Origin of the sequence: Enterobacter chuandaensis (assembly GCF_039718975.1) — a bacterium.
Lineage (GTDB): Bacteria > Pseudomonadota > Gammaproteobacteria > Enterobacterales > Enterobacteriaceae > Enterobacter > Enterobacter chuandaensis.
Window position 1 is genome coordinate 3,652,608 of sequence record NZ_CP097173.1, and the last position, 56,584, is coordinate 3,709,191.

The 56,584-nt window shown below is 59.0% G+C and carries 55 protein-coding genes and 5 tRNA genes (2 of these 60 only partly in view); 26 read left to right on the forward strand and 34 right to left on the reverse strand.

The genetic code is table 11. The features are described from left to right. The 18 genes from luxS to mltB all read right to left on the reverse strand — a co-directional run. On the reverse strand, positions 1 to 29 hold the start of the coding sequence (gene luxS / locus MX657_RS17555; RefSeq protein ID WP_008499539.1) for an S-ribosylhomocysteine lyase. It extends 487 nt beyond the left edge of the window; only the first 29 of its 516 coding nucleotides appear in the window; it begins with the start codon at positions 27 to 29; the stop codon falls past the left edge of the window. A 153-nt stretch (positions 30 to 182) separates the two neighbouring features. Continuing rightward, positions 183 to 1,727: a glutamate--cysteine ligase gene (gene gshA / locus MX657_RS17560; RefSeq protein WP_333017063.1), complete on the reverse strand. Its 1,545-nt coding sequence runs from the start codon at positions 1,725 to 1,727 to the stop codon at positions 183 to 185. 83 nt (positions 1,728 to 1,810) lie between these two features. Continuing rightward, entirely contained in the window at positions 1,811 to 2,239 is a 429-nt protein-coding gene (locus MX657_RS17565; RefSeq protein ID WP_008499541.1) for a YqaA family protein, read from the reverse strand. Beyond that, positions 2,236 to 2,802, reverse strand: coding sequence for a fructose-1-phosphate/6-phosphogluconate phosphatase (yqaB, locus tag MX657_RS17570; protein WP_080330187.1), 567 nt, complete (start codon positions 2,800 to 2,802; stop codon positions 2,236 to 2,238). Before yqaB ends, MX657_RS17565 begins: the two co-directional genes overlap by 4 nt. A 250-nt stretch (positions 2,803 to 3,052) precedes the next feature. Then, positions 3,053 to 3,129, reverse strand: a tRNA-Arg gene (locus MX657_RS17575). Between the two features lie 161 nt (positions 3,130 to 3,290). After that, positions 3,291 to 3,367 (reverse strand) — tRNA-Arg (locus MX657_RS17580). 29 nt (positions 3,368 to 3,396) lie between these two features. Continuing rightward, positions 3,397 to 3,473 (reverse strand) — tRNA-Arg (locus MX657_RS17585). 64 nt (positions 3,474 to 3,537) lie between these two features. Then, positions 3,538 to 3,614, reverse strand: a tRNA-Arg gene (locus MX657_RS17590). 4 nt (positions 3,615 to 3,618) lie between these two features. Further along, positions 3,619 to 3,711 (reverse strand) — tRNA-Ser (locus tag MX657_RS17595). Positions 3,712 to 4,053: 342 nt separating this feature from the next. Continuing rightward, positions 4,054 to 4,239 carry a carbon storage regulator CsrA gene (csrA, locus tag MX657_RS17600; RefSeq protein ID WP_000906486.1) on the reverse strand — a complete coding sequence of 62 codons (186 nt, stop codon included), beginning with the start codon at positions 4,237 to 4,239 and terminating at the stop codon, positions 4,054 to 4,056. 241 nt (positions 4,240 to 4,480) lie between these two features. Further along, positions 4,481 to 7,108, reverse strand: a complete 2,628-nt coding sequence (gene alaS, locus MX657_RS17605; RefSeq protein ID WP_080330186.1) for an alanine--tRNA ligase — start codon at positions 7,106 to 7,108, stop codon at positions 4,481 to 4,483. 131 nt (positions 7,109 to 7,239) lie between these two features. Then, on the reverse strand, positions 7,240 to 7,740 hold the full coding sequence (gene recX / locus MX657_RS17610) for a recombination regulator RecX (RefSeq protein ID WP_346806255.1): 501 nt from the start codon (positions 7,738 to 7,740) through the stop codon (positions 7,240 to 7,242). 68 nt (positions 7,741 to 7,808) lie between these two features. After that, positions 7,809 to 8,867: a recombinase RecA gene (recA, locus tag MX657_RS17615; protein ID WP_028014189.1), complete on the reverse strand. Its 1,059-nt coding sequence runs from the start codon at positions 8,865 to 8,867 to the stop codon at positions 7,809 to 7,811. A gap of 89 nt (positions 8,868 to 8,956) precedes the next feature. Then, positions 8,957 to 9,454, reverse strand: coding sequence for a nicotinamide-nucleotide amidase (pncC, locus tag MX657_RS17620; protein WP_346806256.1), 498 nt, complete (start codon positions 9,452 to 9,454; stop codon positions 8,957 to 8,959). A gap of 129 nt (positions 9,455 to 9,583) precedes the next feature. Beyond that, positions 9,584 to 10,462: a metal ABC transporter substrate-binding protein gene (locus tag MX657_RS17625; RefSeq protein ID WP_346806257.1), complete on the reverse strand. Its 879-nt coding sequence runs from the start codon at positions 10,460 to 10,462 to the stop codon at positions 9,584 to 9,586. Between the two features lie 14 nt (positions 10,463 to 10,476). Next, positions 10,477 to 11,337 carry a metal ABC transporter permease gene (locus tag MX657_RS17630; RefSeq protein WP_217480502.1) on the reverse strand — a complete coding sequence of 287 codons (861 nt, stop codon included), beginning with the start codon at positions 11,335 to 11,337 and terminating at the stop codon, positions 10,477 to 10,479. Then, positions 11,334 to 11,987, reverse strand: coding sequence for a metal ABC transporter ATP-binding protein (locus MX657_RS17635; protein ID WP_119916189.1), 654 nt, complete (start codon positions 11,985 to 11,987; stop codon positions 11,334 to 11,336). The genes MX657_RS17630 and MX657_RS17635 overlap by 4 nt, the downstream gene beginning before the upstream one ends. 257 nt (positions 11,988 to 12,244) lie before the next feature. Next, positions 12,245 to 13,345, reverse strand: coding sequence for a lytic murein transglycosylase B (gene mltB / locus MX657_RS17640; protein WP_176212974.1), 1,101 nt, complete (start codon positions 13,343 to 13,345; stop codon positions 12,245 to 12,247). Between the two features lie 252 nt (positions 13,346 to 13,597). Here mltB and srlA point away from each other — a divergent pair, with 252 nt between their 5' ends. The 7 genes from srlA to gutQ all read left to right on the forward strand — a co-directional run bounded on the left by srlA (position 13,598) and on the right by gutQ (position 18,532). Continuing rightward, the gene (srlA, locus tag MX657_RS17645) at positions 13,598 to 14,161 is read left to right on the forward strand and encodes a PTS glucitol/sorbitol transporter subunit IIC (protein ID WP_023333189.1); all 564 of its coding nucleotides are present in this window, start codon (positions 13,598 to 13,600) and stop codon (positions 14,159 to 14,161) included. Further along, on the forward strand, positions 14,158 to 15,117 hold the full coding sequence (gene srlE / locus MX657_RS17650) for a PTS glucitol/sorbitol transporter subunit IIB (RefSeq protein ID WP_080330179.1): 960 nt from the start codon (positions 14,158 to 14,160) through the stop codon (positions 15,115 to 15,117). The genes srlA and srlE overlap by 4 nt, the downstream gene beginning before the upstream one ends. Before the next feature lie 12 nt (positions 15,118 to 15,129). Beyond that, positions 15,130 to 15,492 carry a PTS glucitol/sorbitol transporter subunit IIA gene (srlB, locus tag MX657_RS17655; protein ID WP_008499554.1) on the forward strand — a complete coding sequence of 121 codons (363 nt, stop codon included), beginning with the start codon at positions 15,130 to 15,132 and terminating at the stop codon, positions 15,490 to 15,492. A 14-nt stretch (positions 15,493 to 15,506) separates the two neighbouring features. Then, positions 15,507 to 16,286 carry a sorbitol-6-phosphate dehydrogenase gene (gene srlD / locus MX657_RS17660; RefSeq protein WP_023294411.1) on the forward strand — a complete coding sequence of 260 codons (780 nt, stop codon included), beginning with the start codon at positions 15,507 to 15,509 and terminating at the stop codon, positions 16,284 to 16,286. A gap of 91 nt (positions 16,287 to 16,377) precedes the next feature. Next, positions 16,378 to 16,737 (forward strand): transcriptional regulator GutM, encoded by a 360-nt coding sequence (gene gutM / locus MX657_RS17665; RefSeq protein ID WP_252002373.1) that lies wholly within the window; start codon positions 16,378 to 16,380, stop codon positions 16,735 to 16,737. 63 nt (positions 16,738 to 16,800) lie between these two features. Continuing rightward, positions 16,801 to 17,574 (forward strand): glucitol operon DNA-binding transcriptional repressor SrlR, encoded by a 774-nt coding sequence (srlR, locus tag MX657_RS17670; RefSeq protein WP_080330177.1) that lies wholly within the window; start codon positions 16,801 to 16,803, stop codon positions 17,572 to 17,574. Then, positions 17,567 to 18,532: an arabinose-5-phosphate isomerase GutQ gene (gutQ, locus tag MX657_RS17675; protein WP_080330176.1), complete on the forward strand. Its 966-nt coding sequence runs from the start codon at positions 17,567 to 17,569 to the stop codon at positions 18,530 to 18,532. The genes srlR and gutQ overlap by 8 nt, the downstream gene beginning before the upstream one ends. Here gutQ and norR read toward each other — a convergent pair. Then, on the reverse strand, positions 18,529 to 20,043 hold the full coding sequence (gene norR / locus MX657_RS17680) for a nitric oxide reductase transcriptional regulator NorR (RefSeq protein ID WP_346806258.1): 1,515 nt from the start codon (positions 20,041 to 20,043) through the stop codon (positions 18,529 to 18,531). The genes gutQ and norR overlap by 4 nt on opposite strands. Before the next feature lie 188 nt (positions 20,044 to 20,231). Between norR and norV the strand changes: the two genes are divergently transcribed. The 4 genes from norV to MX657_RS17700 all read left to right on the forward strand — a co-directional run bounded on the left by norV (position 20,232) and on the right by MX657_RS17700 (position 25,004). Further along, positions 20,232 to 21,674, forward strand: coding sequence for an anaerobic nitric oxide reductase flavorubredoxin (gene norV / locus MX657_RS17685; RefSeq protein WP_080330266.1), 1,443 nt, complete (start codon positions 20,232 to 20,234; stop codon positions 21,672 to 21,674). Then, positions 21,671 to 22,804: an NADH:flavorubredoxin reductase NorW gene (gene norW / locus MX657_RS17690; protein WP_346806259.1), complete on the forward strand. Its 1,134-nt coding sequence runs from the start codon at positions 21,671 to 21,673 to the stop codon at positions 22,802 to 22,804. Before norV ends, norW begins: the two co-directional genes overlap by 4 nt. 277 nt (positions 22,805 to 23,081) lie before the next feature. Then, positions 23,082 to 23,240, forward strand: coding sequence for a hypothetical protein (locus tag MX657_RS17695; protein WP_165853346.1), 159 nt, complete (start codon positions 23,082 to 23,084; stop codon positions 23,238 to 23,240). Positions 23,241 to 23,339: 99 nt separating this feature from the next. Further along, a complete protein-coding gene (locus MX657_RS17700; protein WP_346806260.1) occupies positions 23,340 to 25,004 on the forward strand; it encodes an SgrR family transcriptional regulator in 1,665 nt (554 codons plus the stop codon). Here the strand turns inward: MX657_RS17700 and MX657_RS17705 are convergent. The 4 genes from MX657_RS17705 to MX657_RS17720 all read right to left on the reverse strand — a co-directional run bounded on the left by MX657_RS17705 (position 24,977) and on the right by MX657_RS17720 (position 29,915). Further along, complete coding sequence (locus tag MX657_RS17705; RefSeq protein WP_080330172.1) at positions 24,977 to 25,999, reverse strand: HoxN/HupN/NixA family nickel/cobalt transporter; 1,023 nt, start codon at positions 25,997 to 25,999, stop codon at positions 24,977 to 24,979. The genes MX657_RS17700 and MX657_RS17705 overlap by 28 nt on opposite strands. 1 nt (position 26,000) lies before the next feature. After that, positions 26,001 to 28,217, reverse strand: a complete 2,217-nt coding sequence (gene hypF, locus MX657_RS17710; protein WP_346806261.1) for a carbamoyltransferase HypF — start codon at positions 28,215 to 28,217, stop codon at positions 26,001 to 26,003. A 6-nt stretch (positions 28,218 to 28,223) separates the two neighbouring features. After that, positions 28,224 to 28,769, reverse strand: coding sequence for an electron transport protein HydN (gene hydN / locus MX657_RS17715; RefSeq protein WP_218727259.1), 546 nt, complete (start codon positions 28,767 to 28,769; stop codon positions 28,224 to 28,226). Positions 28,770 to 28,901: 132 nt separating this feature from the next. Further along, the gene (locus tag MX657_RS17720) at positions 28,902 to 29,915 is read right to left on the reverse strand and encodes a LacI family DNA-binding transcriptional regulator (RefSeq protein WP_346806262.1); all 1,014 of its coding nucleotides are present in this window, start codon (positions 29,913 to 29,915) and stop codon (positions 28,902 to 28,904) included. Between the two features lie 213 nt (positions 29,916 to 30,128). Here MX657_RS17720 and ascF point away from each other — a divergent pair, with 213 nt between their 5' ends. Both ascF and MX657_RS17730 read left to right on the forward strand, forming a co-directional pair. Then, positions 30,129 to 31,580 carry a PTS cellobiose/arbutin/salicin transporter subunit IIBC gene (gene ascF, locus MX657_RS17725; RefSeq protein WP_252002364.1) on the forward strand — a complete coding sequence of 484 codons (1,452 nt, stop codon included), beginning with the start codon at positions 30,129 to 30,131 and terminating at the stop codon, positions 31,578 to 31,580. Positions 31,581 to 31,598: 18 nt separating this feature from the next. Beyond that, positions 31,599 to 33,023 carry a 6-phospho-beta-glucosidase gene (locus MX657_RS17730; protein ID WP_346806263.1) on the forward strand — a complete coding sequence of 475 codons (1,425 nt, stop codon included), beginning with the start codon at positions 31,599 to 31,601 and terminating at the stop codon, positions 33,021 to 33,023. Between the two features lie 81 nt (positions 33,024 to 33,104). On the opposite strand, the gene hycI is transcribed toward MX657_RS17730, so the two are convergent. The 9 genes from hycI to hycA form a co-directional block, all read right to left on the reverse strand. Continuing rightward, a complete protein-coding gene (gene hycI / locus MX657_RS17735; protein ID WP_346806264.1) occupies positions 33,105 to 33,560 on the reverse strand; it encodes a hydrogenase maturation peptidase HycI in 456 nt (151 codons plus the stop codon). After that, complete coding sequence (locus tag MX657_RS17740) at positions 33,553 to 33,963, reverse strand: formate hydrogenlyase maturation HycH family protein (protein WP_346806265.1); 411 nt, start codon at positions 33,961 to 33,963, stop codon at positions 33,553 to 33,555. Before MX657_RS17740 ends, hycI begins: the two co-directional genes overlap by 8 nt. Continuing rightward, positions 33,960 to 34,727 carry an NADH-quinone oxidoreductase subunit B family protein gene (locus tag MX657_RS17745; RefSeq protein WP_346806266.1) on the reverse strand — a complete coding sequence of 256 codons (768 nt, stop codon included), beginning with the start codon at positions 34,725 to 34,727 and terminating at the stop codon, positions 33,960 to 33,962. Before MX657_RS17745 ends, MX657_RS17740 begins: the two co-directional genes overlap by 4 nt. Then, positions 34,727 to 35,269, reverse strand: a complete 543-nt coding sequence (locus MX657_RS17750) for a formate hydrogenlyase complex iron-sulfur subunit (protein WP_080330165.1) — start codon at positions 35,267 to 35,269, stop codon at positions 34,727 to 34,729. The genes MX657_RS17745 and MX657_RS17750 overlap by 1 nt, the downstream gene beginning before the upstream one ends. Before the next feature lie 9 nt (positions 35,270 to 35,278). Further along, positions 35,279 to 36,988: a formate hydrogenlyase subunit HycE gene (hycE, locus tag MX657_RS17755; protein ID WP_119916205.1), complete on the reverse strand. Its 1,710-nt coding sequence runs from the start codon at positions 36,986 to 36,988 to the stop codon at positions 35,279 to 35,281. 15 nt (positions 36,989 to 37,003) lie between these two features. Further along, entirely contained in the window at positions 37,004 to 37,927 is a 924-nt protein-coding gene (locus tag MX657_RS17760) for a respiratory chain complex I subunit 1 family protein (RefSeq protein ID WP_346806267.1), read from the reverse strand. Between the two features lies 1 nt (position 37,928). After that, complete coding sequence (gene hycC, locus MX657_RS17765; protein ID WP_346806268.1) at positions 37,929 to 39,743, reverse strand: formate hydrogenlyase subunit 3; 1,815 nt, start codon at positions 39,741 to 39,743, stop codon at positions 37,929 to 37,931. Next, positions 39,740 to 40,348: a 4Fe-4S dicluster domain-containing protein gene (locus MX657_RS17770; protein ID WP_346806269.1), complete on the reverse strand. Its 609-nt coding sequence runs from the start codon at positions 40,346 to 40,348 to the stop codon at positions 39,740 to 39,742. Before MX657_RS17770 ends, hycC begins: the two co-directional genes overlap by 4 nt. 73 nt (positions 40,349 to 40,421) lie before the next feature. Continuing rightward, entirely contained in the window at positions 40,422 to 40,886 is a 465-nt protein-coding gene (gene hycA, locus MX657_RS17775; protein ID WP_346806270.1) for a formate hydrogenlyase regulator HycA, read from the reverse strand. A 211-nt stretch (positions 40,887 to 41,097) separates the two neighbouring features. Here hycA and hypA point away from each other — a divergent pair, with 211 nt between their 5' ends. The 10 genes from hypA to MX657_RS17825 all read left to right on the forward strand — a co-directional run bounded on the left by hypA (position 41,098) and on the right by MX657_RS17825 (position 51,031). Beyond that, a complete protein-coding gene (gene hypA / locus MX657_RS17780) occupies positions 41,098 to 41,448 on the forward strand; it encodes a hydrogenase maturation nickel metallochaperone HypA (protein ID WP_080330160.1) in 351 nt (116 codons plus the stop codon). A 3-nt stretch (positions 41,449 to 41,451) separates the two neighbouring features. Continuing rightward, positions 41,452 to 42,315 carry a hydrogenase nickel incorporation protein HypB gene (gene hypB / locus MX657_RS17785; RefSeq protein WP_119916209.1) on the forward strand — a complete coding sequence of 288 codons (864 nt, stop codon included), beginning with the start codon at positions 41,452 to 41,454 and terminating at the stop codon, positions 42,313 to 42,315. Continuing rightward, on the forward strand, positions 42,306 to 42,578 hold the full coding sequence (locus MX657_RS17790) for a HypC/HybG/HupF family hydrogenase formation chaperone (RefSeq protein ID WP_346806271.1): 273 nt from the start codon (positions 42,306 to 42,308) through the stop codon (positions 42,576 to 42,578). Before hypB ends, MX657_RS17790 begins: the two co-directional genes overlap by 10 nt. 3 nt (positions 42,579 to 42,581) lie before the next feature. Beyond that, the gene (gene hypD, locus MX657_RS17795; RefSeq protein WP_346806272.1) at positions 42,582 to 43,703 is read left to right on the forward strand and encodes a hydrogenase formation protein HypD; all 1,122 of its coding nucleotides are present in this window, start codon (positions 42,582 to 42,584) and stop codon (positions 43,701 to 43,703) included. Further along, complete coding sequence (gene hypE, locus MX657_RS17800) at positions 43,700 to 44,710, forward strand: hydrogenase expression/formation protein HypE (RefSeq protein WP_346806273.1); 1,011 nt, start codon at positions 43,700 to 43,702, stop codon at positions 44,708 to 44,710. The genes hypD and hypE overlap by 4 nt, the downstream gene beginning before the upstream one ends. A 64-nt stretch (positions 44,711 to 44,774) precedes the next feature. Continuing rightward, on the forward strand, positions 44,775 to 46,847 hold the full coding sequence (flhA, locus tag MX657_RS17805; RefSeq protein WP_119916213.1) for a formate hydrogenlyase transcriptional activator FlhA: 2,073 nt from the start codon (positions 44,775 to 44,777) through the stop codon (positions 46,845 to 46,847). 151 nt (positions 46,848 to 46,998) lie between these two features. After that, entirely contained in the window at positions 46,999 to 47,997 is a 999-nt protein-coding gene (locus tag MX657_RS17810) for an ABC transporter substrate-binding protein (protein WP_080330155.1), read from the forward strand. Further along, a complete protein-coding gene (locus MX657_RS17815) occupies positions 47,997 to 49,034 on the forward strand; it encodes a FecCD family ABC transporter permease (RefSeq protein ID WP_346806274.1) in 1,038 nt (345 codons plus the stop codon). The genes MX657_RS17810 and MX657_RS17815 overlap by 1 nt, the downstream gene beginning before the upstream one ends. Next, entirely contained in the window at positions 49,034 to 49,795 is a 762-nt protein-coding gene (locus MX657_RS17820; protein ID WP_218727293.1) for an ABC transporter ATP-binding protein, read from the forward strand. Before MX657_RS17815 ends, MX657_RS17820 begins: the two co-directional genes overlap by 1 nt. Before the next feature lie 15 nt (positions 49,796 to 49,810). Further along, positions 49,811 to 51,031 carry an MDR family MFS transporter gene (locus MX657_RS17825; RefSeq protein WP_217480527.1) on the forward strand — a complete coding sequence of 407 codons (1,221 nt, stop codon included), beginning with the start codon at positions 49,811 to 49,813 and terminating at the stop codon, positions 51,029 to 51,031. Between the two features lie 5 nt (positions 51,032 to 51,036). Here MX657_RS17825 and MX657_RS17830 read toward each other — a convergent pair whose 3' ends face one another. Continuing rightward, on the reverse strand, positions 51,037 to 51,381 hold the full coding sequence (locus MX657_RS17830) for a nitrous oxide-stimulated promoter family protein (RefSeq protein ID WP_119916216.1): 345 nt from the start codon (positions 51,379 to 51,381) through the stop codon (positions 51,037 to 51,039). Between the two features lie 175 nt (positions 51,382 to 51,556). Between MX657_RS17830 and MX657_RS17835 the strand changes: the two genes are divergently transcribed. Further along, entirely contained in the window at positions 51,557 to 51,787 is a 231-nt protein-coding gene (locus MX657_RS17835; RefSeq protein ID WP_080330150.1) for a SymE family type I addiction module toxin, read from the forward strand. A gap of 113 nt (positions 51,788 to 51,900) precedes the next feature. Beyond that, positions 51,901 to 54,462: a DNA mismatch repair protein MutS gene (mutS, locus tag MX657_RS17840; protein WP_080330149.1), complete on the forward strand. Its 2,562-nt coding sequence runs from the start codon at positions 51,901 to 51,903 to the stop codon at positions 54,460 to 54,462. 91 nt (positions 54,463 to 54,553) lie between these two features. Here the strand turns inward: mutS and MX657_RS17845 are convergent, their stop codons facing one another. Beyond that, positions 54,554 to 55,441, reverse strand: a complete 888-nt coding sequence (locus MX657_RS17845) for a LysR family transcriptional regulator (RefSeq protein ID WP_346808571.1) — start codon at positions 55,439 to 55,441, stop codon at positions 54,554 to 54,556. Positions 55,442 to 55,549: 108 nt separating this feature from the next. On the opposite strand from MX657_RS17845, the gene MX657_RS17850 reads away from it, so the two are divergent. Continuing rightward, positions 55,550 to 56,584 carry the 5' portion of an MFS transporter gene (locus tag MX657_RS17850; RefSeq protein WP_346806275.1) on the forward strand. 168 nt of this gene lie beyond the right edge of the window, so 1,035 of the gene's 1,203 nt are visible here — the first part of the coding sequence; it begins with the start codon at positions 55,550 to 55,552; its stop codon lies beyond the right edge, outside the window.

The window sequence follows — 56,584 nt, forward strand, 5'->3', positions numbered from 1 at the left end:
TCGACAGTAAAGCTATCTAATAACGGCATACGTCACCTCCGATAGTGATTTTTTTTAAAATAAACTGAACTCTTCTACAGAATGCACGTCTGAGTATATGAAAGACGCGCATTTGTTATCATCATCCCTGAATTCAGAGATGTATATTTTGGCCACAGCGATGTGGCCTTTTTCTTTTCTGCTTAAGACTGCTTCGCCAGAAACGCCTCAAACGACTCTGTATCCGCCGCTTCAACCTCTTTCTGACGCACCACGGACGCCTCGCGTTCCGCGATAAAATCCGCCTCGCTCAGGATCGCTAACGGCTCATGCATCAGCATCTCACGGTACTCCGCTGAGAGTGAACGCCCCGTACCGCCAATCCCCTGCTCGATCATGGAACGCAGAATACGCGCTGAGAACGTCAGTTCCGGGTTATCGAAGCATTCCACCAGCTGGTCGCAAATCTGTTGGTATGCGTCACCGCCGTCGATGCTGTCCATTGTCCGGGCAACACGCTTCAGGTCGTGGAACAGATCTTTACCCACCTTGGCCAGCGGGAACTGCGCCGTTTCACAACCAATACCTAACGTCAGGCCAGGCTTGCGCCCTTCCAGGATCACGCGGTTCCAGTTGGTGCGCGTACAGAGCAGTTCGTCTGAGCTCATTTCCGGCGCATCCGCCAGCGCGCACCAGACCATAAACAGATCCAGGAAGCGCACCTGCTGCTCGTCAACGCCAATCGGCGAGAACGGGTTGATATCCAGCGAGCGTACTTCAATATATTCAATGCCGCCGCGCTGCAGCGCATCCGACGGCGTTTCACCGCTGCGCGTCACGCGCTTCGGACGAATTGGCGCATACAGCTCATTTTCAATCTGCAGCACATTGCTGTTGATTTGCAGGCGCTTGCCGTCTTTTTCGAGGCCGATTTTCTCGTACTCTTCCGACGGGGTTTTGATCGCCCGCTTCAATCCTGCCACATATTCGTGCAATTCGTTAAACGTAATACCGAGATTGCTTTGCGATTTATTGGTATAGCCCAGATCGCTCATGCGCAGAGAGGTCGCATACGGGAGATAGTACATTCCGCACTCGGTTTTTTCGAACGGCAGCGTGGTCGGTTTCCCCTGCAGGAACGATGAGCAGATTGCCGGAGACGCGCCAAACAGGTACGGAATCACCCAGCCGAAACGGTAATAGTTGCGGATCAAACGGAAGTATCCCGCGGAGATCGCTTCTTTATCCGTATCTCCCCCTTTCGCCTGCCAGAACGCCATCGGCAAAGAGAAATTGTAGTGCACGCCAGAGATCGTCTGCATCAGTGCGCCGTAGCGATTTTTCAGACCTTCGCGATAGAGCGTTTTCAGCCGGCCAATGTTTGACGTGCCGTACTGCGCCAGCTCAATCTCCTGGCCCTGCTCGATATAACACGGCATGCTGAGCGGCCACATACGCTCATCGCCGAGATTGCGCGCGGTGTAGCGATGGATGTCGCGCATAATCGTCAGCATATGATCAATATCGCCGTCCACCGGCGTGATGAACTCCAGCAGCGCTTCAGCGAAATCGGTTGTGATCCATTTATGTGTCAGCGCCGAGCCTAACGCCTTCGGGTGACCCGTCGTCGCTAAGCTACCGTCCGCGTTAACGCGCAGCGTTTCACGCTCGAGACCACGCTGAATACCCTTCAGAGCCTGAGGGTGGTTTTCCAGCCAGGCCAGCGCCTGAGATACGTCCGGGATCAAATTGACCTCCCGCCTGTCAAAGTAATGTTACTCAGCATAATTGTAATGGTTGACGATTGAAGGTCGCGTATTCATTCCACCAATTAGTGCCACCACGTCATACCCTGTAGTGTTGCCCACGCCACGAGAACATAGCGCAACGCCTTGCCAAGGCACAAAAAAAAGAGCACCGGTCCCCAGGAGATGCGCATCCATCCCGCCAGCAGACACAGTAAATCGCCTATTACAGGCATCCAGCTTAATAACAGCGTGGCAGCGCCATAGCGTTTTAGCCAGCCGACTGCCTTTTCCTGCCAGCGCGATTTTTCACGCAGCGGAAAGAAACGCCCAAGAATAACGTTAGTCAGCCCTCCAAGGCTATTACCCATTGTTGCTATTAATACCAGTAGCCAGGGCTGACTCACGCCGGACAACAGCATCGCCACCAGCACCACTTCCGAATTTCCCGGTAACAGCGTGGCGCTTAAAAAACTGCTGGCGAATAATGAGGCAAGTGACAGTGCGTCACTCACAGTAAGCGCACATCCACCGCCGCCATTCCGGCATCACGTGCGGCCTGAATGCCGAAGTCGGCGTCTTCAAACACGACGCATTTTGCTGCCGGGACGCCCATTAATTCTGCGCAGAGCAGGAAGGTGTCCGGTGCGGGCTTGTGATTTTTAACATGATCGGCGGCCACCACGGCAGAAAAATAGTGGCGCAGGCCAAGATGGTTGAGCAACGCTTCCGCTATCGCGCTCTCGCTGCCCGTCCCGACAGACATAGGACGACGCCCGTGCCACTCTTTGACGACGTCAATGAGCGGTAAAGGCTGCACGGTGTCTAACAGTATGGCTTTCACCGCGTCGGTTTTTTCACGCGCGAGCTGGTGCGGGTCGAGATCGGCCTGATTCAGTTCAATTACGGCCTGCGCAATACGCCAGGTAGGGGATCCGTTGAGGGCAATCATCGCCTGAAGGTCGAAACGCATGCCGTAGCGACCCAGGACCTCGGTCCAGGCTTGACGATGCGTGGGTTCAGTATCCAGGATGGTGCCATCCATGTCGAAGATCAAACCGTCATACTGTGCGTACATCGTGCTCTCGCTAAACGATTAACAAAGCATTACTTTATCGTAAAAGGTGGTTTTTGTCGCTGACTGAGAGTGTGATTGCTGACGGAACGTCGAAGGAATAAACAAAGAAGGAGAATATGGTGCATCCGGGAGGATTACTCGGCTTACGCCTCGCCCTGCGGGCCGTTGCTAAAGCAACGTTATCCTCCCTGGTGCTTGCGATTAACTCGCAGACCTTAAAACAACAGCATCGCTGTTATCCAGGAGAATATGGTGCATCCGGGAGGATTCGAACCTCCGACCGCTCGGTTCGTAGCCGAGTACTCTATCCAGCTGAGCTACGGATGCATCGGGGAAATGCTTTTAGAAACAGTAAATGGTGCATCCGGGAGGATTACTCGGCTGCGCCTCGCCCTTCGGGCCGTTGCTAAAGCAACGTTATCCTCCCTGGTGCTTGCGATTAACTCGCAGACCTTAAAACAACGACATCGCTGTTATCTCGGAGAATATGGTGCATCCGGGAGGATTCGAACCTCCGACCGCTCGGTTCGTAGCCGAGTACTCTATCCAGCTGAGCTACGGATGCATCAGGGAACTGCTTTCAGAAATAGTAAATGGTGCATCCGGGAGGATTCGAACCTCCGACCGCTCGGTTCGTAGCCGAGTACTCTATCCAGCTGAGCTACGGATGCATCGGGATTTACTACTGTACTGCTCGATATTCATATCACTTCGAAAGCAATATGAAGTAATAGATGGTGCATCCGGGAGGATTCGAACCTCCGACCGCTCGGTTCGTAGCCGAGTACTCTATCCAGCTGAGCTACGGATGCAAAATGGCGGTGAGGCGGGGATTCGAACCCCGGATGCAGCTTTTGACCGCATACTCCCTTAGCAGGGGAGCGCCTTCAGCCTCTCGGCCACCTCACCACACAACGCCTCTTTCGAGTGCTTCGAGTCACTCGTTAAGAGCTTCTCGTCGCTGCGTGGCGCATATATTACTTTCTGGGACTTATAAGTCAAACAATTTTCCAAAAGCTTTTATCGTTTGCACAAATCGCACGCAATTCGCATGTAAAAGCCGCAAAGAGGGTGTTTTATAAGCGGATTTTGCAGGCATCTTCACAGAAAACATCTGCCGAAATGGCGGCGTAAGGGCGAGTTTAGGGTAACAGAGTGGTTAAAAAGAGAGCGTTTGAAATTAAACGGTAACGTTGAGCAGGAAAAATAGCGGGAGGGTTGCGTCTCGCCCGACAGCGAGACGCGACAATATCAGTAACTGGACTGCTGGGATTTTTCAGCCTGGATACGCTGGTAGATCTCTTCACGGTGGACAGATACTTCTTTAGGAGCGTTAACACCAATACGTACCTGGTTACCCTTTACCCCTAAAACTGTCACGGTGACCTCATCCCCAATCATGAGGGTCTCACCAACTCGACGAGTCAGAATCAGCATTCTTTGCTCCTTGAAAGATTAAAAGAGTCGGGTCTCTTGTATCCCGGCATTATCCATCATATAACGCCAAAAAGTAAGCGATGACAAACACGTAATGTGTAAGCAGTCACGGCATCACATTCTGTTAAACGTAAGTTTAGCCGATATACACAAACTCAACCTGACTTTATCGTTATCGATAGCGCAGTGAGCAAGACGCCATAACGTTACCGTTATGGCGTCTGCTTGTGCTTTGTAGTTATTACAGTTTCGCGCTCACCCAGCTTTCAACGCTGGCCAAAGCTTGCGGAAGTGCCGCCGCATCCGTACCACCGGCTTGCGCCATGTCCGGACGACCGCCCCCCTTGCCGCCCACCTGCTGGGCGACCATACCAATCAGTTCCCCTGCTTTTACGCGGTCGGTCACATCCTTAGAGACGCCCGCAATCAGAGAAACCTTACCTTCTGCCACCGTCGCCAGCACGATAACCGTAGAACCAAGCTGGTTCTTGAGATCGTCGACCATAGTACGCAGCATCTTAGGCTCCACGCCCGCCAGATCGCTGACCAGCAGTTTGACGCCCTTAATGTCTACCGCTTTGCTGGAGAGGTTCGCACTCTCCTGCGCTGCAGCCTGTTCTTTCATCTGCTGGAGTTCTTTTTCCAGCTGACGGGTGCGATCCAGCGCAACACGCACTTTCTCGCCCAGGTTCTGGCTATCGCCTTTCAGCAACTGCGCGATGTCGTGCAATTGGTCGCTCTGCGCATGCAGGCTGGCGATTGCGCCTTCACCGGTCACCGCTTCGATACGACGCACGCCTGCAGCCGTACCGGATTCAGAAACGATGCGGAACAGGCCAATGTCACCGGTGCGCGAGGCGTGAGTACCACCGCACAGCTCGGTAGAGAAGTCGCCCATGCTCAGCACGCGTACGCGCTCGTCATATTTCTCGCCAAACAGCGCCATCGCACCTTTTTTCTTCGCGTCCTCGAGATCCATGATATGGGTCTCAATTGGCAGGTTACGACGGATCTGCGCGTTCACCAGATCTTCCACCGCGCGGATTTCAGACGGCTTCATCGCTTCAAAATGCGAGAAGTCGAAGCGCAGCACTTTATCGTTTACCAGAGAACCTTTCTGTGCAACGTGGGTGCCCAGCACGTCGCGCAGGGCTGCGTGCATCAGGTGGGTTGCAGAGTGGTTCAGACGAATGCGCGCGCGGCGGGCTTCATCAACGTTAGCCTGTACGCCTTCGCCCACTTTCAGAGAACCGGAAACCAGTTTGCCCTGGTGACCGATCGCCTGACCGTATTTCTGGGTATCGCTTACGCTGAAGCTAAAGCCGTTGCCTTTCAGTTCGCCTTTATCGCCAACCTGACCGCCGGATTCCGCATAGAATGGCGTTTTGTCCAGAATGACGACGGCTTCCTGACCCGCGCTGATGCTGTCTACGGCTTTACCGTCAACAAACAGGGCGGTGACTTTGCCGGTCAGTTCCAGCGCTTCATAACCTTTGAATTCAGACGCGCTATCAACGCGGATCATCGCATTGTAGTCTGCACCGAAGCCGCTGGATTCACGCGCACGACGACGCTGCTCTTCCATCGCGGCTTCAAAGCCTGCTTCGTCAACTTTGATGTTGCGCTCGCGGCAGACGTCCGCCGTCAGGTCAACCGGGAAGCCGTAGGTGTCGTACAGGCGGAAAGCGGTTTCGCCATCCAGCGTGTCGCCCTTAAGCTTCGCCAGCTCTTCGTCCAGCAGCGCCAGACCGCGCTCCAGCGTACGCGCAAACTGCTCTTCTTCGGTTTTCAGAACCTGTTCAACCTGCGCCTGCTGGCGTTTCAGTTCGTCGCCGGCTGAACCCATCACGCCAATCAGTGGCCCAACAAGTTTATAGAAGAAGGTATCCTTCGCGCCCAGCATGTTGCCATGACGGATAGCACGACGAATGATACGGCGCAGCACGTAGCCACGGTTTTCATTCGACGGGATAACGCCGTCGGCAATCAGGAATGCACAGGAACGAATATGGTCTGCGATAACGCGCAGCGATTTGTTGTTCAGATCGGTCGCGCCGGTCACTTCTGCAACGGCTTTGATCAGGGTGCTGAACAGGTCAATTTCGTAGTTGGAGTTAACGTGCTGCAGTACTGCGGCGATACGCTCCAGACCCATACCGGTATCAACGGACGGTTTCGGCAGTGGCTCCATGGTGCCATCAGCCTGACGGTTGAACTGCATGAAGACGATGTTCCAGATCTCAATATAGCGATCGCCGTCTTCTTCAGGGCTACCTGGAGGGCCGCCCCAGATATGGTCGCCGTGATCGTAGAAGATCTCGGTGCACGGACCGCAAGGACCGGTGTCACCCATCTGCCAGAAGTTGTCAGACGCGTATGGCGCGCCTTTGTTATCACCGATGCGAATAATACGCTCGCGCGGGATACCCACTTCTTTTTCCCAGATTTCAAACGCTTCATCATCGGTTTCGTAGACGGTCACCCACAGACGCTCTTTCGGCAGGTTGAACCAGTTTTCACCGGTCAGCAGTTCCCACGCGTATTGAATGGCATCGTGTTTGAAATAGTCGCCGAAGCTGAAGTTACCCAGCATTTCGAAGAAGGTGTGGTGGCGCGCGGTGTAACCGACGTTTTCCAGGTCGTTGTGTTTACCGCCCGCACGCACGCAACGCTGTGAGGTTGTAGCGCGGGAATAATTACGCTTGTCGAGACCAAGGAACACATCCTTGAACTGGTTCATCCCGGCGTTGGTAAACAGTAAAGTCGGGTCGTTGTTCGGTACCAGGGAGCTGCTGGCAACAACCTGGTGTCCCTTACTATGGAAAAAGTCGAGAAACGCCTGACGGATCTCAGCGGTGCTCTTGCTCATAATTATCCTGAAATCAAGCTAACGAAATGTCGTAGCCAGCCTGTACCGCTAAACCGTTGGACAGACCAGCTACTGGAAAAAGTGGGAATAAGATAAGTTTTCTTGGGTGGGAAGTAAAATCCCGCATGCGTTCAATCGGCAAAATTACGCCAGATATCCTGAATATCTTCCATCAGAAAGCCGCGGTAGAGCAAAAAGCGCTGGATTTTAACTTTTTCTGAAAATTCACGCGGCAGCGGTTCGCCGTATTTACGGATAGCCTGCTCTTTTGCCCGCTCGCACCAGTCAGTGTCGCTTTCGCGCATCGCTTTTTCGATGGATTCCCTGGCTACCCCTTTCTGGTTCAGCTCCTGGCGGATGCGCGCAGGGCCGTAGCCTTTGCGGCCGCGGCTGGCGAGAAAACGCAAGGCGAAGCGGTCATCGTCCAGGTAATGATGCTCATAGCACCAGGCCACCACACGGTCGTAGTCTTCCGCAGTGGCATCAATCTCTTCTGGTCCGTTTTTGCCCATGACGGGCGCTGACAGCTTCCGCCGCAGCTCCTGTTCGCTATGGTCGCGCACGGCGAGAATGCGTACCGCACGGTCCAGCAAGCGCGCGTAGGCGGGTCGGCGTGATGTCGGTTCACTCATAAAAAACCTGCAGAATCAGAAATGCAAAAAGGGCCGCGTCAGCAGCCCTTCATTTTTATACGAGAGACTTAAAAGTCTTCGTTGGTTTCTTCAGCATCCGCGGCATCCACCACGAAATCAGGTTTGGAGTCCTGGTTGTTCAGCAGAAGCTCACGCACCTTCTTCTCAATCTCTTTCGCCGCAGCCGGGTTCTCTTTCAGCCAGGAGATAGCATTCGCTTTACCCTGACCAATCTTGTCACCGTTGTAGCTGTACCAGGCGCCCGCTTTTTCAATCAGCTTCTCTTTCACGCCCAGGTCAACCAGCTCGCCGAGGAAGTTGATACCTTCACCGTAGAGGATCTGGAATTCAGCCTGTTTGAACGGTGCTGCGATTTTGTTCTTCACAACCTTCACGCGGGTTTCGCTACCGACCACGTTCTCGCCCTCTTTTACCGCGCCGATACGGCGGATATCCAGACGGACAGAGGCGTAGAATTTCAGCGCGTTACCACCGGTAGTGGTTTCCGGGTTACCGAACATCACACCAATTTTCATACGGATCTGGTTGATGAAGATCAGCAGCGTGTTGGACTGCTTCAGGTTACCGGCCAGCTTACGCATCGCCTGGCTCATCATACGTGCCGCGAGGCCCATGTGAGAGTCACCGATTTCACCTTCGATTTCCGCTTTTGGCGTCAGCGCCGCAACGGAGTCGACGATGATCACGTCAACCGCACCGGAGCGTGCCAGCGCGTCACAAATTTCCAGCGCCTGCTCGCCGGTGTCCGGCTGGGAACACAGCAGGTTGTCGATATCAACACCCAGCTTACGGGCATACACCGGATCCAGCGCGTGCTCGGCATCGATAAACGCACAGGTTTTACCTTCGCGCTGCGCCGCTGCAACAACCTGCAGGGTCAGGGTGGTTTTACCTGAGGATTCCGGCCCGTAGATTTCTACGATACGGCCCATTGGCAAACCGCCAGCGCCCAGTGCGATATCCAGAGAAAGCGAACCGGTGGAGATAGTTTCCACATCCATGGAACGGTCTTCACCCAGGCGCATGATGGAGCCTTTACCGAATTGCTTTTCGATCTGGCCCAGTGCTGCCGCCAACGCTTTCTGTTTGTTTTCGTCGATAGCCATTATTACTCCTGTCATGCCGGGAGAAGCAACTGCGCTTCACCATGGACTTCTGTTCTGTTGAGGCAATTATACTGTATAGTCATACAGTATCAAGTATTTTGTAGAAATTGTTGCCAGAGCGTTTTTAACGCATAAACGGTAGCCTGACGGCGCACGCTTTCGCGGTCGCCGCTGAAGCACTCCCGGCGGGTGACCCCCTCACCATTAGAGGTGGCAAAACCAAACCAGACGGTGCCGACAGGCTTCACGTCGCTGCCGCCGTCCGGCCCCGCGATGCCGCTGATGGAAATAGCGTAATCTGCCCGCGCCGCTTTCAGCGCGCCAATCGCCATTTCGATCACCACCGGTTCGCTGACCGCGCCATGCTGCTCAAGCGTGGATTCACGCACGCCGATCATCTGTGCTTTAGCTTCGTTACTGTAGGTCACAAAACCGCGTTCAAACCAGGCGGAACTGCCGGCAATATCGGTAATGACTTTCGCCACCCAGCCGCCGGTGCAGGATTCCGCGGTGGTGATTGTCGCGCCACGCTGCTTCAGTGCAAGACCAACGATCTCGCTAAGCTGCATCATTTCATGGTCAGTCATTCTCGCTCCAGGCTTCATAAAAACGTGCAGCACAAGATAGCACTTTCTCGTCAAATATGGGGATGCGCTTCAGGTTTTACGAGGGGGCTTCAGAAAAAAGCCGATGCGGGCGCACCGGCTGTGGACAGGTTATTTCATGCTGTTCGCAAGCGTATCGACATTATGACGAAACGCCTTAACATAGGTGTCTGCGACCCCACCTTTTGCCGACAGGGCTTCCGGGTAAAGTTCGCCCCCAGGCTGTGCGCCCGTCGCTGACGCAATCTGCTTCACCAGGCGCGGGTCGAGCTGGTTTTCCATAAACCACGTTTTCACGCCGTCGGCTTTGATCTGATTGATAATCTCCGCCACCTGCGCCGCGCTGGCCTCGCTCTCTGACGACAGCCCCTGCGGGGCCATAAACGTTACCCCGTAGGCGCGGCTGAAATAGCCGAAGGCGTCATGGCTGGTCAGCACCTTGCGCTTTTCCTGCGGGATCGCGCTAAAGCGCGTTTTGGCCCAGCTATCCAGTTGAGTCAGTTGCGTAATGTACGGTTTTCCTGAAGCCTCCAGCGCCGCTTTGTCTTCCGGATCGGCTTTCACCAGACCGTCCAGAATATTTTGCGCATACAGCGCGCCGTTCGCCGCGCTGTTCCACGCGTGCGGATCGGTCACGGTTTTACCGTCCTCTTCCAGCGTGTGGGTTTTCACCCCGGTCGAAGCCACCACCAGTTGACCTTTAAATCCGGAGGCCTTCACCAGCCGGTCAAGCCAGCCCTCCAGCCCCAGACCGTTTACCACCACCACATCAGCCTTATTCAGCGCCGCGCTGTCCTTCGGTGACGGTTCGAAGGTATGCGGATCGCCGTCCGGCCCCACCAGCGTCGTCACCTTCACGCGGTCACCGCCAACCTGCTGCGTAATATCTCCCAGTATGGAAAAGCTGGTGACCACATTCAGCGTTTTCGCCATCACGCCGTGTGACATCATCCCCAGCGCGAGCGCCATGACTAATCCTGTACGTTTCATCGTTTCCCCTTGCGTTAAAAAAGCGCCCGCAGGCTGCCTGCCAGCCTGCTGCGCGTACCGAATAAAATGGAAATAAAGAACAGCGCGCTGGCGGTCAGCACGATGGACGGCCCCGCCGGTAAACTCGCCGCCCAGGAGAGGCTTAGCCCGAGCCACGCGCAGATAACACCGCTGATACCTGCCATCAACAGCAGGCCGGGCAAGGTGCGCGCCCAGCAGCGCGCCGCCACCGCCGGGAGCATCATCAGCCCGACGGCCATCAGCGTGCCGAGCACCTGAAACCCGGCCACCAGGTTAAGCACCAGCAGCGCCAGAAACAGGCCGTGCAATACGCCGGGTAGCCAGCGGGCATTCACCTGCAGCCAGGCGGTATCAAACGCCTCCGTTACCAGCCCGCGATAGAAGAGCGCCAGAGTCGCCAGCGTGAAGATACACACGCCCGTGACGAACAGCGCGGCGTCGTTATCCACCGCAAGGATGGAGCCAAACAGCAGGTGCAGCAGATCGACATTCGAGCCGCGCAGCGATACCAGCGTGACGCCCAGCGCCAGCGAGCCAAGATAGAACCCGGCAAAGCTGGCATCTTCTTTGAGCGGCGTGCGGCGGCTGACCAGCCCAGCCACCAGCGCCACGGCGATACCGGCAATAAAGCCGCCGAGGCTCATCGCCAGTAGCGACATCCCGCTGAGCAAATACCCCACGGCGACGCCCGGCAGGATGGCATGTGAGAGCGCGTCCCCCATCAGGCTCATCCGGCGCAGCTGAAGGAATACGCCCAGCGCGGTGGTGCTAACGGAGAGCGCCAGGCAAACCACCAGCGCGCGGCGCATAAAACCGAATTCGATAAACGGCTGGAAGAATGTGTGCCAGATCATGCCACCCTCACCCGCTCGGTTTTCCACTGGGGAACGTCAGCATCCAGCCGCAGCGTCTGCGGGAAATGGCGCGCCACGCGCTCGCTGTCGTGCAGTACCGCGAGCAGGGTTTGCCCCTGCATATACATCTCCAGCATCAAATCCATCAGCACGTTGCAGGTGGCCTCATCAACGCCGGTAAAGGGTTCATCCAGCATCACCAGCGGGGCCTGCTGCACTAACACGCGGGCAAACAGCATGCGCTGAAACTGGCCGCCGGAAAGTTCATCGATGGTGGAGAGCGCCATCGACTCCAGCCCCACGCGCTCAAGTGCGCCACTTATGCGCAGACGCGCTTCGCGGCGGAAACCGGCGAAAAGCGAAATTCCGGGCCAGCAGCCCATGCTCACCACGTCCTGCACGGTCAGCGGAAATTGCGCTTCCAGCGCGTGACGCTGTGCCAGCCAGCCGATTACCGGGCGCTTTCCCTGCCAGCGGAAGCTGCCGCTCACGGGCGGGATAAACCCGGCGAGGGTTTTCAGCAACGTAGATTTACCGCAGCCGTTAGCGCCCACAATGGCGGTCATGCTGCCGCGTTCAATGACGCCAGAAAGCGGGCGCGTAACGGGCTGGCGGTCATAGCCCGCAACCAGTGCGTTCATAACGATCATGGCAACGCCACCGCCCAGCGCACGGCCAGCCCGAGAAACAGAATGAGTACCATCGCCAGCAGCAGCCGAACCGGGGATGAGAGAGAAAACAGGGACATGGACATCTCAACTCGAAATTAATGTTATAACATAACAATAATGAAAGACGATGAAGATGTAAACGGCGGGAATGAAATGGGTGTGTGGCGAAATGTTTCTGCGGGAAACAGGTGCGGGTGGGTGCCCTCTCCCACGGGGAGAGGGGGGAATAAGGCGACTTACTGACTAAACGGTGACGCCGCAGGAACGCGCGCCTGAGACACCGCCAGCCCCAGCTGCCACACCGCCATCGCGTAGTGCGTACTGTGGTTATAGCGGGTAATCGCATAGAAGTTCGGCATGCCGTACCAGTACTGGTAGCCGGTTCCCACGTCCAGGCGCAGCAGGCTCACCTGGTCAACATTGCCCAGCGGCTGGGTTGGCGTTAAGCCCGCCGCCGTCAGCTGTGCGACGCTGTATTTGGTTTTGAAGCCGTTTTCCAGACCAAACGCCTCGCCGTTCGCCTGAACGGCAACCTGACCACCCGGTGTCCAGCCGTGCGCTTTGAAGTAGTTCGCCACGCTGCCGATGGCATCCACCGGATCCCACAGGTTAATGTGGCCGTCCCCGTTAAAGTCGACGGCATACTGCTTATAGGAGGACGGCATAAACTGGCCGTAGCCCATCGCGCCGGCAAATGACCCTTTCAGATCGAGCGGATCGTCCTGCTCGTTGCGCGCCATCAGCAGGAAAGTTTCCAGCTCGGAAGAGAAATACTCCGCGCGGCGCGGATAGTTAAAGGAGAGCGTCGCCAGCGCGTCGAGGATGCGGGTTTTGCCCATCACGCGGCCCCAGCGGGTTTCCACGCCAATAATCCCGACGATGATTTCCGGCGGTACGCCGTAGACCTGCCACGCGCGGTTGAGCGCATCTTCATACTGATTCCAGAACACCACGCCGTTTTGCACGTTGTCCGGGGTAATAAACTGTTTGCGGTAGCGCAGCCACGCGCCGTTCGGCCCGCTCGGCACCTGGGCGGACGGCGCCTGCCTGTCCATCAGGCGCAGCACGTAGTCCAGACGCTTAGCCTGAGACAGAATTTCGTGCAGCTGCTGGCGGTCAAAACCGTGTTTACTCACCATTTTATCGATGAACTGCTCGGCCGCCGGGTTATTCGCGAAGTCGCCTCCCATCTGCATCATATTGTGCTGCGGCTCCAGCAGGAATCCTCCGGAAGGCGCGCCCGCCGTTTGCTGAACGGCTTCGGTCTTAGGTTTGCTGCTACAGGCAGACAGCAGAATAAGCGCAGGCAACAGCGCTGCATAACGACGCTTGAACATGAGACATCCATTTAACGGGTTCGATAAGAACCCAGTATGGTAAAGCATCCGCAACACCTCAAGGAAGCGGTACGCACCTCCCCCACGCAAATCCGCGCTTTTTTCCCCCGAAAACCATTCACGCCGTCAATTAACTTTCAAAATAATCCATTTTTCTTTCATTGTGAGATCTAACTAACACTTTAAAAGCTTTCAAAATGATTATTATTAGCCCAGTCAGACAAAAACAAAAAAGCCCCACAGGAGAGAAGAATGATAGAAACCATCACCCACGGCGCCGAGTGGTTCATCGGGCTGTTTCAGAAAGGCGGAGAAGTGTTCACCGGTATGGTGACCGGGATCCTGCCCCTGCTGATCAGCCTGCTGGTTATCATGAACGCGCTGATCAACTTTATCGGCCAGCAGCGCATTGAACGCTTCGCCCAGCGCTGCGCCGGTAACCCGCTGTCCCGCTACCTGGTACTGCCGTTCATCGGCACCTTCGTGTTCTGTAACCCGATGACCTTAAGCCTCGGTCGCTTCATGCCGGAAAAGTACAAGCCGAGCTACTACGCCGCCGCCTCCTACAGCTGCCATTCGATGAACGGCCTGTTCCCGCACATCAACCCCGGCGAGCTGTTTGTCTATCTCGGGATCGCCAGCGGCCTTACCACGCTTGGCCTGCCGCTCGGCCCGCTGGCGGTGAGCTACCTGCTGGTTGGTCTGGTGACCAACTTCTTCCGCGGCTGGGTGACGGACCTCACCACCGCCATTTTTGAGAAAAAAATGGGCATCCAGCTTGAACAGAAAGTCCATCTTTCAGGAGCGACAGCATGAACCGGATCCGCATTGAGAAAGGCACGGGCGGCTGGGGCGGCCCGCTGGAGTTTGACGCCACCGAAGGCAAAAAGATCGTCTACATCACCGCGGGCACGCGCCCGGCGATTGTCGACAAGCTGCGCGAGCTGACCGGCTGGGACGCGGTCGACGGCTTTAAAGAAGGTGAGCCGCCGGAAACGGACATCGGCGTGGCGGTGATCGACTGCGGCGGCACGCTGCGCTGCGGCATCTATCCGAAGCGCCGCATTCCGACGGTGAATATTCACTCCACCGGAAAATCCGGCCCGCTGGCGCAGTACATCCTTGAGGATATTTATGTCTCGGGCGTGAAGGAGGACAACATCACGCTGGTGAATGGCACACCCGCGCCGCAAAAAGCCCCACCGCGCGAGTACGACACCAGCAAGAAAATCACCGAGCAGAGCGACGGCCTGCTGGCGAAGGTCGGGATGGGGATGGGATCCGCCGTGGCGGTGCTGTTCCAGTCCGGGCGCGACACCATCGACACGGTGCTGAAAACCATTCTGCCGTTTATGGCATTCGTCTCGGCGCTGATCGGCATCATCATGGCGTCCGGCCTGGGCGACTGGATTGCCCACGGCCTCGCCCCGCTCGCCAGCCACCCGCTCGGGCTGGTGACGCTGGCGCTGATCTGCTCCTTCCCGCTGCTGTCGCCGTTCCTCGGCCCGGGCGCGGTGATTGCCCAGGTCATCGGCGTGCTGATAGGCGTGCAGATTGGTCTGGGGAATATTCCTCCGCACCTCGCCCTGCCTGCCCTGTTTGCCATTAACGCCCAGGCGGCGTGCGATTTCATCCCCGTGGGGCTGTCGCTGGCCGAAGCGCGCCAGGACACCGTGCGCGTGGGCGTACCGTCCGTGCTGGTGAGCCGCTTCCTGACGGGCGCGCCGACGGTGCTGATTGCCTGGTTTGTCTCCGGCTTTATTTATCAATAAGAGGTTCCTGTGATGACCGTTATTTACCAGACCACCATTACCCGCATCGGCCAAAGCGCGGCGGATGCGCTGAGTGACCAGATGCTGATCACCTTTCGGGAAGGCGCTCCGGCGGATATCGAAGAGTTTTGTTTTATCCACTGCCACGGCGAGCTGAACGGCGAGCTGAAGGCCGGAAGCCAGCTGGAGCTGGGCGAGGCGCGCTATGCCGTGACCGCCGTCGGCGACGTGGCCGAGCAAAACCTGCGCGAGCTGGGGCACATCACCCTGCGCTTCGACGGCCAGCCGCAGGCCGAGTATCCCGGCACGGTGCACGTGGCGGGCCCGGTTCCGCAGGCTGTCACCCCAGGCTGCACGTTAAAATTTGTTGCGTAATTAAGGAGAAACACATGAGTCAGGTTGCCGTTGTCATTGGTGGGGGACAAACCTTAGGCGAGTTCCTCTGCCGTGGGCTTGCCGCAGAGGGTTACCGCGTGGCGGTAGTAGACATTCAGAGTGAGAAAGCCGCCCGCGTGGCGGACACCATTAACACCGAGTTTGGTGAAGGGATGGCGTACGGGTTTGGTGCCGACGCCACCAGCGAGCAGAGCGTGATGGCGCTGGCCCGCGGCGTGGACGAGATTTTTGGGCGTACCGACCTGCTGGTCTACAGCGCGGGGATTGCGAAAGCGGCCTTTATCAGCGATTTCGAGCTGGGGGATTTTGACCGTTCGCTGCAGGTGAATCTGGTGGGCTATTTCCTCTGCGCCCGCGAGTTTTCCCGCCTGATGATCCGCGACGGCATTCAGGGGCGCATCATTCAGATCAATTCGAAATCCGGGAAAGTGGGCAGTAAACATAACTCCGGCTATAGCGCGGCGAAGTTTGGCGGCGTGGGCCTGACGCAGTCCCTGGCGCTGGATCTGGCCGAGTACGGGATTACCGTGCATTCGCTGATGCTGGGGAACCTGCTGAAGTCGCCGATGTTCCAGTCCCTGCTGCCGCAGTACGCCACCAAGCTCGGCATCAAGGCTGAAGAAGTGGAGCAGTACTACATCGATAAAGTGCCGCTCAAGCGCGGATGTGATTATCAGGACGTGCTGAACATGCTGCTGTTTTACGCCAGTCCGAAAGCGTCTTACTGCACCGGGCAGTCGATTAACGTCACCGGTGGGCAGGTGATGTTCTGAGTTCATTCCCCGGTGGCGCTGCGCTTACCGGGGCTACAATCCCCGTAGGCCGGGTAAGGCGCAGCCGCCACCCGGCAGTTAAGGAGCCGATATGGTCACCGTACTCATCACCGTCGCCGCCCTCGCCTGGCTGTGCCAGATGGCGTTTGGCGGCTGGCAGATCCACCAGTTTAACCGCGCGTTTGACGCCCTGTGCCAGAAAGGCCGCGTGGGCGTCGGGCGTTCCGGCGGACGCTTTAAACCGCGGGTTGTCGTCGCTGTTGCGCTGGATGAAAACAATATGGTTTGCGATTCCCTCATCATGCGCGGCGTAACGGTATTTGCCCGACCGGCCAAAATCCAGGCGATCAACGGCATCCCGCTGCAGGAATTGCAGCCCGATGTGATCTTTCCCCATGATTCACTCTGTCAGAATGCACTATCATTAGCGCTTAATCTGAAACATGGATAATTTCGTTGTGAAAGTTATAGACTTGCGAAATTATCATTTCGCAACCTAAGGAACGAAGCGCCTATGAAACCACGTCAGCGGCAGGCGGCTATTCTCGAGCATCTGCAAAAACAGGGAAAATGCTCGGTAGAGGATCTGGCCCACTACTTTGACACCACCGGCACGACAATACGCAAGGATCTGGTATTGCTCGAAAACTCTGGCGCCGTCATTCGTACCTACGGCGGCGTGGTGCTCAACAAAGACGAAGCGGACCCGCCTATCGATCACAAAACGCTGATTAATACGCACCAGAAAGCGCTGATTGCCGAAGCCGCCGTCAAATTTATCCAGGACGGCGATTCCATCATCCTCGACGCAGGCAGCACCGTGCTGCAGATGATCCCGCTGCTCAGCCGCTTTAATAACATCACGGTGATGACCAACAGCCTGCACATTGTCAACGCCCTGTCGGAGTTCGACAGCGAGCAGACCATCCTGATGCCCGGCGGCACCTTCCGCAAAAAATCGGCGTCGTTTCACGGCCAGCTGGCGGAGAACGCCTTCGACCACTTCAGCTTCGATAAACTGTTTATGGGCACCGACGGCATCGACCTGAATGCAGGCGTCACGACGTTTAACGAGGTATTCAGCGTCAGTAAAGCAATGTGCAACGCCGCGCGGGAAGTGATTTTAATGGCCGACTCGTCGAAATTTGGCCGTAAAAGCCCCAACATTGTCTGTAGCCTTGAAAGCGTTGATAAGCTGATTACCGACGCGGGTATCGATCCGGCGTTCAAAAAAGCGCTGGAAGAGAAAGGCATCGACGTGATCGTAACCGGAGAGAGAAATGAGTGATTTTCTGTTAGAAACGGGCCGCCAGACGCTGATGCTGGAGCTGCAGGAAGCCAGCCGCCTGCCGGAACGTCTGGGCGAGGATTTTGTCCGCGCCGCCAACACTATTATCCACTGCGAAGGCAAAGTGATCGTGGCGGGCATCGGTAAATCCGGCCATATCGGCAAAAAGATTGCCGCGACGCTGGCCAGCACCGGCACCCCGGCGTTCTTCGTGCATCCTGCTGAGGCACTCCACGGCGATCTCGGGATGATTGAAAGCCGCGACGTGATGCTGTTTATCTCCTACTCCGGTTCGGCCAAAGAGCTGGATCTCATCATCCCTCGCCTGCAGGAAAAATCGGTCGCCCTGCTGGCGATGACCGGCAAATCCCGCTCGCCGCTGGCGCTGGCCGCCAAAGCCACGCTGGACATTTCCGTTGAGCGCGAAGCCTGTCCGATGCACCTCGCCCCCACCTCCAGCACCGTTAACACCCTGATGATGGGCGACGCGCTGGCAATGGCGGTGATGCAGGCGCGCGGCTTTAACGAAGAAGATTTCGCCCGCTCGCATCCGGCGGGGGCGCTCGGGGCACGCCTGCTCAACAAGGTTCACCACCTGATGCGCACCGACGATGCCATTCCGCAAGTTAAACTCGACACCAGCGTGATGGACGCGATGCTGGAACTGAGCCGCACCGGTCTGGGTCTGGTGGCGGTGTGCGATGACGGCGGAAACGTTAAAGGCGTGTTCACCGATGGCGACCTGCGCCGCTGGCTGGTGGGCGGTGGCAGGCTGGAAACAAACGTGTCTGACGCCATGACCAAAGGCGGGCTGACGCTCAACGCCGACAGCCGCGCCATTGAAGCCAAAGAGGTGCTGATGAAGCGCAAAATCACCGCCGCACCGGTGGTGGACGAGCACGGCAGGCTGTGCGGCGCCATCAACCTGCAGGACTTCTACCAGGCCGGGATTATCTAACCCTTCAGCCCAAGACGCTTCGCCAGCCGGTGCAGGTTGGCGACGTCCATCTCCAGCGCCCGCGCGCATGCCGCCCAGCTGCGGTTGTTCTGCTCCAGCGCGCGGGTAATCATCTGACGCTGAAATGTTTCCGTCGCCTCGCGCAGGTTCTCGTTGACGGTCTCTGGCGCAGCAGCCTTCACGGTCGGGGCATTTTCCTCATGCAGCGCAAAATGCCGCGCATGAATCACCACTTCATCCCCCGAACGCGTCGCCCGCGCCAGCACCACCGCCCGGTGGATCGCATGTTCCAGCTCGCGCACGTTGCCCGGCCAGCCGTAGCTGAGCAGGTGTGCCCTCGCTCCAGGGCTCAGGACCACGCGGGAAAGCCCCATTCTGAGGCGGCACTGCTCGCAGAAAAAGCCCGCCAGCAGCAGCACGTCGTCCCCGCGCTCGCGCAGCGGCGGCACGGTTAGCGGGAACACGCTCAGGCGGTGGAACAGGTCGGCGCGGAACTGCCCGGCCAGCACCGCTTCGCGCAGATCCCGGTTGGTCGCCGCCAGCACGCGCACGTCCACGCGCAGGCTGCGGTCATCCCCCACGCGCTGGATGTCGCCGTACTGCAGCACGCGCAGCAGCTTGGCCTGTAACGACAGCGACAGCTCGCCAATCTCATCAAGAAACAGCGTGCCGTTATCGGCCATTTCAAACTTGCCGCTGCGGTTGCTGATGGCCCCGGTAAACGCCCCTTTGACGTGACCGAACAGCTCGCTCTCCGCCACGCTTTCCGGCAGCGCCGCGCAGTTGAGGTACACCAGCGGGTTCACCGCGCGCGGCGAAGCTTCATGAATCGATTTCGCCACCAGCTCTTTACCGGTGCCGGTTTCCCCGAAGATCAGCACGTTCAGATCGGACGCGGCGACAATCTCAATCTCTTTTTTAAGCTGCGCCATACCGGGAGAAAGGCCGATCATCTCCGTGTGCGCCACCTGCTCAAACGCCGCCGGGCTGCCGGGAAGGATATTCTGGCTCTCCAGCTGTTCAATCAGCAGCGCATTATTCAGTGCCCCGGCGGCCAGGGCGGCAATCAGGCGCAGCTCTTCGTCACTGAAGGTGTCGAACTGGTCCGGCGACATGCCGTCGAGGGTCAGCGCGCCAATCAGGTTTTGCCCGGCAAACAGCGGCAGACCGATGCAGGCGTGCACCTTCAGGCTCTCCTGGCCCGGAATAAGCCCGTCGTACGGGTCGGGCAAGTCGCTGTCCGCCGGGAAGCGCACCACGTCCCCCGCGCGGGCGATGGTTTCCAGACGCGGATGGCCTTCAAGGGTAAAGCGCCGTCCGAGCACGTCCTTCGCCAGCCCGTCGATAGCCAGCGGAATAAACTGCCGTCCTTCGTAGCGCAGCAGCGCGGACGCATCGCACTCAAGCACGTGGCGCAGCGTGGAGATCAGCCGCTGAAAGCGGTCCTGATGGCCGATACCGGTTTGCAGCTCAATGGCGATCTTCGCCAGCACGTCTACGGAAAAGCTCATGTCTGCCTCACAGTCAATTTGACAATACATAATGTCATATTGACTCTTTTTGAGGTAGTCATAATGACTACCCATTACGAGTCATTAAATCACAACCTATTGAATATTAATAACTTAAAAAGTTGGCACGCAACTTGATATAAGCAAAACCATCTTATTTGAAAACGCTGTATTACGCTGAGGTTGCTATGTCTATTCTGGTTAAAAATAACATTCATTGGGTGGGTCAACGTGACTGGGAAGTGCGCGATTTCCACGGGACGGAATATAAAACGCTGCGCGGCAGCAGCTACAACAGCTATCTCATCCGCGAAGGAAAAAACGTGCTGATCGATACCGTCGATCACAAGTTCAGCCGCGAGTTCGTGCAGAACCTGCGCAGCGAAATCGATCTGAACGACATCGACTACATCATCATCAACCACGCGGAAGAGGATCACGCCGGGGCGCTGACCGAGCTGATGTCCCACATTCCGGATACCCCGATCTACTGCACCACCAACGCCATCGACTCGATCAACGGCCATCACCACCATCCGGAGTGGAATTTCCACACCGTGAAAACCGGCGACACGCTGGATATCGGCAACGGCAAGCAGCTGATCTTTGTGGAAACCCCCATGCTGCACTGGCCGGACAGCATGATGACCTACATGACCGGCGACGCAGTGCTGTTCAGCAACGACGCCTTCGGCCAGCACTACTGCGACGAGCGCCTGTTTAACGATGAAGTGGATCAGACCGAGCTGTTCGAACAGTGCCAGCGCTACTACGCCAACATCCTGACCCCGTTCAGCCGCCTGGTGACGCCAAAAATCACCGAGATCCTCGGCTTCAACCTGCCGGTGGATATGATTGCCACCTCCCACGGCGTGGTGTGGCGTGAGAACCCGACCCAGATCGTCGAGCTGTACCTGAAGTGGGCGGCGGACTATCAGGAAGACCGCATCACTATTTTCTACGACACCATGTCCAACAACACCCGCATGATGGCGGACGCCATTGCCCAGGGCATCAACGAAGTGGACCCGAACGTGGCGGTGAAAATTTTCAACGTGGCGCGCAGCGATAAAAATGAGGTATTGACCAACGTCTTCCGCTCGAAGGGCGTGCTGGTGGGGACTTCCACCATGAACAACGTGATGATGCCGAAAATTGCTGGCCTCGTTGAAGAGATGACCGGCCTGCGCTTTCGCAACAAGCGCGCCAGCGCCTTTGGCTCCCACGGCTGGAGCGGCGGCGCGGTAGACCGTCTCTCCACCCGTTTACAGGATGCAGGTTTTGAGATGTCCCTGAGTCTGAAGGCAAAATGGCGTCCGGATATCGACGCGCTGGAGATCTGCCGCCAGCATGGCCGCGACATCGCCCGTCAGTGGGCGCTCGCCCCGCTTCCTGACGTCACCGCAAAACCTGCGGAACAGCCGCAAACCTGTTCCGCGGCAGCCAGCGCCGATCTCGGCCCGCGCATGCAGTGCAGCGTCTGCCAGTGGATCTACGATCCTGAGCTGGGCGAACCGCTGCAGGACGTTGCCCCGGGCACGCCGTGGAGCGAGGTGCCGGACAACTTCCTCTGCCCGGAATGTTCCCTCGGCAAAGACGTCTTTGATGAACTGGCGACGGAGGCAAAATGAGCAACGGTATCGTCATCATCGGCTCGGGCTTTGCCGCCCGCCAGCTGGTGAAAAACATTCGCAAGCAGGACGCTAACGTGCCGCTGACGCTGATCGCCGCCGACAGCATGGACGAGTACAACAAGCCTGATTTAAGCCACGTCATTAGCCAGAATCAGCGCGCCGATGACCTCACCCGCCAGACGGCGGGGGAGTTCGCGGAGCAGTTTAACCTGCTTCTGTTTCCGTACACCTGGGTCACCGACATCGATGCTGACGCCCACGTGGTGAGAGCGAAAGAGAAAACCTGGCAGTACGACAAGCTGGTGCTGGCCACGGGTGCCTCTGCATTTGTGCCGCCGGTTGAGGGCCGCGAGCTGATGATCACCCTTAACAGCCAGCAGGAGTACCAGGCCAGCGAAACGCTGTTGCGTGATGCACAGCGCGTAATGATCGTCGGCGGCGGGCTGATCGGCACCGAGCTGGCGATGGATTTCTGCCGCGCGGGGAAATCCGTGACCCTGGTTGACCACGCGGCGAGTATTCTGTCGGCGCTGATGCCCGCAGAAGTAAGCAGCCGCTTACAGCATCGCCTGACCGATATGGGCGTGCATTTGCTGTTGAAATCACAGCTGCAAAGCCTGAGCAAAACCGAAGGCGGCATTCGAGCATCGCTTGACCGTAGCCGCAGCATTGAGGTGGATGTGGTTATCGCGGCAACGGGCCTGCGCCCGGAAACCGCGCTGGCGCATCGCGCAGGCGCCGAAACAGGTCGTGGCGTGAAAGTAAATAGCTACCTGCAAACCACGCAGCCGGATATTTATGCCCTGGGCGACTGCGCGGAAATTAACGGTCAGGTGCTTCCGTTCCTGCAGCCGATACAATTAAGCGCGATGTATCTGGCAAAAAATCTGCTCGGCGGCAGCGCGCCGCTAAAATTACCCGCCATGCTGGTAAAGGTCAAAACGCCGGAATTACCGCTGCACCTTGCGGGTGAAACGCAACGTCAGGATCTGAACTGGCAAATTACCCTCGAACCGCAGGGAATGGTCGCGCGCGGCGCGGACAACGAGGGACAGATACGCGCCTTTGTCGTCAGTGAGGACCGGATGAAGGAGGCTTTCGCGCTGCTGAAATTGTTACCTGCTTAACCCTCGTTTTGTCGGGTGGCGCTTCGCTTACCCGACCTACAGCACGGCCACGCTTACTTAACCTTTGGATTTTATTATCCACTGCCCCGATGTCCCGGGGCTTTTTTTTACGCATTCTATTCATCAAATAAATACAAAGCAGGTACATCATCGCTATCAATCCTTTATTTATTATTTTCATAAATACTTAAATGCGGAACAGCTGAAAAACATCACCCTGTTTTATTATTCTCGTCAGGACTAGTCTGTTAAGTAATTAATCAGCCGGAGACAAATCATGGCGACTTTTAATACAGAACTCAAATATCTTTCTCATTATTTCAGACAAACGAAGCATGCTGAGCACATTTTATTTCGCTGGCTTTATCTGAGCCCGGAGGCGCGCATTGAGCGTCTCCGCGAACTGATGATGCCGGTCAGTGAACATGAGCGGTAATTGACGGGAAAAAACCGGAACACTTTACGTAAACCAGCACTTTTTCTTCCGCAAAAAAAACCTACACTCTCAGCATCCTTTTTTTACCGGTGTGCCGCTATGCGCCAGCTTCAGAAAATCCGTCAGTATCAACGGCTTTATCAGCACTATGGCGCGGAGCCAACGCCTACGACCATCGCGGAAGTGGCGGAGGTTGCGCTGTGCAGCGAACGCCATGCGCGCACGCTGCTGCGCCAGCTCTCGCAAAGCGGCTGGCTAAGCTGGGACGCGCAGCCAGGGCGCGGGCATCGCGCCACTCTGCACTGTCTGACCACCACCAGCGAACTGAGCGCGCCGCTGATGCACGCCTGTCTGGAAAAAGGGGATTACCAGAGCGCGCTGCAGCTGGCCGACGGCGATCCGGCCAGCCTGCACCACATCATCACCCCGTTCTTAGGCGGCAAATGGCTGAAGCATCAGGCGACGCTGCGCATTCCATGGTATCGCCCGCTCACGTCGCTGCATCCAGCCCTTTCGCGTCGCCGCGCCGAACAGCATATTATCTGCACGGTTCACGCCGGTCTGACGCGCTATGCGCCCGGCCACCCACAGCCGGTCGCGGATTTAGCCCATCACTGGGATATCCGTGACGACAATCGCCGCTGGCGTTTTTACCTGCGCAGCGGCGCGCACTGGCATAACGGGCAGGCCATTAGCGACGAAGCTATTCTCAGCGCGATGCAGCAGATGCTGGCCGACCCGGCACGCGCCGCGGGGCTTGCGCACGTTCAGGCGGTGTCGCTTGTCGCCCCCTGGTGTCTGGAGATTGTGCTGAACACGCCCGATGCCATGCTGGCGCATCGCCTCGCGCATCACGCCTGTCGGCTGCCGCATCCGCAGCAGCCGACTATCGGCGCGGGCCCCTTTGCTATCGCCCACCACCACTCACACTATCTGCGCCTTGAGCGTCAGCCCTGGTACTTTGCGGCGCACCCGCTGCTGCACGCGATAGAGTTCTGGCGAACCCGCAGCGAGGCGGAAACACCCGCGTGGATCACCGTAGGGAAAGGCGAAAATGCCCGGGAGTCCGTCACCTCCACCAGCGGCGGGTTTGCCTGGCTGATGCTGAACGCCACGCTGCCGCAACCGCTGGCCGCCTGGCTGCGTCAGGAGATTCAGCACATTAACCAGCAGCACCTCCGCCGGGAGGATGTCGACACCCGCACGGAAATCCTGCCCGGCATCACCACGCCCGTCTTTCCGGATGCGCCAGACGTGACGCTCCCCGCGACCCTTTCGCTGATCTGTTACGACACGCCGGGGCTGTGCGATCTGGCCAGTATGCTGCAAACGCGCCTGAAAAAGCGCGGCTGTGACGTTATCCTCCAGCGAAAAGACCGCGAGGCGTGGCATGCGCGCGACGCGCTGGCGCAGGGGGATATCTTACTGGGGGATTATCTGGCGGGTGAAGCAGCGGAATTTGCGCTGGCAGAGTGGTTTACCGAAGAACCCGCGTGGGCCGCCGCGCTAGGGCAGATCGCCTGGCAAAACGCGAAGCAGACGCTGATGACATACTGCGAAAGCGAGGAAATGCTGAGAACACACCTGCCCGCCTTCTTTCAGCACCTGCTGGAAAGCGGCGCCTGCACGCCGCTGTTCCACTACCGCTATCGTCTTAATACCCTGGAAAACGTGCAGGACATTGTGCTGACCGCCAGCGGCTGGCTTGATTTTACCCGCGCCTGGCTGCCGCCGGCTCAGGAGCGCACCACCAGCGCGTCGTAGCCGCGCCAGCGGTAGTTGACCATGGAGATCAGCCAGCAGGCCACAAACAGCCCGACCACCACAAACCCGGCGTTGCCCAGATTGTCGTTGACCGCGCCAACCAGATCCCAGACGCCGCCGCTGAGGGCGAACTTGTCCATCAGCAGGCCCAGCGCTTCCAGCCCGCCAATAAACAGCGCCACCACCACGGAGGTGCCGGTGATGGTCATGTTGTAGTAGAGCTTGCGCTGGGGCTTGTTAAACGCCCAGCCGTAGGCACCGACCATCAGCAGGTTGTCGAGGGTATCGACCAGCGCCATGCCGCTGGCGAAGAGCGCCGGGAAGATCATGATTGACCACACCGACATCCCGCTGGAGGCGCTGGCAGCGGAGATCCCCAGCACGCCAATCTCGGTGGCCGTGTCAAAACCGAGGCCAAACAGGAAACCGACCAGGTACATCTGCCAGCTTTTATTCACCAGGCGGAAGGTTTTGCCGAACAGCCAGTTCATCACGCCGCCCTGGGCAGGGAGCGTGATGTCGCCCTGCACGGGCCTGCCGTTCTTCAGCGCCTGGAAACTGCGCCAGACGCCGCGCAGGATCACCATGTTCACCAGCGCCATCGCCAGCAGGAAGGTGGCGGAAACGGCGGTGCCAATCAGGCTGCCGGTTTCGTGGAACCATTCCATGTTTTTCTGAAACGCCGTCGCGGTGGCGGCGATGGCGATGGAGGCCAGCACCACAATGGTGGAATGCCCCAGCGAGAACCACGCCCCCACGCCGGACGGGCGCTTACCCTGCTGCATCATCTTACGCGTCACGGTATCAATGGCCGCAATATGGTCGGCATCCACCGCATGACGCAGCCCGTAGCACCACGCCAGCAGGCTGGCCGCCATCAGCGCCGTACTGCCGCTGAAGGTGTGCCATGCCCATCCCCAGGCCAGCAGGTTTGCCATTACCAGAGCCAGCAGCAGAAGCGCGGCGCGAGGTTCGTTGCGTAAGCGTCGTAACATTTTAAATCCTTTTTGAACATGACCGGGCAGCGGCGACCACCGCCTGCCCGAAGGAGATCGCTCCGTCACCTGCGGGCAGGCGCGAAGGAAAAAGAAGCGTAAAGTCAGAAAGATAGTGGCGCAGGCGCGCGCGCAGCAGGCGATTGTGCAGCACCCCGCCGCTGAGGCAGATTGTCGAAATCGATAAGCGTCGGGCATGGCGCGCGGCGAGCTGGGCCAGCCCTTTTGCCAGCGCATCGTGAAACGCCCATGCGCGCTCGCAGGGCTCCACCTGCCAGGCCAGCCACTGCAGCCAGAACAGCGCGAGGTTATCCGCGTCCAGCGTCACCGGATGATCGACGCCCGCGCACCGCGAGGCCAGCGCTTCCAGCCTGCAGGCGGCTTCACCCTCCCAGGACTGCGCGTCGATACCGAGCGCGCAGGCGACGGCATCAAACAGACGACCACAGGACGAAGCCTGCGGCGCGTTGATACCGCGCGACACAGCCGTCGCCAGCAGCGGCCAGTTTTGACGCTGAACCGCGCGCGTTTCCGGATACTGCTGCCAGTCAGGGACAAACGCCAGGCAGTGGGCGAGCAAATTACGCCACGGCTGCCGCGCCGCCAGATCGCCCCCCGGCAGCGCAACGGCAGGCAGGCCGCCGAGCCGTTCACACTCAAGATAGTTCACCCGCAGGCACTCTCCGCCCCACAGCGCGCCGTTTTCGCCCATGCCGATGCCGTCCAGCACCAGTGCAATAACGTCTCCATCCTCACGCGGCCAGCCGTTCTCCGCCAGGCACGCTGCCGCGTGGGCATGATGGTGTAGCACGGTTTCGACAGGCAGCGCCTGCGCCTGAGCCCACCGGCGGGCGCGATACCCCGGATGAGCATCGCACACCACGCGCTCAGGCTGGAAGGCGTAAATGTCCTGCATCGTCGTGAGCGCACTGCGCCACTGTGCCTCTACGCCCTCTTCGCTCAGATCGCCAAAGTGCTGGCTCAGCACCGCCTGGTTCCCGCGCACCAGGCAGAAGGTGTTTTTCATCTCTGCACCAGTGCACAGCATGGCGGGGATATTCTCAAAACCCGCAGGCAACGTGACGGCATCGGGCACAAAACCGCGCGCGCGGCGCAGGATAGCGCCATCCCGATCCAGCACGGAATCATCCATGCGTTGCAGGATGTCCCGGTTGTGCAGCAGGAAGCCGTCCGCGATGCCGCTGAGATCCTGCAGCGCCTGCACGTTGGTGATGGCGGGCGGTCTGCCACTAAGGTTGCCGGAGGTCATCACCAGCGGGCGCTGGTAGTCCAACATCAAAATATGCTGGAGCGGGTTCGCGGGCAGCATGATGCCAATACAATCAAGCCCCGGCGCAATTTCCTCGGGAAACGCGGGAAGCGAAGCTTTTGGCGTTAACACAATCGGCGCCGCGGGTGAGCATAACAGCGTCTGTATCGTCTCAGGCAGACTGTCCGCGTCCGGCAGCATCACCGCCAGCGGCTTCGTCGGGCGCTGCTTGCGAGCCCGCAGCGTCGCCACTGTCTGCGGGTTAAGCGCGTCGCAAACGAGGTGATAACCGCCCAGCCCTTTGACCGCGACAATGCCGCCGTCTTTCAGCATCGCCACCGCTGCGCGTAAAGCCGATTCGCGTGTGGCAACAACATCTCCGGCTCGCCATTCCAGCTGCGGTCCGCAGTCCGGGCAGGCGACCGGCTGGGCGTGAAAACGGCGGTCGGCCGGGTTACGGTATTCTGTCTCACACGGCACACAGAGGGGAAACGCGGCCATCGAGGTCGCCGGGCGGTCATAGGGCATGGCGCGGATAATGGTAAACCGCGGCCCGCAGTGGGTGCAGTTGATAAACGGGTAGCGGTAACGGCGCTCGCGCGGATCGCGCATTTCAGCCAGACACGCCGGACAGGTGGCGGCATCCGGCACGATTTGCGTATTCATCGCCCCGCGCTCGCTCTGACGGATGGTAAATTCCGTCGGCATGCCAGACCAGCAGTAGGGCTGCGTATCAACATGGTCAATACGCGCCAGCGGTGGGCAGTCCTGACGCAGTCTCGCGGTAAAGTCCCCCCCATTACCCGCGAGACGCACCAGGACACCCTCTCCGTCGTTGCAGACATCGCCCACAAGCTTCAGCCGTTGCGCCAGCTGCCAGACGAAGGGACGAAACCCCACGCCCTGCACTTTGCCGCGCACCCGAAGCTGGACGCCGTTAACGCTCATCGCAACTTAAAACAGCAGCGATGACGAAGTGTCGAATGCCGCGCGACGGCGCTTTTCGACGCTCATCTGCTCAAGCTTGTCGCGATCCACGCAGACCAGCGCGTGCGTCGGGCAGGCCTCCATACAGGCCGGGCCGGCTTCGCGGTGGTAGCAAAGATCGCATTTATTGGCTTCGGCTTTCTCCGCCCGCACGCTCAGCCCCATACCGCTGTTGCGCACGACCGGGCGGACAACTACCTCCATCGCGCCATACGGGCAGGCCACCACGCAGGTTTTGCAGCCGATGCAGCGCTCCTGCATCACATGCACAAAGCCCTTCTCGCGCTTAATCGCCCCGTTCGGGCAGACGTTCGCGCACGGCGCGTCTTCGCACTGACGACAGATGGCGGCGGTGGAAATATTCACGCCTTTAATGACGTGGATGCGCGGCAGGAAGGTGTCGGGGGTGAGAGAGGCGCAGTCCTGCTCCGCCTGATGGGAAACCACGCACGCCACTTCACAGGTACGGCAACCAATGCACTTGCTGGCATCGGCCATAATAAAACGGTTCATCTGCTTCTCCGGCATAACTGTTATGCGCGAAGCTATTCATAAACCGTGCCAATTTTTAACTTATTGATTTAAAATAAAAATAAAACCAGACGGTTCTGTCATCGTCACAAATGACGATGACAGATGTCGACGTCAGCGATGCGGGCCGTCAATGACGGAGTCGCGCAGGATAAGCTCGCCGGAAAAGGTTTGCTGATATTTAAACTCGCCGCCGTCGAGCATGAAGATCAGGCGGCTGATGGTCTCCTGGATCATCTCCGTTACCGGAACTCGCACGCTGGACAGCGACGGCACGATGTAGGGCGCGATCGCCACATCGTCAAAGCCTATGACGGACACTTTACCCGGCGTGGCAACACCGCTCTCATGCAGCTGCTTGATGGCGCCAATCGCCATATCGTCGTTACTCGCCACCAGCGCGGTAAACGGTTCGCCGCGGGAAAGCAACTGCGCGACCGCCGCCGCGCCGCTGGCCGGGTTCCACTTCCCTTCGGCGATAAGTGCGTCACGCACTGCAATGCCGTGCTGCGCCAGCGCATCCCTGTAACCGGAAAGACGCTCAACACCGGTGGGGGAATCCAGCGAACCGGTGATAAACGCAATCTCCCGGTGCCCTTTCGCAATCAGCTGCGACACCGCATCCTGACACGAGGCTTTATGATCGGACCAAACGCTGTGGCTGCTGTTTTTCCGCAGGCGGCGGTTAAGCACCATAATCGGCTGCTCGCATTTCTCGACAAGCGCGTCCAGCTCTTCCACGTTCAGAAAGCGCGGGTAGATAATCACCGCATCGCAGCGCATGTCGAGCAGGTACTGGATCGCCTCACGCTCCTCATCGGCGCTGTGCTTGCCGTCGGCCAGGATCAGCTGCCGCCCTTTTTCTTCCGTCATCCGTGCGGCGTGAAACAGCAGTTCGCTAAAGTAGACGCCGTGATACAGGGTGTTGGTCACCACCAGTCCAAGCGTCTGGGTGCGTTTGGTCGCCAGGTTTCGCGCCAGCAAATTCGGGCGATAGCCGCTCTCTTCAATGGCCTGAAAAACCCGGTCTTTAGTCTCCTGGCTGACGTAGCCATTGCCCGACAACACCCGGGATACCGTGGCTTTTGAAACGCCTGCCCGCTTCGCCACTTCCAGCATCGTGGTCATATTATTTTTCCATCCGAAACTCATGCGGGCAGTGTACTGCACCGCGGAAAAATTGTCGCAGCGACGACGTCACGCTTTCGATGCCTCATTGCGACCTTCATCACGAAATGAAAAAATGGCCAAAAAGCGATCTTGCTTCATTCAGAGAAAGTCATGATGATTATGTGGAACCGGTTTCCTACATTTCTCACAACGATAACAGGATCACATCCGATGGCCAAAAATTACGCAGCGCTGGCGAACGACGTTGTCAGCGCGCTGGGCGGCAAAGAGAACATCGTCGCCGTCACCCACTGCATGACGCGACTGCGTTTCGTTCTGAAAGACGAAAATCTTACCGACGTTGCGCGCCTGAAAAGCATCAGCGGCGTGCTTGGCGTGGTACGTAACGACAACCAGTGCCAGGTGATTATTGGCAACACCGTTTCACAGGCGTACCGCGAAGTGGTGAGCCTGCTGCCCGTTGATCTGCAGCCCCCCGTGCCGGAAGGCCCGCAGAAGCTGACGTTACGCCGCATTGGCGCCGGGATCCTCGACGCGCTGATCGGCACCATGTCGCCGCTGATCCCGGCGATCATCGGTGGTTCGATGGTCAAGCTGCTGGCGATGATCCTTGAGATGACCGGCGTGCTGCCAAAAGGCGCGCCGACGCTCACCATTCTGACCGTCATTGGCGACGGGGCGTTCTTCTTCCTGCCGCTGATGGTGGCGGCCTCGGCGGCGGTGAAGTTTAAAACCAACATGTCGCTGGCGATTGCCATCGCGGGCGTGCTGGTGCACCCGAGTTTTATCGAGCTGATGGCGAAAGCCGCGCAGGGCGAGCACGTTGAGTTCGCCTTTATTCCGGTGACGGCGGTGAAATACACCTATACCGTCATCCCGGCGCTGGTGATGACCTGGTGCCTGTCGTACATCGAACGCTGGGTGGATCGCATTACCCCGGCGGTAACGAAAAACTTCCTCAAGCCGATGCTGATCGTGCTGATTGCCGCCCCGCTCGCCATCGTGCTGATTGGCCCGTTGGGGATCTGGATCGGTAGCGCCATCTCCGCGCTGGTCTACACCATTCACGGCTATCTGGGCTGGCTCTCCGTCGCCATCATGGGCGCGCTGTGGCCGCTGCTGGTGATGACCGGGATGCACCGCGTGTTTACGCCGACCATCATCCAGACCATTGCCGAAACGGGCAAAGAAGGGATGGTGATGCCATCGGAAATCGGCGCCAACCTGTCGCTCGGCGGCTCGTCGCTGGCGGTGGCGTGGAAAACCAAAAACCCGGAGCTGCGCCAGACGGCGCTGGCCGCGGCGGCCTCCGCCATCATGGCGGGGATCTCTGAACCAGCGCTGTACGGCGTGGCGGTGCGCCTGAAACGTCCGCTGATTGCGAGCCTGATCAGCGGCTTTATCTGCGGCGCGGTGGCCGGCATGGCCGGTCTTGCCAGCCATTCGATGGCGGCGCCGGGGCTGTTTACCAGCGTGCAGTTCTTCGATCCGGCCAACCCGATGACCATCGTCTGGGTGTTTGGCGTGATGGGGCTGGCAGTCGTGCTGTCGTTTGTTCTGACCCTGCTTTTAGGGTTTGAGGATATTCCGGTCGAAGACGAAGCTGAAAAAGCGCGCGCCCTGCAGACCGCACCGGTACAGAACAACGCAGCAAAAGCATAAATTGAAAGCGAGGTAAGAATGTCTGTTTTTCCACAAGGATTTTTATGGGGCGGCGCGCTTGCCGCCAACCAGAGTGAAGGTGCTTACCGTGAAGGCGGCAAGGGACTGACCACGGTCGATATGATCCCCCACGGCGCACATCGCCTGGCGGTGAAGGTCGGTCAGGAAAAGCGTTTTTCGCTGCGTGACGACGAGTTCTACCCGAGCCACGAGGCGATTGATTTTTACCATCGCTATAAAGAAGACATCGCCCTGATGGCGGAGATGGGCTTTACGGTGTTCCGCACCTCGATTGCCTGGAGCCGCCTCTACCCGAACGGCGACGAGCCGCTGCCGAACAAAGAGGGCATTGCCTTCTACCGCGCGGTGTTCGAGGAGTGCAAAAAGTACAACATCGAGCCGCTGGTCACGCTCTGCCACTTCGACGTGCCGATGCATCTGGTCACAGAATATGGCTCCTGGCGCAACCGTAAGATGGTCGATTTCTTCGCCCGCTACGCCCGAACCTGCTTCGAGGCGTTTAACGGGCTGGTGAAATACTGGCTGACCTTCAACGAAATCAACATCATGCTGCACAGCCCGTTCTCCGGCGCGGGGCTGGTGTTTGAGGAAGGTGAAAACGAGGATCAGGTGAAATACCAGGCCGCGCACCACGAGCTGGTGGCGAGCGCGCTGGCGACCAAAATCGCCCACGAGGTGAACCCGGAAAACCAGGTCGGCTGCATGCTGGCGGGCGGTAACTTCTACCCTTACTCCTGCAAGCCGGAAGACGTGTGGATGGCGCTGGAGAAAGACCGCGAGAACCTGTTCTTTATCGACGTGCAGGCGCGCGGCAGCTATCCGGCCTACTCCGCCCGCGTGTTCCGCGAGAAAGGCGTGGTGATTGTGAAAGATCCTGGCGACGATTTACTTCTGAAAAACACCGTCGATTTTGTCTCGTTCAGCTATTACGCCTCGCGCTGCGCGTCGGCGGACATGAATGCGGGCAACACCAGCGCGGCGAACATCGTGAAGTCCCTGCGCAACCCGCACATTCAGGTGAGCGAGTGGGGCTGGGGCATTGACCCGCTCGGCCTGCGCATCACCATGAACATGATGTACGACCGCTACCAGAAACCGCTGTTCCTGGTGGAAAACGGCCTCGGGGCGAAGGACGTTATTGATGAAAACGGCGAGATCAACGACGACTACCGCATCAGCTATTTGCGCGAGCATATCCGCGCAATGGGCGATGCGATTGAGGACGGCGTACCGCTGATGGGCTACACCACCTGGGGCTGCATTGACCTGGTGTCTGCTTCAACGGGCGAGATGAGCAAGCGTTACGGGTTTGTCTACGTTGACCGGGACGACGCTGGTAACGGCACCCTGGACCGAAAGCGCAAGAAGTCGTTCTGGTGGTATAAGAAGGTGATTGCGAGTAACGGGGGGGATCTCGAGTAGCCTGTTTTGCCGGGTGGCGGCTTCGCCTTACCCGGCCTACGGTTTTGTATGCCCGGTAAGCGCAGCGCCACCGGGCGCTGCTCAGAGCTGAGAAAAACCCCCGTCCCCAACCCACCCAGCAAGCCGTGAATACACCACGTCCACCGCCTCTTTTACCGGCGGCGTCATCGGATAATAAAACCCGACAATATCCGGTTGAATGCCCAAAAACAGCACCTGGCCCACGTCGCCCTTAATCTGATCGACAAGGTAGTTGAGCGGCATATTGTGGGTGGTCATCATAAACATTTCGGCGATGTCGTCCGGGTCAATCAGGCTGATCTCGCCGGGGTTGAGCCCCATATCGGTGGCATCGACGATTAACAGCCTGTCCGGACGCAGCTCGCGAATGGCCACCACGTCGTTTTCCGGTGCGCTGCCGCCGTCAATCACCACCCAACTGCCCGGCGGGTTCGCAGCGCACATCTCTGCCAGCAGCGGGCCCGCGCCGTCATCGCCCATCATGCTGTTGCCGACACACAGTAAAACGTCAGTCACGTAATCTCCTCACCATCAGGTAGATGGCGTTCTCCTGATGAATATCGTGCAGCATGCCGAGCAGCGTTGTGCTCCACGCCTGCTGCTCGGGGGTTTGCCTGATGAGCGCCGCGTCAAAGGCGTTGGCGAGCATCGCAATGTGGTTGGCGTCGATGACGATCTCGCCATACTTCGGCACGCCCTCCATCTTGCGCCGCGCCGTGCTGCCTTTCTCCAGCGTGGCGATCCACGCCAGGTATTCCGGCCACGGGCAGGTTAACGCTGCCTCCAGGCAGTCGATCACCCCAAGGTGGTGCCCAATCGCCAGGCTATAGTAAACCACCTGCTGCGCCGCATCCGGCGTGGCGTCGTTCTCATCAATAAACTTACGGCTCAGCTGGCTGAACACCACCGTTTCACTCATCGGATTCGCGCCTCATCGACGATGCTGTTCAGGTTCGCCACGATCTCATTGAGGCGCGGATCGTTCTCGGCCTCCAGCCAGCGCGCCACCTGATGGTCACCCTGGCTGAGCAGACGCAGATAATCGTCAGCGATCTGCCGACCGTAGCGATAACCCGCCAGCCTGCGGGCCGTGCGGTCAACCTTCACCCGCAGCGGCTGCACCATGTCCGGGTGCAGAATGGCCGCAGGCAGGTTGTCCAGCTCGCCCGGCTCGCGGGCGTGGATTTTCTGCTCCAGCAGGCCGAGCGCCATGGCAAAGCCGTACAGCGTCGCGGCAGGCGTCGGCGGGCAGCCGGGAATGTAGACGTCCACCGGCACGATTTTGTCGGTGCCGCCCCAGACGCAGTAAAGGTCGTGGAAGATGCCGCCGCTGTTGCCGCAGGCGCCGTAGGAGATACAGATTTTCGGATCCGGCGCAGACTGCCAGGCGCGCAGCGCGGGCGAGCGCATGGCGCGGGTGACGGCCCCGGTAAACAGCAGGATGTCCGCATGGCGCGGAGACGGCACCACTTTGATGCCGAAGCGCTCAGCGTCAAACAGCGGCGACAGGGTGGCGAAGATCTCGATCTCACAGCCGTTGCAGCCGCCGCAGTCCACGCGGTAGACGTAGGCTGAGCGTTTGATTTTTTTCAGCAGCGACGCCTTCATGCTGGCGATGGATTCGTCCACCGTCATCGGCACCGGAATGCCGTTAGCGTCGCGCGGGCCCAGTAGGTTTTCCATCAGCTGGCCTCTCTCATATGGCGGGTGATATCAATACGGTCGGACGGCAGCAGGCACTTCTGACGCTTGCACTCCGGGCAGGTCTCAAAGCTTTCACGGTGATGCTCCGCGCGGGCGTCACCGTTGTGCTGCAGCAGCGCGATGGCGTAGTCGATCTCTTTCTGCACAGCGAACGGGCGGTGGCAGACGCGGCAGTTGCACAGGTCAAAGCGCGACTGCTGCAGGAAATCCTCTTTCTTCCACACCGCCAGCTCGTACTCCGGCGAAAGACGAATAGCGACCGTCGGGCAGACCTCCTCGCAGCGGCCGCAGAAGATGCAGCGCCCGAGGTTAAACTGCCAGGCCAGCTCGCCGGTTTTGAGATCCGTTTCTACCGTCAGGGCATTCGACGGACAGGCGTTGACACAGGCCGCGCAGCCGATGCACTGCTGCGGATTGTGCTCCGGCTTGCCGCGAAAGTTTTTATCCACTGGCATCGGCTCCAGCGGATAGCTGCTGGTCTGCGTGCCCGTTTTGATCACTTTTTTGATAAAGGTAAACATGGCGAATCCTTATTTCAGCGGCGAGTTCTTACGCTCGATGCTGTAGCGCTCAAGCTCTTTGTACGGCACCACCTGGCTTTTCTTCTTGCGCACGTCCACCACGGTCATGCGGTCGGTGCAGGAGTAGCACGGGTCGAGGCTGCCGATGATCAGCGGCGCGTCAGAGACGGTGTTGCCGCGCAGCATGTAGCGCAGGGTTGGCCAGTTGGCGTAGGTGGCCGCGCGGCAGCGCCAGCGGTAGAGCTTCTGGTTGTCGCCGGTCATGCTCCAGTGGATGTCGTCCCCGCGCGGCGCTTCGGCAAAGCCGAGGGCAAAGCGGTTAGGGATGTAGGTGAAGCCCTCCACCATCAGCGGACCGCCCGGCAGGTTATCAAGGCCAAAGTCGATCATGTTCAGCGCGGTGAACACCTCGTTGATGCGCACCTTCAGGCGGGAGATGACGTCGCAGCCCTGCTCGCTGTGCACGGTCATCGGCAGCAGGCCGTAGCCGACGAACGGGTGATCGGCGCGGGTGTCGCGGGCGTGGCCGCTGGCGCGCACCATCGGGCCGACGTTGCTGAAGTCACGGGCAATTTCGGGATCAAGACGACCGATGCCGACGGTGCGCTGTTCGATGTTTGGCGTGCTGAGCAGCATGTCCACCAGCTCCTGCACGTCCCGGCGCATCTGCTGCGCCAGCTGGCGGGTCTGGATCATGTCATCCTTCAGCAGGTCGCGGCGGATCCCGCCGATCAGGTTCAGGCCGTAGGTTTTACGCGCTCCGGTGAGGATCTCCGCCATTTTCATCGACGCTTCGCGCACGCGGAAGAACTGCATAAACCCGGAGTCAAAGCCGACGAAGTGGCAGGCCAGGCCGAGGTTCAGCAGGTGCGAGTGCAGACGCTCCACCTCCAGCAGAATGGCGCGGATCATCTGCGCGCGCTCCGGCACCACGATCCCCATGCCATTCTCCACCGAGGTGGTATAAGCGGTGCTGTGGGCGAAGCCGCAGATGCCGCACACGCGGTCAGAGAGGAACGTCACCTCGTTGTAGCCCATGCGGGTTTCCGCCAGCTTTTCCATGCCGCGATGGACGTAGAACAGGCGGTAGTCGGCGTCGATGATGTTCTCGCCGTCGACGAACAGGCGGAAGTGCCCCGGTTCGTCAGAGGTGACGTGCAGCGGGCCGATCGGCACCACGTTGTTCTTCTTGCTGCCCAGCTCGTTGATGAATTCGTAGGTTTCGCTGTCGGTGGTCGGGGCCGGGCGCTGGCGGTAGTCCATGCTGTCTTTACGCAGCGGATAGAGTTCGTCCGGCCAGTCGTCCGGCAGCACCAGGCGGCGCTCGTCCGGCAGACCGACCGGCACCAGGCCGTACATGTCGCGCACTTCGCGCTCGCCCCAGACGGCGGCAGGCACGCGCGGCGTGACGGATGGGTATTCCGGCTTATTCGGGTCGACCTCGACGCGCACGGTGAGCCAGCATTTTTCACCCTGCTCCATCGACATCACGTAGTACACCGCGTAGTTGCCGCACAGCTGGCGCTCGTCGTTGCCGAACAGCACCGACAGCCAGCCGCCCTGCTGGTAATAGAGGAACTCCACCACTTCCGGCAGGTCGTTCACCTTAATGGTGACGGTTACCTGGTCTTTGGTTTGCCAGGACTCCTCCAGCACCACGCCGGGGAAAGCCTGATGCAACGCGGCGAGATACTGCTGACCTTTCTTTTCTTCAGACATAAATACTCTCTTTAATCACGCCACCAGCAAGGAGACGAACGCTAAAAATGCAAAACCAAAACCGGCCCAGGTGATGCGCGACGTTTCGACAAAACGCAGGCGCGCCATGCTGTTTTCAAACAGGGCTATCACCAGCACGCCGATCAGCAGCTTGAGGGCGGCAATCACGACGGCCAGCACCAGACCGCCCGCGGAGAAGTGCGTCATCTGCCCCCACGGGAAGAAAACGCCGACGAACATCTGCAGCACCACCAGCTGTTTGAGGCTGATGCCCCACTTCAGCACCGCGAAGCCGTAGCCGCTGTATTCGGTAAGCGGACCTTCCTGCAGCTCCTGCTCGGCTTCCGCGAGGTCGAACGGCAGTTTGCCCATCTCAATAAAGGTGGCGAACGCGCAGGCGCAGAGCGCCAGAATCAGCGGGATAGAACGTGGAACCGGCCAGTGATAAACGGTACTGGTGATAAAGCTGATGTGGGTCGAGCCTGCCACCTGCGCGGCCACCCACAGCCCCAGCAGCAGGATCGGCTCAACCAGCACGCCGAGCATCGCTTCGCGGCTGGCACCGATGCCGGTAAACGGGCTCCCGGTGTCCAGGCCCGCAATCGCGAAGAAGAAACGCGCGATGGCGAAGAGGTAGATAAGCGTAATCAAATCGCCCAGCGCCGGCAGCGGCGAGCCCACTGTGACCACCGGCAGCGCGGTGGCGATGGTCAGCATGACGCCAACCATCACAAATGGCGTAAGGCGGAAGACCCAGCCTGAGGCGTCCGGTGCCACGCTCTGACGAGAAAGCAGCTTGAAGAGATCGCGGTACTCCTGAAGCACCCCGGGCCCGCGACGGTTGTGCATCCGGGCGCGCGCCACGCGCGTAATGCCCGACAGCAGCGGCGCGAAGGCGAACAGCACCAGCGCCTGAAGAATTGCCAGAAACAGACTCATGTCAGGCTCCTCGTGAAATCACAATTACCACCAGCACCGCCAGCTCAATCAGCGCCAGACGGCGGAAAAGAGTGGGCGCGGCGGCGCTCTGCCAACCGGGAACCCAGCCCACCGGGTTCAGCCAGTGGCGCAGCTTCAGCACGGCGGCGAAGTTCTCTTTTACCGGCATGGCAAAACCGTGGGCGGTGATGACCATCGACTGCTCGTGTTCGTAGCCGCAGGCCCACGCCGCGCCGCGCGAGCGGGAGGCGAGACGGTCGCGTTTAAAGAACAGCATCAGCACAAACGGCAGCAGCGGTGCGGCGATCAGCAGCAGCGCCATCATCGGCTGGGAAACGACGGTATGCGCCGTCGCCAGCGGCAGCGGAATGGCGTGGCCCAGCAGCGGCAGCAGCCACGGCGTGGCCACCCCGCCCGCGATGCAGCACAGCGCCAGCGCCACAACGCTGGCACCCATCAGTACCGGGGCGCAGCAGGCGTTCTCCGCTTCACGGGTGCGCGGCGCGCCGAGGAAAGTGACGCCGTAGACTTTCGCCATGCACATCACCGCCAGCGCCCCGGTAATCGCCAGCCCGACCGCCAGCAGCGGGCCGAGCAAACGCGCGATAAAGACATCGTTCTGACCGAGCGCGAAGAAGGACTGATAGATCACCCACTCCCCGGCAAAGCCGTTTAATGGCGGCAGCGCGGCCATCGCCATCAGCCCCACCAGCATGGCGAGTGAAATCACCGGCATTTTTTTGCCAATCCCACCGAGCTTTTCGATATCCCGGTGGCCGGTGCGGAACCAGACGCTGCCCGCGCCGAGGAACAGAGTGCTTTTAAACAGGCTATGGTTGACGAGATGATACAGACCGCCGATAAACCCGGCGGCAATCAGCGCCGGCTGGTTAAGCGCCAACCCGGTGACGCCCGCGCCAAGACCGAGCAGGATGATGCCGATGTTTTCCAGGGTGTGATAGGCCAGCAGGCGCTGGATGTTGTGCTCCATTAGCGCGTACAGGCCGCCAACAAACGCGGTGACCATGCCCACAATCAGCAGCACCACGCCCCACCACAGCGGCGGCTGACCGCCCGTCAGGGTAATCGTCAGGATGCCGAACAGACCGACCTTCATTACCACCGTAGAAAACAGCGCGGCGGCGGGTGCAGAGGCATTTGCGTGCGCCTGCGGGACCCAGCCGTGCAGCGGGATAATCCCGGCAAGCAGGCCAAAACCGACTATGCCCAGCAGCCAGACATCGTTGCCCAGCGTCTGGCCGTTAAGCGCGGAAAAGTCCAGGGTGCCGAAACGTTGCCACACCAGCCAGCAGGCCAGCGCCAGCAGCAGAGTGCCGAGACGTCCAAGCGCAAACCACAGCTTGCCGGAGGCGCTGCAGCCCGTCAGGAACACGCCGCACAGCGCCATGATCTCCGCCATCACCACCAGCGCCCCGAGGTTGTTGGCGATAACGGCACAAACCGCCGTCGCCATCAGCATATTCACCAGCAGGCCGTTGGCTTTGGTTTGCGGATGGCGGTGCCAGTCGATATTGAACAGGCTGATAAACAGCCCGCACAGACCAAAGGTCACCAGCCAGATGGCGTTTAGCGGCGTAATCGCCACGGTGTGGCGAATCAGCGGCATGAGTGTTTCCACGGATTGTCCGCCGAGCAGGACGACACCGCCCGCCGCCAGCGTCATCAGGCTGCCGACCGCCCCACCGATACCGGCTATCCAGCCGCTCAGGGTTTTATGGAAAGAGAACACCAGCGCCAGCACGGCGGCAGCGGAAAAGTACGCCACGGCGCTGTTAATCATAAATATCGCGTTCATTTTTCCCTCTCGTTAAGCGCCTGCAGAAGCGAAAGATCGCCGACGTCGGTATTAATGGTCAGCTCGCGCTTGCGCCTGCTGGTGCGGGCGATATCGCGGATGTTAACCAGGATCAGCGCTTTGGTCGGGCAGGTCCGCACGCAGGCCGGGCCCTGTTCGTCAAAGCTGCACAGGTCGCACTTCACCGCAACAGCGCGGATGCCGGGCACCCAGTCCAGCAGCGTACTCACCTTCGCCGGAGCGGGTGGCGCAGTCGGCGCTTTCGGGGTATTGGCGTTCGCCGGGATATGCAGCGGGCGGCTGCCGGAAAATTCAATCGCGCCGAACGGGCAGGCGATGCCGCACAGCTTGCAGCTGACGCACAGGCTTTCATTCAGCTGTACCGCGCCATCAACGCGGGTGATGGCGTTAACCGGGCACACGCCCGCGCACGGGGCATCTTCACAGTGGTGGCAGAGCTGCGGGGCAGACTCTTTTTCATTACGCATGACGCGCAGGCGCGGCATGGACTGTAGCCCGTGCAGGCGGTGCGTTTCCGAACACGCCGCCTCACAGGTTCGACAGCCAATACAGACCGTCGAGTCAGCAATTACAAAACGGTTCACCGGGCAATCCTCTGGTGATAGTCATTTTTGACGACGAAAAACTGTCTCATCGACACTTTTCGACACGCGGTTATCAGGCAAGATTGGCGGAAGTCTTTCCCGCGACCAGCTGTTTCAGGTCGACCGGCAAGTCGTGCTCAACTGCGGTGTAAAGACCGTTGTAAACCGGCGCGATTTTCTCCAGATAGTGCTCCAGCACCTGCTGGCGATCGCGGTTGCTGACGTGACCGTCCACCATGCCGTCGGCCATCAGCTGAGCTTTCGCAATACACTGTTTTTCACCCTCTTTTGTCTCAACGTAATACTCAATGGTGTGGCTGTTGAAGCTCTCCGCCAGGGTGACAAAAATCGTGAAGTGCCCAAACAACACAAAGCGCATGTCCCCCTGCGCCGCGCAGCTCATGGCGTGGTGCAGACGGGCTTTTGACAGGGTGATCCCCTGAACCAGAGAGTTGCAGTAGAGGTGCCACTGGTCCTGAAGCTGCTGGTGGCGCTGCGCGATGTAATCCGCTTTTTCGCTAATTTCCCAAATAGTCATAGAAGATATCCGGTTAATGGAGATAGCGGCTGTTAAGCAGATTTCGTGCCAGTTTTTAATTGATTGATTTAAATGATTTTTATCAAGATAGTCACTGTCAACGCCACAGTGTCGACGTGTCATTTCGACAGCGTTGACACCGTCACGCCGTAACGCAAATCAAGCTGGCACCGTTATTGCATTTACTGGCGCAAATCATTGAGGAGGCGTTATGCACGAAATCACCCTCTGCCAGCGGGCTCTGGAACTTATCGAACAGCAGGCAGTGCAAAACCACGCGAAGCGCGTTACCGGCGTCTGGCTGAAGGTCGGGGCGTTTTCCTGCGTCGAGACCAGCGCCCTCACCTTCTGCTTTGAGCTGGTGTGCCGCGGTACGCTGGCGGAAGGCTGCGCATTGCATATCGACGAGCAGCAGGCGGAGTGCTGGTGCGAGCAGTGCCAGCAGTACGTCACCCTGCTGTCATCAAAAGTTCAGCGCTGCCCACAGTGCCAGAGCACGGGTCTTCGCATCGTGGCGGATGACGGTATGCAGATCCAACGCCTCGAAATCGAGAAGGAGTAATGTATGTGTAGCACCTGCGGTTGCGCCGAAGGCAACCTGTATATAGAAGGGGACGAACACCGTCCCCACTCCGCGTTTCGCTCCGCGCCGTTTTCCCCTGCCCCGCGTCCTGCGGCGGCCCTGACCGGCATCACCTTTACGCCGCAACGCTCCGAAGCAGGCGACCTGCACTACGGCCACGGCGAGGCGGGCACCCACGCGCCGGGCATGAGCCAGCGCCAGATGCTGGAGGTGGAGATCGACGTGCTGGATAAAAATAACCAGCTCGCCGCCCGCAACCGCGCCCGCTTTGCCGCGCGCGAACAGCTGGTGCTGAATCTGGTCTCCAGCCCCGGCTCCGGCAAAACCACGTTGCTAACGGAAACTCTCAAGCACCTGAACGAACGCGTCTCCTGCGCCGTTATCGAAGGCGATCAGCAAACCGTTAACGACGCGGCGCGCATCCGCGAAACCGGTACGCCCGCTATCCAGGTCAACACCGGTAAGGGCTGCCACCTGGACGCGCAGATGATTGCCGACGCCGCCCCGCGCCTGCCGCTGGCGGATAACGGCATCCTGTTTATTGAAAACGTCGGTAACCTGGTGTGTCCGGCCAGCTTTGACCTCGGCGAACGGCACAAGGTGGCGGTGCTTTCGGTCACCGAAGGGGAGGACAAGCCGCTGAAGTACCCGCACATGTTCGCTGCCGCCTCCCTCATGCTGCTGAACAAAGTCGACCTGCTGCCGTACCTGAACTTTGACGTGGATAAGTGCCTTGCGTATGCCCGAGAGGTGAACCCGGACATTGAGATCCTGCTGGTTTCCGCCACGCGCGGCGACGGCATGGACGCCTGGCTGGACTGGCTGGAGAGCGAACGATGTGCATAGGCGTACCCGGACAAATCCACTCCATCGACGGCAATCAGGCCAAAGTGGAGGTTTGCGGCATCCTGCGCGATGTCGACCTGACGCTGGTGGGCAGCAGCGATGAAACGGGTGCCTCGCGACTCGGCCAGTGGGTGCTGGTTCACGTGGGGTTTGCGATGAGCGTGATTAACGAAGCGGAAGCCCGCGACACGCTCGACGCCCTGCAAAACATGTTTGACATGGAGCCGGACGTGGGCGCGCTCCTGTACGGCGAGGAGCGATAGCACATGCGTTACGTTGATGAATACCGCGCGCCGGAACAGGTGATGCAGCTTATCGGGCATCTGAAAACGCGCGCCGCGCTTCTGGACTACTCGAGAGAAAAACCGCTGCGGATCATGGAGGTGTGCGGCGGACACACGCACGCCATCTTCAAGTTTGGCCTCGACCAGCTGCTGCCGGAGAACATCGAGTTTATCCACGGCCCCGGCTGCCCGGTGTGCGTCCTGCCGATGGGCCGCATCGACAGCTGCCTTGAAATTGCCGGCCAGCCCGACGTCATTTTCTGCACCTTTGGCGACGCGATGCGCGTGCCGGGGAAGAGCGGCTCGCTGCTGCAGGCGAAGGCGCGCGGCGCGGACGTGCGGATCGTTTACTCGCCGATGGATGCCCTGACGCTGGCGATGGACAACCCTGAACGCAAGATCGTCTTTTTCGGGCTGGGTTTTGAAACCACCATGCCCGCCACCGCCATCACCCTGCAGCAGGCGAAAGCGCGCGGCGTCGATAACTTTTTCTTTTTCTGTCAGCACATCACGCTTATCCCCACGCTGCGCAGCCTGCTGGAAGCGCCGGATAACGGCATCGACGCGTTTCTGGCACCGGGCCACGTCAGTATGGTGATTGGCACAGACGCCTACGGTTTTATCCCTGAACAGTACAATCGTCCGTTAGTAGTGGCTGGTTTCGAACCGCTTGATCTACTGCAAGGCGTGGCCATGCTGGTTGAGCAGAAAATAGCGGCCCTGAGCGCGGTGGAAAACCAGTACCGCCGCGTGGTGCCGGATGCGGGAAATGAACGAGCGCAGCAGGCAATCGCCGACGTGTTTAGCGTTGAGGGTGATAGCGAATGGCGCGGCCTGGGGCTGATTGCTGAATCCGGCGTGCGGCTGAGGCCTGCGTATCGCGCCTTTGACGCCGAAGCGCATTTTCGCCCGCAGCCCCAGCAGGTGTGTGACGATCCCCGCGCCCGCTGTGGTGACGTGCTCACCGGCAAATGCAAACCTCATCACTGCCCGTTATTTGGCAACACCTGTAACCCGCAAACCGCGTTTGGCGCGCTGATGGTCTCCTCTGAAGGGGCATGCGCCGCGTGGTATCAGTATCGCAACCAGGAGTGTGAAGCATGAACACGGTGGAAATGGCGCACGGAAGCGGTGGACAGGCGATGCAGCAGCTGATTAACCGGCTGTTCATGGAGGCCTTTAATAACCCCTGGCTCGCCGAGCAGGAGGATCAGGCGCGTATTGACCTCGCGACCCTGACCGCCCACGGCGACAGGCTGGCCTTCTCCACCGACAGCTATGTAATTGACCCGCTGTTCTTCCCCGGCGGCGATATCGGCAAGCTCGCCGTCTGCGGCACGGCCAACGACGTGGCGGTCAGCGGTGCCGTTCCGCGCTACCTCTCCTGCGGGTTTATCCTCGAAGAGGGATTACCGATGGAGACGCTCACGACGGTGGTCAACAGCATGGCGCACACCGCGCGCGAGGCGGGTATCGCTATCGTTACCGGGGACACAAAAGTGGTCCAGCGCGGCGCGGCAGATAAGCTTTTCATCAACACCGCCGGTATGGGGGCGATCCCTGCCGACATTCGCTGGGGTGCGCAGCAGCTTACTGTGGGCGACGTGCTGATTGTCAGCGGCACGCTGGGCTGCCACGGGGCAACCATCCTGAACCTGCGCGAAGGCCTGGGGCTGGACGGCGAGCTTCGCAGCGACTGTGCGGTACTCACTCCGCTTATCCAGACGCTGCGCGACATGCCGGGCATCAAAGCCCTGCGCGACGCCACGCGGGGCGGCGTGAATGCCGTCGTGCACGAGTTCGCGGCAAGCTGCGGCTGCGGGATTGAGCTGACCGAGCGCGGCCTGCCCGTTAAGCCTGCCGTGCGCGGGCTGTGCGAACTCTTAGGGCTTGACCCGCTTAACTTTGCCAACGAGGGCAAGCTGGTGATCGGCGTGGAACGCGCGGAGGCGGAAGCCGTTCTTGAACAGCTAAGAGCGCATCCCTTAGGGAAAGACGCGGCCATCATCGGCGACGTGGTTGAGCGCAAAGGGGTGCGCCTGGCCGGGCTTTACGGCGTGAAGCGCACGCTGGATCTGCCGCACGCTGAACCGTTACCCCGAATTTGCTAGAACCGCGCCATAAGCGGTCAGCGCTGAACGTCTCTTTTTTGCCAGTTTCTATTGGAAAGCAATAATGCCGTATACACCGATGAGCGATCTTGGACAGCAGGGCCTGTTTGACATCACGCGAACACTTTTACAGCAGCCCGATCTCGGCGCGCTGAGCGATGCCCTGACCCGGCTGGTCAGGCAATCTGCCCTGGCGGACAGCGCCGCGATAGTGCTCTGGCATAGCGGAACGCACCGGGCGAGCTACTACTCAACGCGTGATAATGGCAAAGCGTTTGAGTATGAAGACGAAACCTACCTCGCGCACGGTCCGGTGCGCCGCATTCTCTCCCGACCTGAAGTGCTGCACTGCAATTTTGAAGAGTTCCGGATGGCGTGGCCGCGGCTTGCCCAGAGCAATCTCTATCAGCCTTTTGGGCATTACTGCATGCTGCCGCTGGCGGCAGAGGGCCAGATTTTTGGCGGCTGCGAGTTCATCCGCAACACCGACCAGCCCTGGAGCGAGGCGGAGTACGAACGCCTGCACACCTTTACCCAGATTGTGGCCGTCGTCGCGGAGCAGATCCAAAGCCGCGTCACCAATAACGTCGATTACGACCTGCTGAGCCGCGAGCGCGACAACTTCCGCATTCTGGTCGCCATCACCAACGCAGTGCTATCAAGGCTCGACATGGATGAGCTGGTCAGCGAAGTCTCGAAAGAGATCCACCACTATTTCAAAATCGACGCCATCAGCATTGCGCTGCGCGGGCATCGCAAGGGCAAGCTGAACATCTACTCCACCCACTACCTCGATGAGGCCAACCCGGCGCACGAGCAGAGCGAGGTGGATGAAGCGGGCACCCTCTCTGAACGGGTATTCAAAAGCAAAGAGATCCTGCTGCTGAACCTCAGCGAACAGGATCCGGTCGCGCCGTACGAACGGATGCTGTTCAACACCTGGGGCAACAAAATTCAGACCCTGTGCCTGCTGCCGCTGATGTCCGGCAACACCATGCTGGGCGTGCTGAAGCTGGCGCAGTGTGAAGAAGGCGTGTTCACCACCGCCAACCTGAAGCTGCTGCGCCAGATCGCCGAGCGCATCTCGATTGCGCTGGATAACGCCCTCGCCTACCAGGAGATCCACCGCCTGAAGGAGCGGCTGGTGGACGAAAACCTCGCCCTGACCGAGCAGCTCAACAACGTAGACAGCGAGTTTGGCGAAATCATCGGGCGTAGCGACGCCATGTACAGCGTGCTCAAGCAGGTCGAGATGGTAGCGCAAAGCGACAGCACGGTGCTGATCCTCGGCGAAACAGGCACCGGCAAGGAGCTGATCGCCCGGGCGATCCACAACCTGAGCAATCGCAACAGCCGCCGGATGGTGAAGATGAACTGCGCGGCGATGCCTGCGGGGCTGCTGGAAAGCGACCTGTTCGGCCACGAGCGCGGCGCGTTTACCGGGGCCAGCAGCCAGCGTCTGGGGCGTTTCGAACTGGCAGATAAAAGCTCGCTTTTCCTCGACGAGGTAGGCGATATGCCGCTGGAGCTACAGCCTAAGCTGCTGCGCGTATTGCAGGAGCAGGAGTTTGAGCGCCTCGGCAGCAACAAGCTTATCCAGACCGACGTGCGTCTGATTGCCGCCACCAACCGCGACCTGAAAAAAATGGTCGCCGACCGCGAGTTTCGCAGCGATCTCTACTATCGCCTGAACGTCTTCCCGATCTGCCTGCCGCCGCTGCGCGAGCGCCCGGAAGATATCCCCCTGCTGGTGAAAGCCTTTACCGCCAAGATCGCGCGCCGGATGGGGCGAAACATCGACAGCATTCCCGCCGAGACGCTGCGCACCCTCTCGTCAATGGAGTGGCCGGGCAACGTGCGCGAGCTGGAAAACGTCATTGAGCGCGCGGTGTTGCTGACGCGCGGGAACGTGCTGCAGCTTTCCCTGCCTGAAATCTCCCTGCCGGAACATCCCACCGTTACGGCAGAAGTGGCGCAGGAAGGCGAAGATGAATATCAGCTCATTATGCGCGTGCTAAAAGAGACTAACGGCGTGGTCGCCGGACCGAAGGGCGCAGCTCAGCGGCTGGGGCTGAAACGCACTACCCTGCTCTCCCGCATGAAGCGCCTGGGAATCGATAAAGAGAGCCTGCTTTAACCCGCCATTCCGGCGCCGCTTATGGCGCCGCCTTTCGTCACCTTGCGTAATTGTCCCTCATTGACACAAAATCGTTTCCTCTGTATAAAATTCCGCCTTAATAATGCGTTTCATTTGCATCAAAAATAATTTTAATGAAGGGTAGCGTTTAATGAAAAAGGTTCTCTGCGCGTTAGGCCTGGCGGTTGCTTCGATGAGTTCAGCTCTGGCTACCACGTACCCACTCACCATAGAAAACTGCGGGTATAAAGAGACCTTCACCAAAGCGCCGGAACGCGTCGTGGCCCTGGGTCAGAATACCGTAGAGATCCTGCTTCTGCTGGGTCTGGAAGATAAGGTCAAAGCCAGCGCCTTCTGGCCGACCAAAGTGCTGCCGCAGCTGGCTGAGCAAAACGCCAAAATCAAAACGCTGACCGTCGAAATTCCGACGCTTGAATCCATCCTTGCGCAAAACCCCGATTTTGTTCCTGCGCAGCTGCCGCTGCTGCTCGGGCCGGAAAGTAAGGTCGCAAAACGTGAAGATCTGGCCACCGTTGGGGTGAACAGCTATTTATCACCGGGCATGTGCGCTACCAAAAAGGCCGCAGGCGATATGTACGGCAGCCGCCAGACGCTGTGGGATATGACGTACCTTTATAAAGAGATTGAAGATTTCGCGAAGATTTTCAACGTTGAAGCGCGCGGCCAGGCCGTTATCGCGGATTTCAAAAAACGCGAGGCCGACCTGCGTCAGGAATTTGGTAAAAACAAAAAAGATCTCTCGTTTGTTTTCTGGTTCTCAAGCGCCTCGCCTTCGGCGGATGCCTATGTCGGCGGGAAAAACAGCGCCTCCGGTTTTATTGCTAACGTGCTGGGCGGCCATAACGCCATTACCGCTGAGTCTGAATGGCCGACCGTCGGCTGGGAAAGCATTATCGCCGCGAACCCGGATGTGATTGTCGTCTCCAGTCTGGACCGCAACCGCTGGGCGCTGGATAATGCAGAAGAGAAAATCAAATTCCTGAAAAGCGATCCTGCCGTGAGCCAGCTTGATGCCGTCAAAAAAGGCCATATCGTGGTGATGGACGGCCAGGCCATGAACCCGACGATTCGCACGATTTACGGCGCTGAGCAGGTGGGCGAACAGCTCAGAAAGCTGGGGCTGAACTGATGACAGCAGCCGTACTTCAGGCCCGACAGGGCCTGTTTCTGACCACGTCTGCTCTGCTTGCCGTTGTCCTGCTGTTTTTAGTGATTGCTCTCGGCGTCAGCGTCGGTGAGCTGTCGATTCCGCTGTCCAGTGTCTTTTACGCTATTGGCAATAAGCTGGGGCTGACCGACGTTCCGCTCAACCGCATCTATGAGAGCGTGATCTGGGACTTTCGCCTGAGCCGCGCGCTGGTGGCGGCCTGCTGTGGGGCCGGTTTAGCCATCTGCGGCGCCGTGCTGCAAAGCCTGCTGAAGAATGCGCTGGCGGAACCCTACGTGCTCGGCGTATCGGCGGGTGCCTCAACCGGGGCGGTGTCGGTCGTCGTCCTGGGGATTGGCACTGGCGCGGTGTCGCTTTCTGCGGGCGCGTTTGCCGGGGCGTTTGCCGCCTTTGCGTTTGTCGCCTTCCTGACGAACGGCGCGCGCGGCGGCAATGAACGCACCATTCTGGCGGGCGTTGCCGCCTCACAGCTTTTCAACGCCATTACCGCCTATACCATCAGCACCTCCGCCAGCGCGCAGCAGGCGCGCGACGTGATGTTCTGGCTGCTGGGCAGCTTCAGCGGCGTACGCTGGCCGGAATTCCAGCTGGCGCTGGTGGTCGTGCTGGCGGGCCTTGCCGTCTGTCTTTACTATTCCCGGGCGCTGGACGCCTTTACCTTTGGTGATGACGCCGCCGCCTCGTTAGGCATTGCCGTGCCCTGGGTGCGCCTTGCCTTGTTCACCACCACTGCACTGATTACCGCGACCATCGTCAGCATGGCGGGATCAATTGGTTTTGTAGGGCTGGTGGTGCCGCACGTCATGCGCTTCCTGTTCGGGCCGCTGCACCGCACGCTGCTGATTGCCAGCGCGCTGGCGGGCGCGATCCTGATGGTGCTGGCTGATATCGCCTCGCGCATGCTGATTGCCCCGCAGAGCCTGCCCGTCGGCGTCGTCACCGCGCTGGTGGGCGTGCCGTTCTTTGCCGTGATTATCTACCGCTCAAGGAATAAGTGATGAGCATCTGTGCTGAGAATATTACCTGGACGGTAGGCAAAAAGGTCATCGTCAATAACGTCTCGCTGAAGGTTTCACGCGGCGAAACGGTAGGACTGCTCGGCCCTAACGGCTGCGGTAAATCGTCGCTTTTGCGCATACTGGCTGGTCTGCGTCGCCCGGACAGCGGCAGCGTGACCCTGGACGGGCAGGACATTTCCCGCATCGCCAAAAAGCAGCTGGCGCGTCGGGTGGCGTTCGTTGAGCAGCACGGCATGACCGACGCCAACATGCGCGTGCGCGACGTGGTGAAGCTCGGGCGCATTCCGCACCACTCCCCTTTTTCGAACTGGAGCGCGCAGGATGACGACACCGTCACCGCGGCTCTGCAGCGTGTCGATATGCTGGACCGCAGCGAGCAGGGCTGGCTGAGCCTGTCCGGCGGCGAGCGTCAGCGGGTGCATATCGCCCGCGCGCTGGCGCAAACGCCAACCGAAATCCTGCTGGATGAACCGACCAACCACCTGGACATCCATCATCAGATGCAGCTGATGCATCTCATCAGCGAGCTGCCGGTGACCAGCATCGTCGCCATCCACGATCTTAACCACGCCTCGATGTTCTGCGACTCGCTGATCGTGATGCAGAAAGGGCAAATTGTGGCGACGGGAACGCCGCAGGACATCTTATCCGAAGAGCTGCTCTGGGACGTCTTCCGGGTCAAAACCAAAATTGAGATCTCGCCGTTCCATGGTAAAAAACATATCCATTTCATGGTGTAGGGGCGAATAAACCGTATGCCTTTGCGCCCCGCCACCGCGCTCTGGCCGCCCGTTTTACTGGGTAGCCAGTTTGTGTTTAACATTGGGTTTTACGCCGTCGTTCCCTTCCTGGCGATATTTCTGCGCGACGACATGCTGCTCTCCGGCGGGCTCATCGGGCTGATCCTGGGCCTGCGTACGTTCTCCCAGCAGGGGATGTTTATCGTTGGCGGTGCGCTCTCGGACCGGTTTGGCGCGAAAGTCATTATCCTCAGCGGCTGTATAGTTCGTGTTTCAGGCTATCTGCTGCTGGCCTTCGGAGGAACGCTGTGGCCGATTATTCTGGGCGCGTGTCTGACGGGCGTCGGCGGCGCGTTATTTTCTCCCTCTATTGAGGCATTGCTGGCAAAAGCGGGTACGCACAGCGAGGCAAAAGGGAAACGAAGCCGGGCGGAGTGGTTTGCGCTCTTTGCCGTCTGCGGGGAGCTCGGCGCGGTACTGGGCCCGGTTGTGGGCGCCCTGCTAACGGGGCTTGGCTTCCGCCAGGTGGCGCTGGCGGGGGCAGGTGTCTTTGTCATTGCGTTGGTGGTGCTCTATTTCTGTCTTCCTGCTGCTGCCCACCGTTCACAGACGCTAAAAATAGCGCCCTGGTGGACGACGTTTCGTCAGCCGCGCTTTGTCGCCTTTATCATTGCCTACAGTTCATGGCTGTTAAGCTATAACCAGCTCTATCTGGCGCTGCCGGTGGAGATACAGCGCTCCGGCGGTAACGAGAGAGATCTCGGCCCGCTTTTTATGCTCGCCTCCGTTCTGATCATCTCGTTACAGCTGCCGCTGGCGCGCTTTGCCCGACGCGTGGGCGCGGTGAGGATCCTACCGGTGGGCTTTTTGCTCCTCTCTGCCGCCTTCGCGAGCGTGGCGATGTTTGCGGCAACGCAACCGCCTGAGGGCTGGCTGCGGCTTCTGCCCTCGGTCTGTTTTGTGACGCTGCTGACGCTGGGACAGATGCTGCTGGTGCCCTCGGCAAAAGATCTCATTCCACGGTTCGCCGAGGAATCAACGCTGGGGGCGCACTACGGCGCGCTCTCTACCGCCGGAGGCATCGCGGTCCTGGCCGGAAATTTGTTGTTTGGTAGCCTGCTGGATCGCGCACTGGTGCCTTCAACGCAGGCGATTTACCCCTGGCTGCTGCTGGCCCTCTTCCCGCTCTGCAGCGCACTGGCCCTGAATGTGATTTGCCGCCCGCTACGAAGCTGAACGGTTCACTTTTTCGGGCGGTATTTTTCCGGTAATTCCGGCACCGGACGACGGTCATCAATCAGATGGCGGATGGTCAAAATGGGGTGGCGCCATAACATACGCGGGCCTGCCCAGCGCATCACCTGCTTCATCTCTTCACGTCTGGCGGGTTGATAGCAGTGCACCGGGCACTGCTTACAGGCGGGCTTTTCCTCACCAAAAACGCACTTATCCAGGCGTTTATGAGCATAAGCCTTCAGCGCCTGATAATGCCCCTCATCCTGAGCAGCCTGCGGACATTGTTTCTCGTACAACGCGATCATCTTCGCGATGGTCTCTTTTTCTCGTGAAATGCGTTTACCGGTCATGGCGACTTACCGAATAATAAGATGCATAAACAATACACCTTTCAACATTGAATTTCAGTTGTTGCATTTCGTTTCCTGAAGCCTGATTCCAGTATTAACCCTGCGCCTCATAAAAATCACTGGTATTTTATACAGGCATCAGAAATGACCGTTGTCCGTATAGTCTGGAGACCCTATGAAAGAAAGCGCGATCGGCAAACCCTACCGCCATTTAAAAGTGGGATATTTCAGAAAGCGTCACGAGGATCGAAAAACGAAGATACCAAAGCGGTACAGCGTGCATGCGGCGCTGAGCTTAAAAGGAGACTGGCTTGAAAAAGCGGGCTTTACCACCAACTCCCAGGTCAGAGTGGGCGTGGAGCATGGAAAAATCGTCATTGAGTTAATGTCGGAAGGCGCCTCGTAAAGCCGCGACATTTTTCTGCGCCGTACCTTTTTTTCATGCGACAATAGAAGGAACAAACGGCCACTGAGCCGCTCAAAACGTAATATTTTCAAAGAAATGGACATCATAACTCCATGAGCACAATCGACAATTTCGACGCACATACGCCGATGATGCAGCAGTACCTGAAGCTGAAGGCACAGCATCCGGAAATCCTGCTGTTTTACCGTATGGGCGATTTTTACGAGCTGTTTTATGACGATGCTAAACGTGCGTCGCAGTTGCTCGACATCTCGCTGACCAAACGTGGCGCATCGGCGGGCGAGCCAATTCCAATGGCCGGCATCCCGCACCACGCAGTAGAAAACTACCTGGCCAAGCTGGTGAATCAGGGTGAGTCCGTCGCTATCTGCGAGCAGATCGGCGATCCGGCAACCTCGAAAGGCCCGGTTGAGCGCAAAGTGGTGCGCATCGTCACGCCGGGCACCATCAGTGATGAAGCCCTGCTTCAGGAGCGTCAGGATAACCTGCTCGCGGCGCTGTGGCAGGACGGCAAGGGTTTTGGCTACGCCACGCTGGACATCAGCTCCGGGCGTTTTCGACTGAGTGAACCGGCTGACCGCGAAACAATGGCGGCCGAACTGCAGCGTACCAATCCTGCAGAGCTGCTCTATGCCGAAGATTTCGCTGAAATGGCGCTTATCGAAGGCCGTCGCGGGTTGCGCCGTCGTCCGCTGTGGGAATTCGAAATTGATACCGCGCGCCAGCAGCTGAACCTGCAGTTTGGCACCCGCGACCTGATTGGCTTTGGCGTGGAAAACGCCCCGCGCGGGCTATGTGCCGCAGGTTGCCTCCTGCAATATGTGAAAGACACCCAGCGCACCGCCCTGCCACATATTCGTTCTATCACCATGGAGCGCCAGCAGGACAGCATCATCATGGATGCCGCCACGCGCCGTAACCTGGAAATTACTCAGAACCTGGCGGGCGGCGTGGAAAACACGCTCGCGTCGGTCCTCGACAGTACGGTGACGCCAATGGGTAGCCGTATGCTCAAACGCTGGCTGCATATGCCGGTTCGCGATACGAATACGCTGGTTTGCCGTCAGCAGACGATTGCCGCGTTGCAGGATCGCTATAGCGAGCTGCAGCCGGTTCTGCGCCAGGTGGGCGATCTGGAGCGTATCCTTGCTCGTCTGGCACTGCGAACAGCGCGACCACGCGACCTCGCGCGCATGCGTCATGCTTTCCAGCAGCTGCCTGAACTGCGTGCGCAGCTGAGCGACGTTGACAGCGCGCCGGTTCAGAAACTCCGCGAAACCATGGGCGAATTTACCGAGCTTCGCGAGCTGCTGGAGCGAGCCATCATTGATGCCCCTCCGGTTCTGGTGCGCGACGGCGGCGTAATTGCCCCAGGCTACAACGAAGAGCTGGACGAATGGCGCGCGCTGGCCGACGGTGCGACGGACTACCTCGATAAGCTGGAAATCCGCGAGCGCGAGCGTCTTGGGCTCGACACGCTGAAAGTGGGGTATAACGCGGTACACGGTTACTACATTCAGATCAGCCGCGGGCAGAGCCACCTGGCGCCGATTCACTACGTCCGTCGCCAGACGTTGAAAAACGCCGAACGCTATATTATTCCCGAACTGAAAGAGTACGAGGACAAAGTCCTCACCTCGAAAGGCAAAGCGCTGGCCCTGGAAAAACAGCTGTATGACGAGCTGTTCGACATGCTGATGCCGCACCTGGCCGACCTGCAGCTCAGCGCCAGCGCGCTGGCGGAGCTGGACGTGCTGGTGAACCTGGCAGAACGCGCGGAAACCCTGAACTATACCTGCCCGACCTTTACCGACAAGCCCGGCATTCGTATTACGGAAGGCCGTCACCCGGTCGTTGAGCAGGTGCTGAACGAACCGTTCATCGCCAACCCGCTGAGCCTGTCACCGCAGAGAAGAATGCTGATCATTACCGGCCCGAACATGGGCGGTAAGAGTACCTATATGCGCCAGACGGCGTTGATTGCTTTGCTCGCGTATATCGGCAGCTACGTCCCGGCGCAAAAAGTGGAGATTGGCCCCATCGACCGTATCTTCACCCGCGTTGGGGCAGCGGACGATCTGGCGAGCGGCCGCTCAACCTTTATGGTCGAGATGACCGAAACGGCTAACATTCTGCATAACGCAACGGAGCACAGCCTGGTGCTGATGGACGAAGTGGGACGCGGAACGTCAACCTACGATGGCCTGTCTCTGGCCTGGGCCTGTGCCGAAAGCCTGGCAAATAAAATCAAGGCATTGACGCTGTTTGCCACCCACTACTTCGAACTGACGCAGCTGCCGGAGAAGATGGAGGGGGTTGCGAACGTCCACCTGGATGCACTGGAACACGGCGACACGATTGCCTTTATGCATACGGTGCAGGATGGCGCGGCGAGCAAGAGCTATGGCCTGGCCGTCGCGGCGCTGGCAGGCGTGCCAAAAGAGGTGATTAAACGCGCGCGTCAGAAGCTGCGGGAGCTGGAAAGCCTGTCGCCGAACGCGGCAGCCACGCAGATTGACGGTACGCAGATGTCGTTGCTGGCTCCGCCGGAAGAGACGTCACCAGCGGTGGAAGCGCTGGAGAATCTCGATCCGGATTCCCTGACGCCGCGTCAGGCGCTGGAGTGGATTTATCGGCTGAAGAGTCTGGTTTAGTTTTCTGCGGTCTGTTTTGTCGGGTGGTGACTTCGCCTTAGCCGACCTACAAAACCCGTAGGCCCGGTAAGCGCAGCGCCACCGGACTTTTTTAAACTACGCGGGTGCGCATAAAATCAATAAAGGTGCGCACTTTCGCAGGCACGTGCAGGGCATCTGGGTAAACCGCATAGATGCCCTGCCGCGCAAAAGTATACTCCGGCAACACCGGGACCAGTTTTCCCGCATCAAGCGCATCGCGTACCAGCCATTCCGGCAGCAACGCCACGCCACGTCCTGCAAGTGCAAAGGCCATCAGAGCCTGAGCGCTGTCGGCAAACAGGCGCGGCGCTTTTCTTATCTCCAGCGTTTCAGGCACACCGTTGGCATCTTTTACCTGCCAGTGCAGCGGCGAAGCTAAGCGCTCGTGAATAATCCAGTCGGCGTCCGCCAGTTGCATAAGCGATTCAACCGGATGGTTAGCCAGCCACTCGGGCGTCGCGACGGGCAGGATGGAGAAGGTTGAAATCAACGCGGCGTGGTAGCGCGAATCAGCAAGCGTCCCCAGGCGAATGGCGACATCAAAGCGCTCCAAGATCAGATCGGCGTGCAGCGACGAAGAAACATGACGCACGCGGAGATCCGGATGCAGCTGGCTAAACCAGGCAAGCAACGGCACCACAACCTGTGAACCGTACTCGGGCGTGGTGGTAATCCGCAATTCTCCCGTGAGCCCCGCATGATTCGCACGGACATCATCCTGCAGCTGTTCCGCCGCCTTCAGAAGCGCGACGCTTCGCTGGTGAAAAAGCGCGCCCGCTTCGGTTAACGTCAGACGGCGGGTGGATCGCAGCAACAATGTCACCCCCAGCTCCGCTTCGAGCTGGCGAATGTTGAAGCTGACCACGGCTTTTGTCAGACCCATCGCATCAGCTGCGGCAGTAAAGCTACCGGTGTCGGCCACCGCGATAAACATCGCCGTGCGCTGTAGGTTAATCATCATCTCACATTTTACTGTCAAAATATTTTTGACAGTATATCGCGCTTTGTCGCGTTTATCCGTTCTCGCTCAATCGATACGATACGTCACCTCACCGGAGGAACCACCATGACGTATCGCAGTAAAGTCACCACTGTCTATCTGCTGGGCTTTTTTCTTGATCTGATTAACATGTTTATCGCCAGCGTCGCCTTTCCGGCAATGGCTCACACCTTTAACGCCACGCCTTCAGCGCTTGCCTGGGTCAGCAACGGGTACATTGCCGGCCTGACGCTGGTGATCCCTTTCAGCAGCGTGCTGACGCGGCGCATCGGGCCAAAGCGCGTCATCCTGCTCTCGCTTTTTCTGTTCAGCGTGGCCTCTGCTGCGGCAGGGTTGTCTGCAACGCTTGAAAGTCTGATCGCCTGGCGAGTGCTGCAGGGCGTGGGAGGGGGCTTACTGATCCCCGTCGGACAGGCGATCACCTGGCAACAGTTTCAGCCTCATGAACGAGCCAGACTCTCGTCAGCGGTGATGCTGGTGGCGTTGCTTGCTCCCGCCTGCTCCCCTGCGCTCGGAGGCGTGCTGGTAGAGGCGCTGAGCTGGCGATGGATATTTTTCGCCACGCTCCCGGTGGCCATCGTGACCTTTGTGCTGGCCTGCCAGTGGCTTAAACACGAAGTATCGCCGATAAAAACAAGCAGGCTGCTCAACCTGTCTTTGCTGGCGGATCCGCTTTTGCGGTTTTCCATGCTCGTCTATTTATGCGTTCCAGGCGTATTTATTGGGGTGAACGTCACGGGTATGTTTTATCTTCAGCACGTGGCAAACATGACCCCAGCCGCTACGGGACTGCTCATGCTGCCGTGGTCCGTGGCATCGTTTATCGCCATCACGGCAACGGGACGCTATTTTAACCGTATCGGCCCCGGACCGCTGATCGTCATCGGCTGCCTGTTGCAGGCGACGGGTATTCTGCTTTTGATTAACGTCAGTTCGGCTACGCTGCTACCTGCCGCTGCGTTTATCCTGATGGGCGCGGGGGGAAGCCTGTGCAGCAGCACAGCGCAGAGCAGCGCGTTTCTGACCACGCGCCGGGAAAATATGCCGGATGCCAGCGCGCTGTGGAATCTTAATCGTCAGTTGAGCTTTTTTGCCGGTGCC

Coding starts and splice junctions, on each gene's coding strand:
- yqaB (WP_080330187.1), bottom strand. CDS start 2,802: ATGTACGCACAGTATGACGGTTTGATCTTCGACATGGATGGCACCATC.
- csrA (WP_000906486.1), bottom strand. CDS start 4,239: ATGCTGATTCTGACTCGTCGAGTTGGTGAGACCCTCATGATTGGGGAT.
- alaS (WP_080330186.1), bottom strand. CDS start 7,108: ATGAGCAAGAGCACCGCTGAGATCCGTCAGGCGTTTCTCGACTTTTTC.
- recX (WP_346806255.1), bottom strand. CDS start 7,740: ATGAGTGAACCGACATCACGCCGACCCGCCTACGCGCGCTTGCTGGAC.
- recA (WP_028014189.1), bottom strand. CDS start 8,867: ATGGCTATCGACGAAAACAAACAGAAAGCGTTGGCGGCAGCACTGGGC.
- pncC (WP_346806256.1), bottom strand. CDS start 9,454: ATGACTGACCATGAAATGATGCAGCTTAGCGAGATCGTTGGTCTTGCA.
- MX657_RS17625 (WP_346806257.1), bottom strand. CDS start 10,462: ATGAAACGTACAGGATTAGTCATGGCGCTCGCGCTGGGGATGATGTCA.
- MX657_RS17630 (WP_217480502.1), bottom strand. CDS start 11,337: ATGATCTGGCACACATTCTTCCAGCCGTTTATCGAATTCGGTTTTATG.
- MX657_RS17635 (WP_119916189.1), bottom strand. CDS start 11,987: ATGATCGTTATGAACGCACTGGTTGCGGGCTATGACCGCCAGCCCGTT.
- mltB (WP_176212974.1), bottom strand. CDS start 13,345: ATGTTCAAGCGTCGTTATGCAGCGCTGTTGCCTGCGCTTATTCTGCTG.
- srlA (WP_023333189.1), top strand. CDS start 13,598: ATGATAGAAACCATCACCCACGGCGCCGAGTGGTTCATCGGGCTGTTT.
- srlE (WP_080330179.1), top strand. CDS start 14,158: ATGAACCGGATCCGCATTGAGAAAGGCACGGGCGGCTGGGGCGGCCCG.
- srlB (WP_008499554.1), top strand. CDS start 15,130: ATGACCGTTATTTACCAGACCACCATTACCCGCATCGGCCAAAGCGCG.
- srlD (WP_023294411.1), top strand. CDS start 15,507: ATGAGTCAGGTTGCCGTTGTCATTGGTGGGGGACAAACCTTAGGCGAG.
- gutM (WP_252002373.1), top strand. CDS start 16,378: ATGGTCACCGTACTCATCACCGTCGCCGCCCTCGCCTGGCTGTGCCAG.
- srlR (WP_080330177.1), top strand. CDS start 16,801: ATGAAACCACGTCAGCGGCAGGCGGCTATTCTCGAGCATCTGCAAAAA.
- gutQ (WP_080330176.1), top strand. CDS start 17,567: ATGAGTGATTTTCTGTTAGAAACGGGCCGCCAGACGCTGATGCTGGAG.
- norR (WP_346806258.1), bottom strand. CDS start 20,043: ATGAGCTTTTCCGTAGACGTGCTGGCGAAGATCGCCATTGAGCTGCAA.
- norV (WP_080330266.1), top strand. CDS start 20,232: ATGTCTATTCTGGTTAAAAATAACATTCATTGGGTGGGTCAACGTGAC.
- norW (WP_346806259.1), top strand. CDS start 21,671: ATGAGCAACGGTATCGTCATCATCGGCTCGGGCTTTGCCGCCCGCCAG.
- MX657_RS17695 (WP_165853346.1), top strand. CDS start 23,082: ATGGCGACTTTTAATACAGAACTCAAATATCTTTCTCATTATTTCAGA.
- MX657_RS17700 (WP_346806260.1), top strand. CDS start 23,340: ATGCGCCAGCTTCAGAAAATCCGTCAGTATCAACGGCTTTATCAGCAC.
- MX657_RS17705 (WP_080330172.1), bottom strand. CDS start 25,999: ATGTTACGACGCTTACGCAACGAACCTCGCGCCGCGCTTCTGCTGCTG.
- hypF (WP_346806261.1), bottom strand. CDS start 28,217: ATGAGCGTTAACGGCGTCCAGCTTCGGGTGCGCGGCAAAGTGCAGGGC.
- hydN (WP_218727259.1), bottom strand. CDS start 28,769: ATGAACCGTTTTATTATGGCCGATGCCAGCAAGTGCATTGGTTGCCGT.
- MX657_RS17720 (WP_346806262.1), bottom strand. CDS start 29,915: ATGACCACGATGCTGGAAGTGGCGAAGCGGGCAGGCGTTTCAAAAGCC.
- ascF (WP_252002364.1), top strand. CDS start 30,129: ATGGCCAAAAATTACGCAGCGCTGGCGAACGACGTTGTCAGCGCGCTG.
- MX657_RS17730 (WP_346806263.1), top strand. CDS start 31,599: ATGTCTGTTTTTCCACAAGGATTTTTATGGGGCGGCGCGCTTGCCGCC.
- MX657_RS17740 (WP_346806265.1), bottom strand. CDS start 33,963: ATGAGTGAAACGGTGGTGTTCAGCCAGCTGAGCCGTAAGTTTATTGAT.
- MX657_RS17745 (WP_346806266.1), bottom strand. CDS start 34,727: ATGGAAAACCTACTGGGCCCGCGCGACGCTAACGGCATTCCGGTGCCG.
- MX657_RS17750 (WP_080330165.1), bottom strand. CDS start 35,269: ATGTTTACCTTTATCAAAAAAGTGATCAAAACGGGCACGCAGACCAGC.
- hycE (WP_119916205.1), bottom strand. CDS start 36,988: ATGTCTGAAGAAAAGAAAGGTCAGCAGTATCTCGCCGCGTTGCATCAG.
- MX657_RS17760 (WP_346806267.1), bottom strand. CDS start 37,927: ATGAGTCTGTTTCTGGCAATTCTTCAGGCGCTGGTGCTGTTCGCCTTC.
- hycC (WP_346806268.1), bottom strand. CDS start 39,743: ATGAACGCGATATTTATGATTAACAGCGCCGTGGCGTACTTTTCCGCT.
- hycA (WP_346806270.1), bottom strand. CDS start 40,886: ATGACTATTTGGGAAATTAGCGAAAAAGCGGATTACATCGCGCAGCGC.
- hypA (WP_080330160.1), top strand. CDS start 41,098: ATGCACGAAATCACCCTCTGCCAGCGGGCTCTGGAACTTATCGAACAG.
- hypB (WP_119916209.1), top strand. CDS start 41,452: ATGTGTAGCACCTGCGGTTGCGCCGAAGGCAACCTGTATATAGAAGGG.
- MX657_RS17790 (WP_346806271.1), top strand. CDS start 42,306: ATGTGCATAGGCGTACCCGGACAAATCCACTCCATCGACGGCAATCAG.
- hypD (WP_346806272.1), top strand. CDS start 42,582: ATGCGTTACGTTGATGAATACCGCGCGCCGGAACAGGTGATGCAGCTT.
- hypE (WP_346806273.1), top strand. CDS start 43,700: ATGAACACGGTGGAAATGGCGCACGGAAGCGGTGGACAGGCGATGCAG.
- flhA (WP_119916213.1), top strand. CDS start 44,775: ATGCCGTATACACCGATGAGCGATCTTGGACAGCAGGGCCTGTTTGAC.
- MX657_RS17810 (WP_080330155.1), top strand. CDS start 46,999: ATGAAAAAGGTTCTCTGCGCGTTAGGCCTGGCGGTTGCTTCGATGAGT.
- MX657_RS17815 (WP_346806274.1), top strand. CDS start 47,997: ATGACAGCAGCCGTACTTCAGGCCCGACAGGGCCTGTTTCTGACCACG.
- MX657_RS17820 (WP_218727293.1), top strand. CDS start 49,034: ATGAGCATCTGTGCTGAGAATATTACCTGGACGGTAGGCAAAAAGGTC.
- MX657_RS17825 (WP_217480527.1), top strand. CDS start 49,811: ATGCCTTTGCGCCCCGCCACCGCGCTCTGGCCGCCCGTTTTACTGGGT.
- MX657_RS17830 (WP_119916216.1), bottom strand. CDS start 51,381: ATGACCGGTAAACGCATTTCACGAGAAAAAGAGACCATCGCGAAGATG.
- MX657_RS17835 (WP_080330150.1), top strand. CDS start 51,557: ATGAAAGAAAGCGCGATCGGCAAACCCTACCGCCATTTAAAAGTGGGA.
- mutS (WP_080330149.1), top strand. CDS start 51,901: ATGAGCACAATCGACAATTTCGACGCACATACGCCGATGATGCAGCAG.
- MX657_RS17845 (WP_346808571.1), bottom strand. CDS start 55,441: ATGATTAACCTACAGCGCACGGCGATGTTTATCGCGGTGGCCGACACC.